Origin of the sequence: Arthrobacter sp. DNA4, assembly GCF_024362385.1 — a bacterium.
Taxonomy (GTDB): domain Bacteria; phylum Actinomycetota; class Actinomycetes; order Actinomycetales; family Micrococcaceae; genus Arthrobacter.
On sequence record NZ_CP101466.1, the window covers coordinates 446975 to 503314 of the forward strand.

Consider the following 56340-nt stretch of genomic DNA (forward strand, 5'->3'; position numbering starts at 1 on the left):
GACCAGGACCGTTCCGTCCCGGCGGCTTCGGGGCCCTCCGTCTCAGGCGGTACCGGGTTCCCGTCCCTGTCCACTTCACGGAATCCGAGCGCTCCGGATGGTTGCTGGTCCATGTTTCCCCCTTCACGGCAGCAGCCCGGTACTGCGGCGTTACCAGCCTAACGGCCCACACAGCCGTCTCTCTGGCTAGGCTTGCAGCATGACGCCTACCAGCACTCGAACCACAGCACTCGTTACTGGCGCCAGCGCCGGCCTGGGCCACGAATTTGCCGAGCAGCTCGCCGCCCAGGGGCATGACCTGGTCCTGGTGGCGCGCAACGCGTCCCGGCTTGCAGAAACAGCGGAAGACTTCCGGCGGCGGCACGGCGTCACGGCTGAGGTGCTTCCTGCTGACCTGACGCAGGACGACGACGTCGCCGCCGTCGTCGAACGCCTCGAGGACGCCACGCGGCCGGTGGGGATCCTGGTGAACAACGCCGGGATCGGCCTGCTGCACAACTTCGAGGACAACCATGCAGCCGAGGAGAGGCGCCACCTGAAGCTGCATGCGGAAACGTCCATGGTGCTTACCCACGCGGCACTCAGGGGAATGCTGGAGCGCGGGGAGGGCAGGATCATCAATGTGGCCAGCGTCGCCGCGTTCCTGCCGCGCGGAACCTACTCGGCGGCGAAGGCGTGGCTGGTGAGCTTCAGCCGGTGGGCAAACCTGGCCTATCGAAAGCGGGGCATTAAGGTCACGGCCGTCTGCCCGGGCTTCACCCACACGGAGTTCCACGACCGTATGGGGATGGACAAGTCGGTGGCTCCGTCCTGGACGTGGCTGCGGGCGGAGCGGGTGGTCAGGGAAGGCCTGGCGGACAACGAACGCGGCAAGGCGGTGTCCGTCCCCTCCAAGAGGTACAAAGTGGTTGCCGCAGTGGCCAGGGTGGCGCCTGCGCGGCTAATGGCCGGGCCGGCGCGGAAGCCGAAGTAGGCCGGAGCGCCTGGCAGGGAGCCCGGGAAGCGCCTTCCGGGGCCGGGCACCGGACCTGCGGACGGCCAGCACCACGAGGATCCCCAGCAGCGCGCCCACCAAGGTCTCTACGGCCCGCTCGAGGATGAGGACCCGCGGTTCGGTGGGGGAGGCCAGCTGGGTTATCAGCAGGATGACCGGGGTGAACCAGACCATGGCCAGGCCATAGTGCCTGGTCATGAACAGCTCCGTGGCGAACTGGAAAAGGATCACCAGCAGCGCCAGCACCACGGCCCGGTGTCCCGGCTCCTGAAGCGCCGGGTAGACCGCCGCCAGGGTCCAGGGTCCCGGAATGATGACGACGGCGGTGACCGCCAGTCCCAGGAACGTCCCGACGATGCGGTGGACGCCCCGCCGGACGCTGCTGGGCAGGTCTGCTCCGGCCAGGGGGACGGCGGCAGCTGCCATGGCCCAGTGCGGGTGGCCGCTGCCGCTGATGACGCCTACGGTCCCGGCGGCACCCACCGCCAGCACGTACCGTGCAGCGTGGACTGACAACTCCCTGCGCCCCGCCGCCGAGCGGCGCGGCACGCTCCGGGTGGCCCCTGGCTCCCAGGACCTCCGGCGCATCCAGCCGCTGAATCCGATCAGGATGGAAAACACTGATGAGGCCACCGCGATGAGCATGGCGGCGTACCAGGGGACTGTGGTGGGAACGGAAGCGCAGGCGCCGAGGGCGAGGATTCCAAAGAAGGGCCCGTTGGGTTTCAGGCGTACCCTGTCCGCATATACCGACCCCACTCCGGCCAGGGTCGCTTCCACTGCCACCAGCCACCAGGAGTGGATGTGGTTGATGGACAGCGTTACTCCCACCACCACGCCGGTGAGCAGCACCAGGGCGCCCTGGCCCTGGTGGCGGAGCCGGAGCTGGTGCGGTTCCGAGCGGCCGTACATGCCGGTGAGCGCGCCGAATACGGCGTAGATGATGAGGTCGGTGCGGCCGGCGGCCAGCAGGAGCAGCGAGGGGACCGCCACGCTGAGGGCCACCCGGAGCGCGGCAAGGTGGTCGCCGTTGGCAGGTTCCAACCGGTGAAGCGCGCGTAGCTGCTCCACAACGCGCTTCATGTCCCGACCTGTCCTGTTTTTGTTGATGTACTGCGGCCCGAAGGCCCTTGCGACCGTATCACCGCGTCCCATGCAGAGCCACATGCCGCAGTCACGGGAGGACATCCGGCCGGCACGCAAAGGCCCGCCCAGCGTGCTTCCCCCAAGGAAGCACGCGGGACGGGCCTGTGAGCGTGGGCTACAAGAGTGCCCGGGAGGCTGGGCCTATGCCCCGGCCGGAACCCCGCGGTGTGCGTGGGGATCGGCGCCGTCCTGGGTGTCGAACGGCAGTTCGTCCAGGTTGATCAGCGGGTTCTCGTCCTGGGTCGCCACCAGTTCCTTCGCCTCTGCCTCGGTGTCGACGCTCGGCATCGATCCCGGGAGCGGCCGGTTGGCGGATTCCTTCAGGAAGTAGATGGCCACGGCGCCCACCAGGGAGGTGGCCATCAGGTAGTACGCGGGCATCATGTCGTTGCCGGTGGCCCCGATCAGCGCGGCCACGATGAACGGGGTGGTCCCGCCGAAGATGGCTACGGCGAAGTTGTAGGCAATGCCCATCGCTCCGTAACGGCTGGAGGTGGGAAACTGGGCCGGCAGTGCCGATGCCAGGTTGGCCACGTAGAAGGTCACGGGGAAAGCGATCAGGGCCAGGCCGGCGAGGGTGGACCAGATCTGCCCAATACCAATCAGCATGAAGGCCGGGATGGCCAGGACGATAGTACTGACGGCGCCGATCCAGAGCACGGGACGGCGGCCAATCCGGTCGGAGAGCTTGCCGGTCAGCGGGATGCAGAGGCTCATGACCACCAGGACGGGAATCGTCAGCAGTGTGCCGTGCACCTCGTCGTAGCCCTTGGAGTCGGTCAGGTACGTGGGCATGTAGGACGTCAGCGCGTAGCCAGCGGTGTTGGCAGCGGCCACAACAACCATGGCCACAATGATGGGGCGCCAGTAGGCCTTGACGATCCCCACGGGTCCCTTGGCCGTTGCGGCGTCCCCGGCGGAGGCGTTCTTGGCGTTTTCTTCCTGGGCGTCAAGGGTGGCCTGGAACTGGGGCGATTCCTCGATCTTGCTCCGGAAGTACACGGCGATCAGGCCCAGCGGGCCGTCAACCAGGAACGGGATGCGCCAGCCCCAGTCCTCCATGGTGCCCTGGCCCAGGGTCAGCTGCAGGACGGACACCAGGGCGGCGCCGATGGCGAAGCCGAGGTAGCTGCCCAGGTCCAGGAAGCTGGCGAAGAAGCCGCGGCGCTTGTCAGCGGCGTACTCGCTGACGAACGTGGTGGCGCCGGCGTACTCGCCGCCGGTGGAGAAGCCCTGGATGACCTTGAGGAGCACCAGGAGCGCTGCAGCCCAGAGGCCGATCTGGGCGTATCCGGGCAGGAGGCCGACGGCGAACGTACTGGCCGCCATGATCATCAGCGTGGTGGCCAGGATCTTCTGGCGGCCCATCTTGTCGCCCAGCCAGCCGAAGATCACCCCGCCCAGGGGACGGGCGATGAAGGTGGCGGCAAAGGTTCCCAGCAGGAACAACGTCTGGGTGGTGGGATCGGATTCAGGGAGGAACACCGGGCCCATGGTGGTGATGAGGTAGCCGAAAACGCCTACGTCGTACCACTCCATGGTGTTGCCAACGATCGTGCCGCCCAGTGCTTTTTTGAGCATGGGCTGGTCCACCACGTTGACATCGGATTCCTTGAGCCGACGGCGTGGCAGCAGCCTGGGCTTCTTGGCAGCCGTGGGGGCTGCAGGGTCGGTTCCGCGGGCGTTCCTGGCGCCTGCTGAAGAGTCGGTCATGCTTCGGTCTGTGGGCATTTGGGCAACTCCTGTGGAGGTCATTTGCTTGCGACTTGTAGCTGCCCCGCTCCGGGCAGGCCTTCAATTTTACGGGATTCCTCTAGCGTCGGAGCAGTTTGATGGCGTAGCATGCTCCCTTTTGTGCCCAATTTGGGGCCGGTTCTGAAAATTTTTCCCCCGGCTTTTCCCGCGTGATCACTGGGAAGCAGGCTGATGAACAGCGGCGTTACCAAAAATTTTCCAAAATGCCCCGTTTCAACCCCGCTCCCGAGGGAAACCGGCCGCAAAAAGTGACCGCTGCCACGGTCCCCGGAGGGGGTTCCCAGCAGCCTCGGACGTGCCTATGGTAGAGCGGTGAACGCACTTCTTTCCGGGCAGTAGTCCGCGCGCCCGGGCGCTTTCGCCGGCATTCGTTTCAAGGAAGAACGAAGAAAAGAAGGGAAGAACCACATGGGTGAAGAATCCAGCCAGTTCCACATCAGGCCTGAGGTGGCGGACCACCTTGCGGCAGCCATGGATGCGCCTGTGGCGCCCGGCCCCGCGGCTACGGGTGCCGTTCCGCTGGCAGGGCAGGGCGGGTGGCCGGACGGCATGGGAAAGCGGCGGCACCCGAAGGACCAGGGCTCCGGCCATGGGCGGATGGGTCACGAGGCCGCAGTGACGGCTGTCCACCGCACCGGCCGGCCCCAGATGCCGCACTCCTCATAGCTGCTGGCCGTCGCCTGGACCCAGCAGGGCGACGCGCGCTGTCCATATCGACACGGAAATTACCTGGCGCCCCCGGAATATGGGGGCCGCCAGGTAATTTGCGCGTCGCGGACCCGCAAGCGCGTCGAAAAGCGTGCGCCCCGCCGGGCTTAGCCTTCGCGGACCACGTCCGACGGGTCCTTGTCCAGGCGCCAGCCCCGCCACCGTGGATGCCTGAGCCTGCCCGGCCCCGTCCACTCGCTGTAGGTCACCTCGCCCACGAGCTCCGGTGACACCCAGTGGGCGTCGGCGGAATCCGGCCGGGGGACGTCGTGGAAAGGTGAGGTTTTCCGGCCCAGGCGTTCCACCGTCTGGCGGAGTTCCGTGAGCTCCCGGCCGCTGAAACCGGAGCCGACGCGCCCCACGTACTGCAGCTTGCCGCCGTCGGGAATGCCCACCAGCAGCGATCCCACGGTGTCCTGCCGCCCGCCCTTTCCCGGCCGCCAACCGCCCACCACCACTTCCTGGGTCTGTTCCGTCTTGAGTTTGATCCAGGTCCTGGTCCGCTGCCCGCTCACGTAGCGGCTGTCCGTCCTCTTGGCCATCACCCCTTCAAGGCCGAGCTCCTGCGCGCTGTCGAGGAGGAGGTCCACGGATTCCTCGAGCACCATGGACAGGTCCACCGGGCAGTCGGAGGGACGGAAGAATTCCTCCAGCCGCTGCCGCCGTTTGCTGAGCGGCAGGCGCCGGAGGTCCTTGCCGTCGTCGAAGAGCAGGTCGAACAGCATCAGCTGGACCGGGATCGAGGTGCGGGCTTTGGCGACGTCGGCCGCCCGGGTAAGTTTCATCCGCCCCTGCAGCAGCCCAAAGTCAGGCCTTCCACCGGGCCCGACGGCGATGATCTCACCATCGGCCACGAACGGCTGCCCCGGCCAGCACGCCCGGTCCGTGAACTCGGGGTAGGTCCTGGTGACGTCGTTGCCGTTGCGGGAGAAGATCCGGACCTTTTCACTGTCCGCCACCAGCAGTGCCCGGACACCGTCCCACTTGAGCTCGTACTGCCACGTGCTGCCGTGCAGGTCCGCAGTGCTGCCGGAGGTCGCCATCATGGGGGCGTACTCCAGCGGGTCGGCAAGGGCGCTCAGCGTTGCTGCGGAAGCCGCGGACGGCTCTTCACCGCCGGCGTCCTGCGAAGGTTCCGGCACTGCGCGGGCCGCCTGCCGTCGTCGTCCGCCTTGCTGCTCCTGGTCCATCAGGTGGATGAGCCATTGGTTTTCGGCGTCCTTCCCCTGCCCGCGTCCGGTGTGGATGAGGGCCACCTTCCTGCTGCCGCCCAGCCCGCCGCCCTCCGATCCCGTCAGGGTGACGATGACTTCCTTGCCGTTGATCCACTTGTGCAGTTCGTAGGTGCCGGTGTCCCAAATGGTCATTTCACCCGCGCCGTACTGTCCCTTGGGGATGGTGCCGTGGAAGGTGAGGTAGTCCATGGGATGGTCCTCGGTCTGCACGGCCAGGTTGTTCTTGCCGCCGGACTCCGGGACGCCCTTGGGCAGGGCCCAGGATGCCAGGACCCCCTCGTGTTCCAGCCGGAGGTCCCAGTGCAGGCGGCTGGCGTGATGTTCCTGGATGACAAAGCTGTTGCCGCCGGCCGGGATCCCCGCGAACGGTTCGGGGGTCGCCTTGGGGTCGCGCATCGAGCGGTACCTGCCCAGCCGGGCGTCGCCGTCGTGGTGTGCGTCCCCCTGTTCCGGGCTGCCGGTTGTCCCACCCGCCGCCGCGCTTGCCGCAGCGTTGACGACGGCGGCGAACGGGTCCTTGCCGTCCCGCACCCGGCGCAGCACCTCCTGGTAGTCCAGGTGCTTCAGCGTGGGAGACTGGATTTCCCGCCAGGTCCGCGGGGCGGCCACCATGGGCGTGGGCCTGCCGCGAAGCGAGTAGGGGACCACCGTGGTTTTTGCGGCGTTGTTCTGGCTCCAGTCCACCAGCACCTTGCCCTTGCGCAGTGACTTCTTCATGTCGCTGACGGCGAGGTCCGGGTGGTCGGCCTCGAGTGCCCGGGCCAGTTCGCGGGCGAAAGCGGAGATCTCTTCCGAGGTCTGGGTCCCGTCCAGTGCTGCATACAGGTGGATGCCCTTGCTGCCACTGGTTACCGGCACCGGGTCCAGGCCCACGTCCTGCAGGATGTCCCGCGCCAGGAGGGCCACTTCGCGGCATTCCGGCAGCCCGGCGCCCTCGCCAGGGTCCAGGTCCAGCACCAGCCGGTCCGGATTGAGCTGGTTGCCGTGCGAATCCACCCGCCACTGCGGCACGTGGATTTCGAGGGAGTTGATCTGGCCGAACCAGGCCAGCGTGGCGGCGTCGTTGACCAGGGGGTAGTGGATGGTCCGGTCCTTGTGCGTGATCGCTGCCCGGGGCAGCCAGCTAGGCGCTGAGTCCTCCAAATCCTTCTGGAAGAACACCTCACCGGGCTTGTCCGCGGTGCCTACTCCGTTGACCCACCGCTTCCGCGTGGCCGGGCGGTTGGCGGCCGCCGGTATCAGGACGTGCGCCACCGCAGCGTAGTAGGCCAGCACGTCCGCCTTGGTGGTGCCGGTCTCCGGGTAAATGATTTTGTCCAGGTTGGTCAGCGTCAGTTCGCGGCCCGCCACCCGGACACGTTCCCGGCTACCTGCCATGGGGCTTCACCTCCGGCCCGCTCTGATGTTGACTGTAGGAATGAGAGCCATCTGGAAAGGTGCCATCGCGTTCGGCCTGGTCAACGTGCCCGTGAAGGTCTACAGCGCCACTGAGGATCATGACATCAGTCTGCACCAGGTTCACAATGCCGACGGCGGCAGGATCCGCTACCAGCGCCGGTGCGAGGTCTGCAGCGAAGTGGTGGACTACTCGGACATCGAGAAGGCGTTCGAGGAGGACGGCCGCACGGTGGTGCTGTCCAAGGATGAGCTCAAGTCCATTCCTGCTGAGAACAGCCACGAGATCGAAGTGGTGCAGTTCGTGCCGTCGGAGCAGCTCGAACCCATGATGTTCGAGAAGAGCTACTACCTGGAGCCGGACTCCAAGTCGCCCAAGGCCTACGTGCTGCTGCGCCGCGCGCTGGAGGACACGGACCGGGTGGCCATCGTCCAGTTCGCGCTGCGGGAAAAGACCCGGCTGGGTGCCCTGCGCATCAAGGACGACGTCCTGGTGCTGCAGTCCCTGCTCTGGCCCGATGAGGTACGCGAGGCCAACTTCCCATCGCTGGACGCCGATATCAGGATCTCCGCCCAAGAACGGGACATGTCCGCGGCGCTGGTGGAATCCATGGCGGCCGACTTCGAGCCCAGCTCCTTTACGGATGAGTACCAGGTGCAGCTCCGGCAGCTGATTGACGCCAAGCTCGAACAGGGCGAATCGCTGGACACGGAGGAAACGTTCGGCGTCGAGGCCGGCGAGGGCGGCAAGGGCGAGGTCATCGACCTCATGGAGGCCCTCAAGCGGAGCCTGGACCGGAAGCGCGGCGGCGGGGAAGCCGCCTCCGCCGGTGGAGAATCCGACGACGAAGCGGACGCAGGGAACGAGGAAACCGAAGCTGCCAAACCTGCGGGCAAGCGGGCCGGCACCAAGGCGGCCGCGTCCAGGACGGCGGCAGCGAAGACCGGCACGGACGATGCCAAACCAGCCGCCAGGTCATCAGCGAAGTCCACATCGGCTTCCGCCAAGACCACGGGAGCAAGATCCACAGCGTCCAAGTCGACGACAGCCAAATCCACGACAGCCACATCCACTGCAGCCAAGTCCACTGCAGCTAAAACAACCGCGTCCAAGTCCTCCGGCACGGGCCCGGCGGACACCAAGACGTCCGGCACAAAGGCTGCGGCAAAACCGGCGGCCAAGACCACCAGGGCGCGCAAGCCGGCCTGACCGGCAATCGGTACGGCATTCCGGAGGGGCCGGTAGCCGGGCCGCGCTTTCGGAAAACGTGCCTTTACAGCGGCCTCCAACGCGCCCACAATGAGTCGCATCGCAGCCTCCGCTGTGCCAACGGCGCGCTGCCACCCATTCCGGACGGACATGTAAAGGGGCGCGGACATGAGCCAGCAGACGGATGCAGTGGAGGATGACCGGGAGCTGAAGAAAAAGCACCGGGCCATGTGGGCATCAGGGGATTACCCCGCCCTCGCGGACGAGATGCTCCTGGAACTGGGCGCCGTCCTGGTGGAGGCCTGCGGCATCAAACCACGCCAACGGGTCCTGGACGTTGCGGCCGGAACCGGCAACGCGGCCATCCCGGCAGCCATGATGGGGGCCAAGGTGGTGGCCAGCGACCTTACTCCTGAACTTTTCGAGGCAGGGCGCAAGGAGGCGGCCAACCGTGGCGTCAGCCTGGAGTGGCAGGAGGGCGACGCCGAAGCCCTGCCCTTTAGTGATGCGGAGTTCGACGCCGTGATGTCCTGCATCGGGGTGATGTTTGCGCCGCACCACCAGGCGGCCGCGGACGAGCTGCTCCGGGTCTGCAAGCCGGGAGGCTCCATCGGGCTGCTCAGCTGGACGCCGGAAGGATTCGTCGGTCAGATGCTGGCCACCCTGAAGCCGTTTGCCCCGCCGCCCCCGCCCGGCGCCCAGCCAGCGCCGCTCTGGGGGAGCGAGGAGCATGTCCGCGAACTGCTGGACGGGAGCGTCACCGACGTTCACACCCGCAAGCAGAACCTGGCCGTCAGGAGCTTTCACCAGCCCGCGGACTTCGTTAGGTATTTCAAGTCCCACTACGGCCCCATCATCTCCGTCTACAAATTCCTGGGCGAGGACCGGGACAAGGTCCAGGCGCTGGATAAGGCCCTCACCGATCTTGCTGATTCCTTTGGTGATGCGCACGGCGACAGCCCGTTCCAGATGGAATGGGAGTACCTGCTCTTCACGGCGAAGAAGGCCTGAGCCATGGCGGGAAACCACGTGGCTACATCCGTTGCCACCATCAACGCCCGGCCGGAGCGCGTGTGGGAAGTGCTGACCGATCCCGCCGCAGTGAAGGAGTTCATGTTCGGGACCACTCTGGAGACGGACTGGACGGTGGGAAGCCCCATCACCTGGCAGGGCGTGTGGGAGGGAAAGACGTACCAGGATAAAGGCCGGATCCTGGCCGTGGAGCCGGGGCGGAAGCTCGTCCACACCCATTTCAGTGCCCTGTCCGGCCAGGAGGACAAACCAGAGAACTACCACACGCTCGAATGGACACTCGAGGACCAGGGCGGCGCCACCCGGCTGACGCTGGCCCAGGACAATAACCCCACGGAGGAAGCCGCCGCGCACTCGAAGGGTATGTGGGACAAGCTCGTGGCGGATGTGAAGGCACTCGCCGAGCGCGGCTGACTGATGCCCGCCCGTGCGGGCGGACGGTTAAAACCAGGCGGCCGCCGTCGGGCGTATCCCTTGGGAGGGAAAGCCCGACGGCGGCCGCCGGCGTTGTGCTGCCTGAGGCAGCGAAGGTGCTACTCGGCGTCGTGGTCCGTTTCGAGGATCTGCACCAGGCGCTCCAGCGCATCGTCTGCGCCGGCACCTTCGGCGCGGAGGACCACCACGTCGCCGTGTGAGGCGCCCAGGCTCATGAGGGACAGGATGCTGGCTGCATCCATGGCCTCGTCTGCCGGCTCGCCTTCACGGGCGATGGTGATGTCCAGGTCGAACTCTCCGGCTGCCTCGGCAAAGATAGCGGCGGGGCGGGCGTGCAGGCCCACGCGGCTGGCAACTGTTGCTGTGCGTTCTGGCATTTTTGCTCCTTTGTCTTTCGGCGTGCTGATCGTTCAGCGCCGGGAAGGTCTGTGGCTGAACCGGCTCAGACGGTTACGGGAACCGGTTCAACCGTATCAACGGTCTTCTTGACTGCCCAGCGCTTCAGGGCGATGACCGAGAGGGCGGTGACCACGACGCCGACGATGATCGAAACAACGAACATCAGGAAGTTGTCGATGGCGAAGAAGACGAACAGGCCGCCGTGGGGTGCCTTGGATCCGACGCCGGCAGCCATCGAGATGGCTCCAGTCACCGCACCGCCCAGCATGCTGGCGGGGATAACGCGCAGCGGGTCGGCCGCGGCGAACGGGATGGCGCCTTCGGAGATGAAGGACGCGCCCAGCAGCCAGGCTGCCTTGCCGTTTTCCTGCTCCGCCAGGCTGAAGAGCTTCTTGTTCAGGACGGTGGACGCCAAGGCCATGGCCAGCGGCGGAACCATGCCGGACGCCATGACGGCTGCCATAATCTGCCACGGGGCCTGGTTGTCGATGGTTGCGGCGCCGAGGCCGGCGACGGCGAAGGAGTAGGCAACCTTGTTGACCGGGCCGCCGAGGTCGAAGCACATCATCAGGCCCAGGATCACGCCCAGGGCGATGGCACCGGCCCCGGTGAGGCCGGACAGCCAGGAGTTCAGGCCGTTGGTGATGGCGACGATGGGGCCGCCCAGGATTACGAACATCAGGCCCGAAGCCACCAGGGAGGCCAGCAGCGGGATGATCACCACGGGCATCAGGCCGCGCAGCCAGCGTGCCACCTGCAGGCGGCCTACCACGTGGGCGATGTAGCCGGCCAGCAGGCCGCCCACGATGCCGCCCAGGAATCCGGCACCCATGAACCCGGCAACTGCACCGGCGACGAAGCCGGGCGCGATGCCCGGACGGTCAGCGATGGCGTAGGCGATGTAGCCTGCCAGCGCCGGAACCAGGAACCCGAGTGACAATGCGCCGATCTTGAACAGGACCGCCCCGAGGTAGGCACCCAGCGGACCCCACGCGTTGTCGGGGAACTCGGTGGGCAGGTTGAACAGGCTGTTCTGGACCACAATCGTGTCCGCGTACTTGGTGATCAGGTAGCCGCCCATGAGGAAGCCAAGGGCGATCAGCAGGCCACCGCCGGCCACGAACGGAATCATGTAGCTGACACCGGTCAGGAGGGCTTTCTTGAGCTTCTGCCCAATGTGCTCGCCCTTTTCCTCGGCCTCGTGCTCGGCCTGTTCCTCGGCACCGAAGTGCGGGACGCGCCGGGCGTGGGGGTTGTCGGCCGCGGCGAGGGCTTCCTGGACCATCTTGTCCGGTTCGTCGATGCCGCGCTTTACCGGGGCGTTGATGACGGGCTTGCCGGCGAAGCGCTCCTTACCGCGCACGTCCACGTCAACAGCGAAGATCACGGCGTCCGCCGCGGCGATGACGGCGGGGTCCAGTGCCTTGGCTCCGGAGGAACCCTGGGTCTCCACCTGCAGGTCAACGCCCACTTCCTTGGCGGCTGCCACGAGGGAGTCGGCTGCCATGTAGGTGTGGGCAATGCCGGTGGGGCACGCGGTGACGGCCACCAGGCGCTTGGGTCCCCGGGCGGCGGAACCTGCGGATGCCCCTGCGGGGGCACCCACAGCGCTGGCACCGGCTGCGCCTACTCCGGCGCCGACCGGAACTGCATCGGCCGGAGCCGCTGCGGCGTGCGCGGCGGGCTTGTCCGCCAGCGCGCCGTCGACGAGTTCCACAATTTCTTCCTGGGAGGACGCGTTGCGGAGGGCCGCGGTGAAGTCCTTTTTGATGAGGGACCGGGCGAGCTTGGAGAGCAGCTTCAGGTGCTCCTGGTCCGCTCCGTCGGGAGCGGCGATGAAGAACACCAGGTCAGCGGGGCCGTCCTTGGCGCCGAAGTCCACCTTCGGGTTCAGGCGGGCCATGGCGAGGGTGGGTACGGTGACGGCGGCAGAGCGGCAGTGCGGAATGGCGATGCCGCCGGGGATGCCCGTGGCGGTCTTCTGCTCGCGGGCGAAGGCGTCCGCGAAGAGTCCTTCAACTTCTGATGCGCGTCCGGTGGCAGCTACCTTGCTTGCCAGATGCCGGATCACCGTCTCGGGGGCGTTGCCCAGGTTCTGGTCGAGCTCGACCAGGTCCGTGGTGATGAGCTGGGTCACTGTCAATCCTTTCGAAGGGCCGTGATGGTTACGGCATCCGGGGTGGTTTGGTTTACTGCCGGAACGGTGGAACCCGGCAGCGAGGCAGCGGCGGCACCATGGGCCACCGCCTGACGAAGGCAGTCGGCAGGGGCGGCGCCCCGGCCATGGGCAAGCAGGTAGCCGGCAAGTGCGGAGTCGCCCGCACCCACCGTGCTGACCGCGGCGACCGGCGGGTGCGTGGCCAGCCACGCGCCGTCGGCCGTGACAAGGACAGCTCCCTTGGAACCGAGAGTTGCCAGCACAGCACCCACACCGGAACGGACGACGGCGGCTGCGGCGGCAGCGGCAGCAGCCGGATCCGCTTCCAGTTCGTCACCGGATGCCGGGGGGAAACCGGCAGCTGCGGCCAGCTCCGCCAGTTCCTCGGCGTTGGGCTTCAGGAGGTCAGGCATGCCCTCCGGGCCGCCGGTAAGGGCGGCCGCGAGTGGCAGGCCGGACGAGTCGACGGCGATGCGCGGGGCGGCGCCGTCGGCGGAAGAACGCAGGCGGCGGGCTGCCGTTGCGTAGAAGTCGGTGGGGAGTCCCGGCGGCAGTGATCCGGCCAGGACCACCCAGGTGGCGCCGCGTGAGCTTTCGACCAACAGCTTGATCAGGGCTTCCTGCTGGTTCTCATCCAGCGCGGGGCCCGGTTCGTTGATCTTGGTGGTCACGCCGCCGGGTTCGGTGAGGGCCACGTTGGTGCGCAGCGGCTCGTCGATGGGAAGCGAAACGAAGGGCACCGCGTGCTCGCGCAGGCCCGCCAGGACGGGATCGCTGTCCGCGCCGGGGAGGACAGCAAGGGACTCCAGCCCCGAGGCCACCAGCGCGCGGGAGACGTTGACGCCCTTGCCGCCGGATTCCTGGCGGACGGAGATGGCGCGCTGTACCTCGCCACGCTCGAGCGGGCCGGGAAGGGCGACGGTCCGGTCAAGGCTGGGGTTGGCGGTGAAGGTGACGATCATGCGACCACCACATCAACGCCGGCCTCTTCCAGGGCGGCTGCGAGTTCAGGTCCGGGTTCACTGTCTGTGATCAAGGTGTCCAGATCTTTCAGGGAGGCGAACTGGACCAGGGTTTCCGTGTCCAGCTTGGAGGAGTCGGCCAGCACCACAATGCGGCGTGCCGACTGGACGAAGGCTGCCTTGACGGCGGCTTCTTCAGGATCGGGAGTGCTGACGCCAAAGGTGGCGTGGATGCCGTTGGTTCCGATGAACGCGATGTCAGGGCGGATCCGGGCGGCGGCGTTCACCGTTGCCTGCCCCACGGCTACCTGGGTGAGGCCGCGAACCCGGCCGCCCAGGATCTGCAGGGCAACGCCGGGGACGTTGGAGAGTTTGCTGGCAATGGGTACTGCGTGCGTGATGACCACCAGTTCGTGCTGGGGGCCCGTTCCGTCGGAAGGTTCGACGGCGGTGCGGCGGGCCAGCATGTCGGCAAGGACTTCGGTGGTGGTGCCCCCGTCCATCAGGACGCTGGCAGGCGAGTTGCGGGGGATCAGGGCAAGGGCGGCTTCGGCGATCCGGATCTTTTGGTCCGGCCGCTGAATGGCCCGTTCAGTGACGCTTTCCTCGGTGGTGCTGAATCGGTCTGCCGCAACAGCGCCGCCGTGGACACGGCGGACCGTGCCGGCGTTTTCGAGGGCGGCGAGGTCCCTGCGCACCGTTTCGGTGGTGATGCGGAAGCGCTCAGCCAGCAGGGTCACGCTGACCCGGCCGCTGCCGGCTACAAGCTCGGCAATCTGTTGCTGGCGCTCTTCGGCGAACACGTACCCTCCGTTGCGTAGGTCCTGCTGTGAGGTTGTCCGCCCTGCCGACTTCCCGGCCTTGCGTGACTGGCATCACATTGATGTTGAGTTACTTGACTTTATCTGTGCTTCTGTTGGTTTGTCAATGGAAACCAACATGAAACAAGATCGAGCTTTCCAGTCCGGGCGCAGGCACGAAAAAGCCGGGCTGGACGCGTGGTGGTCCAACCCGGCTTTTTCGGGTTCCTCGGTCACGCCCCGGGATCCCCGTCCCCGTTCGCGTGTGGCTAGATGCCGCCGTCGCGGCTTTCGTGGCGGGTGATGCGCTCACCGGTGTTGGGATCGATAACGGAACGTGATTCGCTGACGCGGCGGCTGCGGCCCGGGGAAGCGAGGATGAGCGAGGCGACCAGCCCGATCACCCCTACGGCCATGAGGATGTACCCCACCAATTGCTGGTCCACGAACGGGATCAGTCCGGGCGCGACAGCCCAGGCAAGGATGGCGCCGAGGGCGATGAGGAAGATTGACGATCCGATTCTCATGACTTGCTCCTTATGGCCGCGGGCTGCGCGGCGCTGGTAGGGCGATACGGGAGGGTGGTGCGTACACTGCCAAAAGCCAAGCCTGCTGTCTGTCAAGCGTCACGCTACCTCCCGGTGATTCCGGATTCAATGATCCGGGCGGGGCGTCGTGCTTCCGTAGTTAGGCTTGACCAGTGGAAACAGTTGTGTGGTCCAAGCCGGAAGACCAGCGCGCAGGCACCCCCCTCCTGGTGATGATGCACGGGTACGGCACGGACGAGTCCCGGATGGTGCGCCTCTTCGAGTACCTGCCTCCCGAGCTCACGTTTGCCGCCCTGCGGGCACCGATGCCCATCGGCGACCACTGGGGCTGGTTCCTGCTCGACTACTTCCTGGCGAACGACTTCGCGGATGTCATCTCCGCCGCCAACTCGGTACGGGCATGGATCAGCTCCGTCAGGGACCAGCACAGCAGCGTCACCCTGATGGGGTACTCGCAGGGCATGGCCATGGCCAGCACGCTCCTGCGGCTGCACCCCGATGACTACAAGGCCGTTGTGGGACTGTCCGGCTTCGTGCTCAACAACGAACTCCTCTCGGTGACCGACTCCTTTGACGTCAAGCCGCCCTTCTTTTGGGGCCGGGACAAGGCGGACCTGGTGATCAACGAGGACGCCGTTGCCTACACCGCCGAGTGGCTGGAAAAGAACACTCTGTTGACGGCCCGGACATACCCGGGAATGGGGCACGCGATGTCCAAGACCGAGATGGTGGACGTCAGCGCCTTCCTGCGTCACTACGTGCTGCGCTGACTGTGTAGCCGCCCCATCAGTGGGTAAGAAAAAACAGTTGCCAGCGGAATTTGCAAGCGCTTACACTCGTCTACGGCCATGATCGGTCCTGCAGTGGGCGGACAAGGAAGTGATGCTGAGCGCGCGAAGCGCAGCACACCCTCCTTTAGGCTGTCCCGGCAGGGCCGGCTGTCCACCAACCGAAAGGACACCGCACTGCCGATGACACTGGAAACTGCAGCTGAGGCCGCCGCCTGGACCGGCGCCGCAGCAATCCTGTTTGACCTGGACGGCGTCCTGACGCCCACCGCTACCGTGCACGAGCGCGCCTGGCAGGAACTGTTCGACGGTTATCTGGCCTCGCACCCGGAGCTCCCCGGATACCGGGAAAGCGACTACTTCGACCACATCGACGGCAAGCCCCGCTTTGACGGGGTGCGCGACTTCCTGGCCTCGCGGGGACTCGCGCTGCCGGAAGGCCCGCTGGATGACGACCCGGCCCACGAAACCGTCCAGGGCCTGGGCAACCGGAAGAACGCGATCTTCAATGACATCGTGAGCGCCGGCGTCGAACCGTTCCAGGGCTCGGTCCGCTTCCTCGAAGCCGCCCTGGAACGCGGACTCAAGATCGCCGTCGTCTCTTCTTCCCGCAATGCCCCCGCCGTCCTGAAAGCCGCCGGTCTCAGCCACTACTTCGCCGTGGTGGTGGACGGGGTGGTGGCCGCGGAGCAGGGCCTGCCCGGTAAACCAAGCCCGGCTACCTACGAATACGCGGCAAAACTGCTGGACCTCTCCAGTCCGGAGTGCGTGGTGGTGGAAGACGCCGTATCAGGGGTGCAGGCCGGACACGCCGGATCGTTCCACTCCGTGATCGGCGTGGACCGCGGCGCCGGGCGGCAGACGCTCCTGGACGCCGGAGCCACCCTGGTGGTCAACGACCTCCAGGAACTCGTCCCCTAAACCCAGGCCCCAAACGCGTTGCCTGCCCCGGGCAACGCTGCTGCTCCCCGGCAGTACCCATCCGAGTATTGCCCTTCCCCCGAATATTCCGTGCCGGCCAGCCCGGCACCACAGCAAGGTCAAAAGGACCCCGACCATGGCATTGATCTCCGCGGACCGCGAACGGTTCCCCGATACCCCCTGGCAGCTCGTCGAAACGCGCTACGGAACCGATGGCACAGGAACCCTGGAGGCCCTGTTCGCCCTGGGCAACGGCCATCTGGGCATCCGGGGGGCCCATTGGGCGGCCGCCGATGCCGAGTTGCCAGGCAGCTTCATCAACGGCCTGCACGAAATCTGGGACATCAAGCACGCCGAAAACGCCTTTGGCTTCGCCCGGACGGGCCAGCGCATCCTCTACATCCCGGACGCCAACAACTTCACCGTTGTGGTGGACGGCGAAAACCTCAGCCTCGCCGAATCAGAGGTCCTGGACTACCACCGGAGCGTCGACTTCTCCACCGGGATCTACGAGTGCCGCATCACCTGGCAGTGCCGGTCCGGCGCCACCGTGACCACCACGGAACGGCGGGCTGTGGGCTACGAGTCCCGCGGCTGCCTGGGCATTTCCCTGGAGGTGGAAGCGGACCGGCAGATCTCCCTGGACGTCACCTCCGCGGTGATCAACCGCCAGGACCAGCCGGTGGAAGACCACTCCGTGCACGATCCCCGCCGGGCCGGACGGCACGCCGGGCGGGTGCTGCTCCCCGTGCGGCTGGACGGCGGCGACGGCTCGTTGCGGTTGTCCTGGGAGGCGGCCGAATCCAAGCAGCGGGTGGGGATCGCAGTGGACCACTGGACCTCTGCCGGGCACCAGCCGTTCGAAACGGTGGTGGACCAGGACGACAGCACCGTCCGGTACGTCCTTGCGGTCGAAGCCGGCGATCCGTTCCGCTTGGAAAAGAGCGTCAGCTACGCGGCCGGTCGCACCATCCAGGACCCGGACGTCGATGCGGCCGCAGTGGCGGAGGAAGCCCTCCGCCCGGTGGACAGCATCTTTGCCGAAAGCATGGCCCACTACCGCGGTTACTGGGCCACCTCGGACATCGTGGTTGAGGGCGGCCGGGCCGGGCTGCAGCAGGCCATCCGCTGGAACCTTTTCCAGCTGGCCCAGGCTACGGCGCGTGCCGATGTTGCCGGCATCCCCGCCAAGGGCGTGACGGGTTCGGGCTACGAGGGGCACTACTTCTGGGACCAGGAGGTGTACCTGCTGCCGTACCTTACCTACACCAACCCCGACGGCGCCCGGCAGGTCCTCGAGTTCCGCCACGGCATGCTTCCCGAGGCCCGAATCCGGGCGAAGGAACTGAGCGTGGACGGCGCCCTCTTCCCGTGGCGCACCATCAACGGCCTCGAGGCCAGCGCCTATTACGCGGCCGGTACCGCACAGTTCCATATCGCCGCCGCGATTGCCTTCGCCACCAACCGGTACCTCTGGGCAACCGGAGATGCCGGATTCCGGGATGGCATGGGCGCAGAACTGCTGATCGAGACGGCCCGGATGTGGATCTCCCTGGGCTTCTTCGGCAAGGACGGACTCTTCCACATCCACGGCGTCACCGGCCCTGACGAGTACACGGCCGTGGTGAACGACAACCTGTATACGAACGTCATGGCCCGCTTCAACCTGCGTGCCGCCGCCGCGCTTGGGCACGCAGGCATCACCCACGAGGAGCGCCAGCTGTGGGAGGCGGCCGCCAGCCGCATGCAGCTGCCCTTCGATGAACGGATGCAGGTCCACTCCCAGGACAACGACTTCATGACCCTGGAAGCCTGGGACTGGACCACGCCGCGTTCCAAGTATCCGCTGCTGCTGCACTTCCACCCCCTGGTCATCTACCGGCACCAGGTCCTGAAGCAGGCGGATACCGTCCTGGCCATGTTCCTGCAGTGGCAGGACTTCACGGCTGAGGAGAAGCAGCGGGCCTTCGACTTCTACGATCCCATCACCACCGGCGATTCAACGCTGTCCGCCTGTGTCCAGGGGATCATGGCGGCCGAGGTGGGCTATTCGAGGGAGGCCCTGGACCACTTCACCAATGCCGCCTTCATTGACCTTGACAACACGCATGGCAACACGATCGACGGCGTGCACATCGCCTCCACCGGCGGAGTCTGGAGTTCGCTGGTGTGCGGGTTCGCCGGCATGCGCGACCAAGGCCAGGTCCCATACTTTGATCCACGCCTGCCCGCGGAGTGGGAGGGACTGACCTTCCACCTGAAGATCAGGGGCCGCCTGCTGCTGGTCCAGCTCGCAGCCCGCTTTATCACGCTGACGGTCCAGGACGGCGGGCCGCTGGAGGTGGACGTCCGTGGCCAGCGGCTCATGGTGGGCAACGAGCCGGTGCGGGTGCCGCTGGAACCGGTGGGGGAGCCGGAACCCACGGTGTTCCCCAGCGGATTGCCGACGGCGAGCATCCCGGTGGTGCGCGGCAACAGCTGAGCGCGTTGCCGGGCTGGGAGGACGCGTCCGGCGTAGGCCCGGCAGCTTCCCTTGCCGGGCCTCCTCCATCTCCCGCTGCCGTTCCTGCCTGGTGCCCCCCAAAAAGCACCAGGGGCCCGCAGTGGCCTAGCCCGCGAGGAGGGTGGCGGCTTCCTGGCGGGTGGTGCCGGAGTCCTGGATGCCTTCTGCGATGTGGGCGAGTTCGGCGGGGATGTCGCGGCCTTTTTTGCGCATGGCGGTGGCCCAGAGGCGGCCGGCGCGGTAGGAGGAGCGGACCAGGGGTCCGGACATGACGCCGAGGAAGCCGATGTCTTCGGCTTCGTGCTGGAGGTCCACGAATTCCTGGGGTTTGACCCAGCGGTCCACGGGCAGGTGCCGTTCGGACGGGCGCAGGTACTGGGTGATGGTGATCAGGTCGCAGCCGGCCTGGTGCAGGTCGCGGAGGGCTTCGCTGATTTCTTCGCGGGTTTCGCCCATGCCCAGGATGAGGTTGGACTTGGTGACCATGCCGAGGTTCCGGCCCTGGGTGATGACGTCCAGGGAGCGTTCGTAGCGGAAGGCGGGGCGGATCCTTTTGAAGATCCGGGGCACGGTTTCGACGTTGTGCGCGAAGACTTCGGGCGCTGAGTCGCAGATCGCCTTGATGTGGTCGGGGTTGCCGGAGAAGTCGGGGATGAGCAGTTCCACGCCGGTGCCGGGGTTCAGTTCGTGGATTTTGCGGACGGTTTCGGCGTAGAGCCAGACGCCTTCGTCTTCGAGGTCATCGCGGGCCACGCCGGTGACGGTGGCGTAGCGCAGCTGCATGGATTGGACGGAGCGGGCCACCTTGGTGGGTTCGAACATGTCCACGGGGGAGGGTTTGCCGGTGTCGATCTGACAGAAGTCGCAGCGGCGGGTGCATTCGGAGCCGCCGATCAGGAAGGTGGCTTCCTTGTCTTCCCAGCATTCGAAGATGTTGGGGCAGCCGGCCTCTTCGCAGACGGTGTGCAGGCCTTCTTTTTTGACCAGGTTCTTCAGCCCGACGAACTCCGGGCCCATCTGGACCTTGGCCTTGATCCACTCCGGCTTGCGCTCCACCGGGACCGCAGCGTTGCGCTGCTCGATCCGCAGCATCTTCCGGCCTTCAGGTGCCAGGGTCATGATCGTGTTTCCTTTGTCTTCTTGGGGAATCGGAGTGCGCCGGGTGTCAGCGGGGTGTCAGCATTCGACGACGTTGACGGCGAGGCCGCCCATGGCGGTTTCCTTGTATTTGTCGCTCATGTCTTTGCCGGTTTCGCGCATGGTGATGATGACTTCGTCGAGGGAGACGCGGTGGGTGCCGTCGCCCCAGAGCGCCATTTTCGCGGCGTTGATGGCCTTCGCGGCGGCGATCGCGTTCCGTTCGATGCAGGGGACCTGGACCAGCCCGCCGATCGGGTCGCACGTCAAGCCCAGGTTGTGTTCCATCGCGATCTCCGCGGCGTTCTCCACCTGGGCCGGGGTGCCGCCCATGACCTCGGCCAGGCCCGCGGCGGCCATCGAGGACGCGGACCCGACCTCGCCCTGGCAACCCACCTCGGCCCCGGAAATCGAGGCCTGTTCCTTGTAGAGCACCCCCACAGCGCGGCGGCGAGCAGGAACCGCACCACCACACCGTCCCGGTCGGCCTGGGTGGCCTGGTCCATGCCCGGGGCGAAGTGCAGGGCATAGAACAGCACCGCCGGGATGATCCCGGCCGCCCCGTTCGTGGGGGCGGTGACCACCCTCCCGCCGGAGGCGTTCTCCTCGTTCACCGCCAACGCCACCAAGTTAACCCACTCCTGCCAATACCTGGGGTCATAGTGGTCCGGCCCGTCCTGGCCGGTGTCTTCGGGGCGGGCGGTTTCCTTCTTCAACCGCTCATACCAGTCCGGGGCGCGGCGCCGGACCTTCAACCCGCCCGGCAGCACCCCTTCACGCTTGAGCGAGGTCTGCACGCAGTTCTCCATCACCGACCAGATATGCAGCAGCCCGGCCCGGATCTCCTCCTCGGACCGGGAGGCCTTCTCGTTCACGAACATCACGTCCGCGATGCCCAGCCCGGTCACCGCGCAGTGCTCCAGCAGTTCCGCCGCGGTCCGGAACGGCAGCGGCAACTCTTCCTTGGACGCGTCCAGCTCCTGCTGCGCCGCGTCCTCCTCACCCTCCCGGACGATGAACCCGCCACCGACCGAGAAAAACGTCGCCCCATGCACCACATCCCCGGCAGCGTCCGCGACCGTGAACGTCATCCCGTTCGTGTGCCGCGGCAACACCGTCAACGGCCGCAACACCATGTCGCCCACCCCGTACCGCAACGCCACCGCACCGGCCAGGTTCAGGATCCCGGTCTCCGCGATCGAAGCCAGCCGCTCCTCCACCTCTTCGGGCAGGATCAACTCCGGGTGGAACCCCTCCAACCCCAACAGGATTGCGGTCATCGTCCCGTGACCATGCCCCGTCGCCGCCAACGACCCATACAAATCCACCCGCAACGACACCACAGCCCCGAGCTTCCCCGAGGCCTTCAACTCCTCAGCAAACACAGCAGCAGCCCGCATCGGCCCCACAGTATGAGAAGACGAAGGGCCAATACCGATAGAAAAAAGGTCGAATACGCCGACTGCCACGGTGTGTTCCTAACTGGACGGAGAAGAAGAGAAAGCGGGCCCCTGTGGGACCGGTATCCGGAAGCGTGCGTCTACGCGAGCGAGCACGCGGAGGATGCCGGCCCCACCGCGCCCAAGGCGGGCACGGGACTCAGGACAGGGGTGCCACACCCGGGTAGAGCGGGTGGGCTGCGGCGAGTGCCTCAACGCGGTGACGGAGCCCGGAAAGGTCCGCGCCGGCGTCGGCAATCAATGCCTCGGCGATGATGTCCGCAACCTCGCGGAAGGCTTCCTCGCCGAAGCCACGGGTGGCCAGGGCAGGGGTTCCGATGCGCAGGCCCGAGGTGACCATCGGCGGACGCGGGTCGAACGGCACGGCGTTGCGGTTGACGGTGATGTCGATCGCGGCGAGCCGGTCTTCGGCCTGCTGGCCATCGAGTTCGCAGTTGCGCAGGTCCACCAGGACCAGGTGCACGTCGGTGCCGCCGGACACCACGCTGATGCCCTTGGCGGTGACGTCCGGCTGGACCAGGCGCTCGGCCAGGATGCGGGCGCCGGTCAGGACGCGCTCCTGCCGCTCCTTGAATTCCTCGGATGCCGCGATCTTGAACGCCACGGCCTTGCCGGCGATGACGTGCTCCAGCGGCCCGCCCTGCTGGCCCGGGAACACTGCCGAATTGATCTTCTTGGCGATGTCGGGGTCGTTGGAGAGGATGATGCCGCCGCGCGGACCGGCAAGGGTCTTGTGCGTCGTGGAGGTGACCACGTGGGCGTGCGGGACCGGCGAGGGGTGCAGGCCCGCGGCCACCAGCCCGGCGAAGTGCGCCATGTCCACCATGAGGTAGGCGCCCACGGAATCGGCGATGCGGCGGAACTCGGCGAAGTCCAGCTGGCGCGCGTAGGCTGACCAGCTTACCACGATGAGCTGCGGCTTGTGCTCCTGGGCCAGCCGCTCCACCTCTGCCATGTCGATGGTGTGGGTGTCTTCGCGGACCTGGTACGGAACCACGTTGTAGAGCTTGCCGGAGAAGTTGATCCGCATGCCGTGGGTCAGGTGGCCGCCGTGGGCCAGGTTAAGGCCCATGATGGTGTCGCCGGGCTTGATCAGCGCGTGCATGACCGAGGCGTTGGCCTGGGCTCCGGAGTGCGGCTGGACGTTGGCGAACCCGGCACCGAACAGGGCCTTGACCCGGTCGATCGCGAGCTGCTCGATGACGTCCACATGCTCGCAGCCACCGTAGTAGCGCTTGCCCGGGTAGCCTTCGGCGTACTTGTTGGTCAGCACGGAGCCCTGCGCCTGCATGACCGCGGCGGCGGTGTGGTTCTCCGAAGCGATCATTTCCAGGCCGTCGCGCTGGCGGCCCAGTTCGTCGTCGATCTTTGCCGCAATTTCGGGGTCCAGGGCGGAGAGGTCTGCGTTCAGGCTGGGGGAGACCACCTGTTCAAAGGCCACAGTGCCCGCGGCGGATGAAACGCCGCTCACAGTTCGCCGCCGTTTGCTTCGGCGTATTCCTGTGCGGAGAGCAGCGGGCCCTCTTCGGTGACGGTGACTTTGAAGAGCCAGCCGGCGCCGTAGGGGTCGTTGTTGATCACGGCGGGGTCGCTGACCACGTCGTCGTTGACTTCCGTGACCTCGCCCGTGACGGGGGAGTACAGGTCCGACACGGACTTGGTGGACTCGATCTCGCCACAGGTCTCGCCTGCGGTCACCGTGGCGCCAACTTCGGGCAGGTCCACGTAGACGATGTCGCCCAGTGCCTCGGCGGCAACAGCGGACACGCCCACCACGGAGGGGCCGGAGCCGTCAGCGGCGATCCATTCGTGCTCGGCGGAGTACTTCAGTTCAGCGGCAACTTTAGCCATGGTGTTTTTCCTTAAGTTTGGAGTGCAAGAAAGCGGGAGCGCGGGGTTATTTCTGGCGCTTGTAAAAGGGCAGTGCGACGACTTCGAAGGGCTCAGCCTTGCCGCGCAGGTCCACGTCCAGTGCGGTGCCCAGCTCGGCGTGCTCGACGTCGACATAGGCCAGGGCGACAGGGTAGCCCAGGGTGGGGCTCGGCTGGCCGGAGGTCACTTCGCCCACCACGTTGCCGTCCTTGAGGACGGGGTAGCCGCCACGGCCGGCGCGCCTGACCTTTCAGGCCGACGAGCTTGCGCTTGGAGCCGGACTCCTTGGCCGCCTCCAGTGCTGCCCGGCCCACGAAGTCCCCTTCCTTGGACTTAAGCGCCACCACGGGGCCAAGGCCGGCGTCGAACGGTGAACGCTCGAGGGAGAGCTCATTCCCGTACAGCGGCATGCCTGCTTCAAGGCGGAGCGAATCGCGGGATGCGAGGCCGCAGGGGACAATGCCGAACTCTTCCCCGGCCTGGGCCACGGACTCCCAGAGGGAAGCGGCGCCTTCATTCGGGAGGAAGAGTTCAAAGCCGTCTTCACCGGTGTAGCCAGTGCGGGCCAGGATGACATCGTGGCCGTCTACGGTGACTTCGTTGAACGCGTAATACTTCAGGTCGGTGACCAGGGCGTGCCGGGACTCATCCGTGAGTTTGAGCAGGATGGCCTCGGCCTTGGGTCCCTGGACTGCGACGAGCGAGGTTGCCGCCGAAGCGTCCTCCACCGTCACATCGAAGTTGGCTGCGCGCTCGGCGAGGGCGGCGGCCACGGTGGGGGCGTTGCCTGCGTTCGGGACCACCAGGTACTTCTCATCGCCGAACCGGTAGGTGATGAGGTCGTCGATGATGCCGCCGTCCTCATTGCAGATCAGCGAGTACTTGGCTTTGCCGTCCGCGATGGCGGACAACTTGCCTACCAGGGCGTAGTCCAGGAAGGCGCCGGCCTGGGGTCCGGTGACCCAGACTTCGCCCATGTGGGAGAGGTCGAACAGGCCGGCGGCTCTGCGCACGGCGTGGTGTTCTGCCAGTTCGGAGCTGTATTTGAGCGGCATCTGCCAGCCACCGAAGTCGGTGAAGGAGGCGCCAAGCTTTTTGTGCTCTTCGTAGAGAGCCGTGTAGTTCTCAGTCACGGGGGATCCTTAGTTTTCGAACTCGGACAGCGGCGGGCAGGAGCAGATCAAGTTCCGGTCTCCACCGGCGCCGTCGATCCGGCCCACCGGCGGGAAGTACTTGTCCTGCTTCAGGTGGTGGACGGGGAAGACGGCCTGCTCGCGGCTGTACTGGCGGGTCCATTCGGAGTTCACGACGGCGGACGCGGTGTGGGGTGCGTTGCGCAGCGGGGAATCCTGGACAGAGAAGTCGCCGTTGGCCACCTGGTCGATTTCCTTGCGGATGGTGATCATGGCCTCGATGAAGCGGTCGATCTCGGCCAGGTCCTCGGACTCGGTGGGCTCCACCATCAGGGTGCCTGCCACCGGGAACGCCAGGGTGGGGGCGTGGAAGCCGAAGTCGATGAGTCGCTTGGCCACGTCCTCGGCCGTGACACCGGTCTTGGCAGTGAGGTCGCGCAGGTCCAGGATGCATTCGTGCGCCACGAGGCCGCCTTCGCCGGTGTAGAGCACCGGGAAGTACTCGTTCAGGCGCACGGCAACATAGTTCGCTGCGAGCAGGGCTGCCTTGGTGGCCTCGGTCAGTCCCTCCCCGCCCATGAGCTTCACGTAGGCCCAGGAGATCGGCAGGACACCGGCGGAACCGAAGTTCGAGGCGCTGATGGCCACGCCGTGGCCTTCCTCATGCGCTGCCTTGTTGGCGTCGCCGGGCATGAACGGTGCCAGGTGTGCCTTGGCCGCGACCGGTCCGACGCCGGGTCCGCCGCCGCCGTGCGGGATGCAGAAGGTCTTGTGCAGGTTCAGGTGGGACACGTCGCCGCCGAACTTGCCGGGCTGGGCCAGGCCCACCAGGGCGTTCAGGTTGGCGCCGTCGACGTAGACCTGGCCGCCGGCCGCGTGGACAGCCTCGCAGATCTCGGTCACGTCCGCGTCGTAGACACCGTGGGTGGACGGGTAGGTGATCATGATCGCCGAGAGGACGTCCTTGTTCGCCTCGATCTTCGCGTACAGGTCCTCGTGGTCGATCGTTCCGTCCGCCGCCGTGGCAACGACGACGACCTTCATTCCGGCCAGGACCGCAGAGGCGGCGTTGGTGCCGTGGGCGGAGGCGGGGATGAGGCAGACGTTGCGCTGGGTATCGCCGTTGGCGCGGTGGTAGCCGCGGATGGCCAGCAGGCCGGCGAGCTCGCCCTGGGAGCCGGCGTTCGGCTGCAGCGACACCTGGTCGTAGCCGGTGATTTCCGCCAGGTCGGCTTCCAGGCCACTGATCAGTTCACGCCAGCCCTTGGTCTGGGACTCGGGGGCGAAGGGGTGGATGGAGGCGAACTCCGGCCAGGAGATGGCTTCCATCTCGGCGGTGGCGTTCAGCTTCATGGTGCACGAGCCCAGCGGGATCATGGTGCGGTCCAGCGCCAGGTCGCGGTCGGAGAGCCTGCGGATGTAGCGCAGGAGCTGGGTTTCGGAGCGGTGGGTGTTGAACACCGGGTGCTGCATGAACTCAGAGGTGCGGAGCACCTCTGACGGCAGGTCGAAGCCCGCAGCGTCCACTACGGGGCCGGCACCGAAGGCGACGGCGATCGCGGACAGGATTTCCGGCGTCGTGGTTTCATCCACGGACACGCCAATGGTGTCGGCATCAATGTGGCGCAGGTTGATGCCGCGTGCTTCAGCAGCGGTGATGACCTTGGCGGCCTTGCCCGGGACGGAAACCGTGACCGTATCGAAGAACGTCTCGGAGGCCAGTTCGCGGCCTGCGCTCTTGAGCGTGGTGGCGAGGGCGCGTGCGTTGTTGTGGACGCGCTCGGCAATGGCCTTCAGCCCGTCGGGGCCGTGGTAGACGGCGTAGAAGGAGGAAACGATGGCCAGCAGCGCCTGCGCGGTGCAGATGTTGGACGTGGCCTTCTCGCGGCGGATGTGCTGCTCGCGGGTCTGCAGCGCCAGGCGGTAAGCCGGGAGGCCGGCGTCGTCCTTGGATACGCCCACCAGGCGGCCCGGCATGGAACGTTCCAGGCCCTTGGCCACTGCCATGTATGCGGCGTGCGGGCCGCCGAAGAACAGCGGGACACCGAAACGCTGGGTGGAGCCGACGGCGATGTCGGCACCCTGCTCGCCTGGAGGGGTGATCAGGGTCAGTGCCAGCAGGTCAGCGGCCACCGTCACCAGCGCGCCGCGCTCCTTTGCTTCGGCGATGACGCCGGCGTGGCTGAAAACGCGGCCGGAGACGCCCGGCTGCTGGAGCACGATGCCGTTGATTGCGCCGTCGGGCAGGCCCTTGGACAGGTCGGCGACCTCAACCTCGAAGCCGAGCGCCTCGGCGCGGCCCTTGACGATGGCGATGGTCTGCGGCAGGACGTCGGCGTCCAGGACGGTCTTGCCGTCTCGGACGTCCTTGTTCTTGTTGGCGCGGCGCATCATGAGGACGGCTTCGGCCACGGCGGTGGCTTCATCGAGCAGGGAGGCGTTGGCGATGGGCAGGCCCACCAGGTCCTGGACCATGGTCTGGAAGTTCAGGAGTGCCTCGAGCCGTCCCTGGGAAATCTCGGGCTGGTACGGGGTGTAGGCGGTGTACCAGGCCGGGGCCTCGAGGACATTCCGGCGGATGACGGCGGGCGTGATGGTGTCGTAGTAGCCCTGGCCGATCATCTGTACGGCGGTCTTGTTCTTGGCGGCGAGCCTGCGCAGTTCCGCAAGCACCTCAACCTCGCTCAGCGCGTCTTTGAGCGCAAGGGGCTTGGACTGGCGGATTGAGTTGGGAACGGCGATGTCCACCAGTCCATCAACGCTGTCGTAGCCAACGGCCTTGAGCATGGTGTCCACGTCAGCCTGGCGGCGTGCACCGATATGCCGGTCTGCAAAGGCAGACGGAAGGGATTGAATCGTCATGAGGAACTCCAGGTTTGGCCGGTCACGGGTGGCACGGCATGGATCGGGTCCCTCCCCGCTCTGTATTGGACCTGAGAGATTCCGCAAACCCATCAGGGCCTGCTTGCACCGTCGGTGAGTACTGCCGGAGCAGCACTGCTTTCCAGAGTCGCCTCGCCGTGACGGTACATGGGCCTGAGAGATTCCTGGGGAGGATTTGCTCCTACGGCGCCTGCCCGGTGATGGCCGGGAGAACTCTCCCGCCACAGCTCGAAAGGCATATTGAAATGTGGGTGATTCGGCTCACAGGTTACCGGCAAAGCGGGCCGGGGAGCAAATCGGTCCGTCATGAATTGGGGCTCCAGAGCGTTACGTGGATGGCGTAACGCCGGGTTTGACTTTTGTCCGTGACGGACGCCACACTGAACCCCGTGATCCGGCCGGACAGCGGAACTGGCCCAAAGATGCTGGGTGCTCTGTTCGCCGTCCGGGATCACCGGAGGCCCCACAATCCATTCTGCGCATTACCGCGCCTGGGATGGATGCCCTCCGACAACTGAACACTGATTTAGCAAGCAAACGCTTTTGACCTGCGGCGGGAGAGCCCTGCCGGTACGTTCAGCAGGCGCCGTAGGAGCAAACCCTCCCCAGGAAACTCTCAGGCCCACGTACCGCCGCGGTGAGGCAACTCTGGAAAGCAGCCGGGCCCTGTCCTGGCTCACCGACGGTGCAAGCACGCCCATGCCGGCATGTGGAAACTCTCAGGTCCCAGACAGAGCGGGGAGGAAATCCAATCTTTGCGACACCCCGGGTGCCGCTCGAACGATGGAGTTCCTCAATGACGACCCATTCCCCGACGTCCCCCGGCGGCGGAGCCCCGCACCTGGAGCGGCAGCTCAGCAACCGCCACATCCAACTGATCGCCATCGGCGGTGCAATCGGCACTGGCCTGTTCATGGGCTCAGGCAAGACCATCTCGGCGGTAAGCCCCTCGGTGATCTTCGTGTACATGATCATCGGCTTCATGCTGTTCTTCGTCATGCGTGCCATGGGTGAACTGCTGCTCAGCAACCTCAACTACAAGTCCTTCAGCGACTTTGCCGCTGACCTGCTGGGTCCATGGGCCGGCTTCTTCACAGGCTGGACCTACTGGTTCTGCTGGGTCATCACCGGCATTGCCGACGTCATCGCCATCGCGGGCTACTCCAAAGAGCTGTGGCCCGGACTGCCCCTCTGGATTCCCGGCCTGGCCACCGTGGCCATCCTGCTCCTGCTGAACCTCACCACCGTGAAGGCGTTCGGCGAAACGGAGTTCTGGTTCGCACTCATCAAGATCATTGCCATTGCTGCCCTGATCATCGTTGGCCTGTTCATGATCTTCACCGGTTTCCAGTCCGACGCCGACCCTGCCACCTTCACCAACCTGTGGAGCCACGGCGGATTCTTCCCGAATGAGTTCATGGGCTTCGTGGCCGTCTTCCAGATCGCCGTTTTCGCGTTCGTGGGCATCGAACTGGTGGGCACCACCGCCGCCGAGGCCAAGAACCCGGAGCGGAACCTTCCCAAGGCCATCAACTCCATCCCCATCCGCGTGCTCCTCTTCTACGTGGGCGCCCTCATCATCCTGATGGCCGTCACCCCCTGGACCGAGTTCAGGGCCGGTCACAGCCCCTTCATCGCCATGTTCTCCCTGGCAGGCCTGGGCGCCGCGGCCACCGTGGTCAATCTCGTGGTGCTGAGCTCCGCGATGTCCTCCGCGAACTCCGGGATCTACTCGACGTCCCGCATGGTCTTCGGCCTTGCCCAGGAAGGCGACGCACCCGACGTCTTTGGCAAACTGTCCCGGCGGAAGGTGCCCCAGAACGCACTGTTCCTCTCCTGCGTGCTGCTGCTGTCCGGCGTCGTCCTCATGTATGCGGGCCAGGACGTGGGCAAGGCCTTCGACATGGTGACCACGGTCTCCGCCGTCTGCTTCGTCTTTGTCTGGTCCATCATCCTGGCCAGCTACGTCGCCTTCCGCCGCCGCCGGCCGCACCTGCATGAAGCATCCAAGTTCAAGATGCCCGGCGGTGTTGCCATGGTCTGGGTGGTCTTCGCCTTCTTCGCCTTCGTGATCTGGACCCTCACCACCCAGCCGGACACCCTGGTTGCCCTGCTGGTCACCCCGGTGTGGTTCATCCTGCTGGGCGCCGCATGGTTCGTCCTCCGCCGCCGGCCCGCACACCAGGCCCGTTTCGCCACGTTCCAGGCTGAACTGCAGGCAGACCAGGACTTCACCGACGCCGCATCAGGCAAGGCTGTCCGTACGGGTGCCGCCGCAGAAGCGGGGGAAGAGCGGGTCAAACGGTGATCGCCGCGGAGGCCCGCGTGTCCGAGCTGAGCGCATCCGAACCTGGGACTTCTGAAGCCGGCCAGCTGCAGGCTGTGGCAGCCCACGAAACGGGCCGGGAATTCGTGCTGACGTTCCATTGCCCGGATGCCCTTGGCATTGTCCAGGCGGTGGCGGCATACCTGCTGGAACAGGAATGCTACATCGTGGACATCAAGCAGTTCGGCGACAGGGCAAGCGGCCGGTTCTTCATGCGAATCCACGTCACCTCGCGGGTTGAGCTGGACCTTGGCCGCCTCCGGGCCGGTTTCGGTCAAGTGGCCCAGGAGTGGCAGATGGACTGGCGGCTGGAACGCCACGGACGCAAGCAGCCCATCCTGGTGATGGTCTCCAAGTACGAGCACTGCCTCAACGACCTCCTGTTCCGCGCCCGCAGTGGTGAGTTGCCCGTGGAGATCGCCGCCGTGGTGTCCAATCACCCGGACCTGGAACCGCTTGCGGCGTGGCACGGCGTTCCGTTCCACCACATCCCTGTGACGCCGGAAACCAAGGCCGATGCCGAGGAGCGGCTGCTGGGCCTGGTGGACCACTACGCTGTGGAGTTGGTGGTGCTGGCCCGCTACATGCAGGTGCTCAGCGACGAGGCCACCACCCGCCTCAGTGGCAAGGCCATCAACATCCACCACTCATTCCTGCCCAGCTTCAAGGGTGCCAAGCCCTACCACCAGGCCTACGAGCGGGGCGTCAAAACGGTGGGCGCCACAGCCCACTACGTCAACTCGGAGCTGGACGAGGGGCCCATCATCTCCCAGCAGGTCATCGAGGTGGACCACACGTACTCCGCTTCGGACCTGGTCACGGTTGGCCGCGACGCCGAATGCAAGGCGCTCACGAATGCCGTCCGCTGGCACGCTGAAGGGCGGATAGTCCTCTCCGGCAACCGGACGGTCATCCTGCGCTAGTTGCCCATCCACGCGGTAGCGCCCGCACTCCCTCCAGCCGGAGGGGCAGGTGCCGGCCGCCGTGGCACCACATCTGAAAACAGCCTTTCGAGCTGTGGCGGGAGAGTTCTCCCGGCCATCACCGGGCAGGCGCCGTAGGAGCAAATCCTCCCCAGGAATCTCTCAGGCCCATGTACCGTCACGGCGAGGCGACTCTGGAAAGCAGTGCTGCTCCGGCAGTACTCACCGACGGTGCAAGCAGGCCCTGATGGGTTTGCGGAATCTCTCAGGTCCAATACAGAGCGGGGAGGGACCCGATCCATGCCGTGCCACCCGTGGTAAGCCAAACCTGGAGTTCCTCATGACGATTCAATCCCTCATGGCAACAGCCGCAGCATCGATTCCCGCGGAAGGACAGGGCGGCAAGTCCGGTGCGGTACTGCCTGTCCGGATGCAGGTCATTCCCTCGGAGGGTATTGCCGCCCGCATCCAGGCCGCCGTACCCGCGGGGACACAGCTGACGGTGACGTGCCTGCCCGGCCGGGGTGTGGGACCCACCATCCGGACGGCCATCGAGCTTGCCTACCTTGGCTTCGAGGTTGTCCCGCACCTGGCCGCACGAAGCATCGAAAGCCGTGAGCAACTGGCCGGCGTGCTCCGGAACTGCCACGACGCCGGCATCAGCGAAGTGTTCGCCGTCGGCGGTCACGCGGGGGAGCCGGCCGGTCCCTATGACAGCAGCCTTCCATTGCTGGAGGATATCGCGGAGGTTTCCGGCGGACGGATCCGGGCCGGGGTGGCGGGCTACCCTGAGGGACACCCGGACCACAGTGAACTGCACATGCTCGATGCCCTGCTGGAAAAGCAGCATCTGGCGTCGTCAGTGGTGACGCAACTGTGCTTTTCGGCCCCCCGGATCCAGTGGTACGCCCAAACCCTGCGCCGGGAAGGGGTGCGCCTGCCTGTCTGGGCTGGGGTGCCCGGCGCTGTTCCGCGGGCCGAGTTGATTTCCCTTGCGACCAGGATCGGGGTGGGCCCATCCCTCAAACTGCTGAGCCGAAGGGGCCCGCTTGGCCGCCGCCTGCTCCGGGGCGGCCACTACTCGCCCGAGTCCATCGTGGCGGAACTGCAGCGCGGCGGGGCAGTGGAAGGTATCCACCTTTACACGTTCAACAACCTGGCCGGTCCCGCCAGCTAGGAGGCCGGGGCCGGGGTGGCATGTGACGCGGATCGGAAAGTTCAGCATGCTTAGTGTTTGTCCACATAGGATGGATAAGCACGGCAGCCTACCCGCTGCAGGTCGATTTGAATGAAGGTGACCATGGCCAGGCGCAGCAATCCCGCAGTACGAATCGCACAGGAAACCGCCCACAACGCAATGTTCGATGCCGACGGCAAACCCAAGCCCGGTGTCCACAACATGCTGCTGAAGGCAGTGCAGATCCAGCGGCCCCTGGTGGTGGCCTACATCCGCCGGCTCCAGAAGAAGCATCCGCGGGCCACCGCCGCCCAGTTGGCCGCCATCGCAGAGCGTGACTACCTGCGCGCAGTGGCCGGTGGGGGCGCCCTGGTGGGAGCCACCGCCGTCGTCCCTGGTGTTGGAACCGTGGCGTCGCTGGGACTTTCCGCAGCCGCAACCGTCGGCTTCCTGGAGGCGACGGCCCTCTACGCGACCTCGCTGGCAGAGCTCCACGGCATCCGCCTCACCAATCCCGAGAAGGCCGGCACCATGGTCATGGCCATCATGCTTGGTGAGGAAGGCACCGCCCTGCTGGGAACGCTCAGCGGCCAGGCGGCCGGCGGCGCCAAGCCCGCCGACGTCTGGGGAAACATGCTGTCCAAGTCCTCGATGCCTGGATTCGGCAGCGTCCGGAAGAGTATCCAGCACGCCTTCCTGAAGAACCTGCTCAAACGGCAGGGCACTGCGCTGTTCGGCCGGGCCCTCCCCTTCGGCATAGGGGCAGTTGTGGGCGGAGCCGGTAACCTCGTGATGGGCCGTGCCGTGGCGCAGAACGCCAGGGAGGCGTTCGGACCCATGCCGGACACCATTCCCGGGGAGCTGACCGCCGCTGCCGGGCCGGACAACCTGACCCTGGAAGGCAACACACTTGGATCTCAACGCTGATGTAGGCCAATCATTCGGCTCCTGGACCGCGGGAGGCGATCCGGCGATGTTTCAGCTGGCCACCAGCGTCAACGTAGCGTGCGGCCTCCACGCAGGCGATCCCGTCACCATGCTGGACAGCTGCCGGGCGGCTTACGAACTTGACGTCACCGTGGGTGCGCACCTTGGCTACCGCGATATGGCCGGTTTTGGCCGTCGCTCGCTGGACATGAGTTTTGATGAGCTATTCGGCGACGTGCTGTACCAGCTGGGCGCGCTCGACGGCGTCGCACATGCCGTGGGTGCCTCGGTGGACTTCGTGAAGCCACACGGTGCGCTGTATGACACGCTGATCCATGATGCCGAGCAGGCCGCCGCCCTGGTTGCGGCCGTGAACGCCTACGATCCCGGACTTCCCATCCTGGGCTTCCCGGGCTCGGAGCTGCTGAAGCAGGCCAAGGAAGCCGGCCACCCCGTATTCACCGAGGCCTTCGCCGACCGCGCCTACTACGCCGACGGCACCCTTGTGCCGCTTTCCAGGGAAGACGCCACGCTGCACGACGTCGACACTATCGTTGAGCGGGCCGTTCGCCTGGCCACGAAAGGCGAAGTGGTGGCCATCGACGGGTCCATCGTCACCGTCCAGCCGGACTCCCTGCGACTGCAGGGCGGCAGCCCCCGCGCCGTGGAGACGGCGGCAAACATTCGGGCAGGTCTTGAAGCCGCAGGCGTGGAGCTGGAGGCCTTCGCATAGGACCCAGCCGTTTTGAAGCTGGATTGGCATACCCGTTGGCGTACCAACGGCGTGGCAGGCCGGCTTCACGGTGACAGGGCGTATGGCTCGGCGTGCAATTCGGCCCAGAGTGGATCGTTGGTAAGCAGGTCGTTGAGGTCCACGTATCTGGCGTCGTCGGGTTCCCACTGCGGGAGGTCTTCGAGGTGCGCGTCGAGGCACCGGCATTCACGGGGCACGGCCCATTGGAGTCGTGGTGGCCAGCTTCCTGGTGGCCAGTGGGTTGGTTCTGTGTCCTGGTGTTCGGCGTTGTAGTGGCGTCCGGTGGGTGAGGTCCAGCCGGGCGCATTGTTTTCGGTTGCGGGGTGGGGTGTCCATTGGCTGTGGTGCTTGAGCCGGTGGTGTTTGGGGCACTGACATTTGAGCCCGCCCCCTGCCCAATCCGCCAGGCCGTCAACGCCACCCGCGGCCAAAGGTGCTTTGACCCTAAAAAGCGCGTGCCGCCGTCGTACGCATTCCCGCTGCGCAGGTCCCTTCCCGCACCCCTAATACCTGTCGCGAAAAGGAATGTGCGCAGCGAAAAAATCTACCCGCAGCGAAAAGCCCCGAGCGACTTACCCAAAAATCAGCTGCGCTACCGTAAAAATCGCCAGCCCGGCGAGGGACCCCACCACAGTTCCGTTGATGCGGATGAACTGCAGGTCCTTGCCTACCTGGAGCTCAATCTTCTGCGAGGTTTCCTCGGCATCCCAGCGCGCCACGGTGTCCGTGATGACTCCGGCGATGTCCGAACGGTAGGTCCGGACCAGGTACCCCGCGGCGTCGCCGATCCAGGCGTTGACCTTGCTTACCAGTTCCGGATCCTGCACCAGGCGCGAGCCAAAATCGCGCACCGCTGCCTTGAACTTGATGGTGAGCTCACTGTCCGGATCGTCCACGGCACCCAGCAGCGCGTTCTTGACCGTGCCCCAGGTCCGGGACGCGAGCTCGCGGACTTCGGGGTCACCCAGCACCTGCGCCTTGATGTCCTCTGCGCGGGCAATCATCGCCGGATCATGCTGCAGGTCCTGCGCAAGGTCGTTCAGGTACTTGTCGATTGACTGCCGCACCTGATGGCGGGGGTCGGCCTGGACCGCGCGCACGAACTTGAGGATTTCGAGGTAGACCTTGTCGCCCACCAGGCCGTCCACGAACTGCGGAACCCAGGTGGGGGAGCGGTCGGACACCAGGCGGGTCACGGTCTCGTGGTTGTCATCCACCCAGTCCGCGGCACGGTCCACCAACAGGTCCACCAGCGTGTGGTGGTGCCCGTCGTGGAAAACCCGCTCCGCCAGCCTGCCCACCGGAGGCCCCCACGGCGGAGCAAGCAGGTGCTTGCGAACCATGCCCTCGATGACGGCCTGGACGTCGTCGTCATTCAAAACCTTGAAAGCGCCGCGGATCACCGCAGCCCCTTCCCTGGCCACACGGTCGGCGCCACCGGGGGTTGCCAGCCATTCGCCGGCGCGGCGGGCGATATTGACGCTGGCCAGCTTGTCCTGGACCACCTGTTCGGAGAGGAAATTGGTCTCCACGAACTCACCGAGGGAGGCGCCAATCTGGTCCTTGCGGCGCGGAATGATCGCTGTGTGCGGGATCTTGATGCCCATGGGGTACTTGAACAGCGCCGTCACGGCGAACCAGTCGGCCAGCGCGCCCACCATGCCACCCTCGGCGGCCGCACGCACGTACTGCAGCCAGGGATAGTCCTTCTGCAGCGCGAACGCGAAGACAAAGATTACGGCCATGGCGATCAGCAGGCTCAGCGCCAGCAGCTTCATTTTCCGCAGCGCTGCCGCCTTTTCGGCGTCGCCGGCACCAAGCTGGCGGCTTACGACGGCGGCACCCACCTTGCTGCCCGGCGGCACCCCCCGCGCTGCCTCCGCGGGCGCTTCCTGCGTGGTTGGCCCAGTAGTTGCCTCAGAGTTCACCTGCATGTGCCAAGCCTAGCCCCGAAGGCGGGGGCCGGTCGGCTACCGTGTGTCCATGACAATTGACGAGTCAGTGCCGCAGCGGCCGCTGGTCTTTGCCCACCGCGGTTCCAGCGGCACGTATGCCGAACACACCCGCGCCGCTTACCTGCAGGCTCTGGCTGACGGGGCGGATGGGGTGGAGTGCGATGTCCACCTGACCCGGGACCAGCACGTGGTCCTGCTCCACGACGCCAACCTGGACCGCACGTCGGACGGAACGGGCCCGGTGGCTGAGCGGACGCTGGAGGAGTTGCGCCAGCTGGACTTCTCGTCCTGGAAAGGCGTCCGCATTCCCGAAACCTACGGGGCGCGCTCCGAGCAGCTCCTTACCCTTCCGGAATTGCTGGACGTCCTGCGCGGGGCGGGCCGTCCGGTGAAACTCGCCATCGAGCTCAAGCATCCCAGCCCCTACCAGCTGAAGCTGGAGGACCGGGTCCTGGAAGTACTCCGCAGCGAGGGCTGGGACCCGCAAAGCTCCACCGTGGACAACATCGCCGTGACGTTCATGAGTTTCAGTCCCGATTCGGTCCGGCACTTGCTCCTGACCATCCCGCCGCAGTACATCTGCCAGCTCGTGGACGACCTCACCATCCACGAGATCCGTGGCGGGCTGGGGGTAGGGCCAATCACCGGCGGCGCCATTGCCAACCTGATGAAGGCCACCCAGCTGGAGGGCGAACGGATCCTGGATGACCGGGAGGTGGGGATGGCCGGGCCGGGCATCGATTACGTCCGTGAGCGCCCCGGCACCGTCCGGCGCTGGCTGGACTCCGGCCGCCGCTTCAGGGTGTGGACCGTGGACTCGCCGGAGGACGTGGCCTTCTGCCAGGAGCTGGGCATCCAGGAGATCACCACCAACGTGCCGGCCCGCGTCCTTGAACAGCTGCACGTGGCCACGCCGCAGGGCAAGTAGAGCTGGCATGGATGCCGTCGGCAGGTATTCAGTGCCCCGGTGGTGGGCCGGGCCCCTCGACGTCGAAGGCCTGGCGCTGCAGTCCGTGGAAGCAGCCGCGGAAGCCCTGAACCTGTACACGCGGACGCCTGGCCGGTACAGCACAACTCCTGTGCTCACGGCGGCTGCCTTCGATTCCTTCGGGCACCTGCGGATTGCGGGGCGCAAGCCGCAGGGTTTCGCGCCCCTGTCCGGATTCCGGAAGACTGCCGACGGCTGGATCCGGTTGCACGCAAACTACCCGCACCACGAGCAGCGGCTCATGCAGGCGTTGGGTGCCACCTCCACGGAAGGCGTGGAAAGGGAGCTGCAGTCGATGGCCGCGCTCGAGGCTGAGGCTGCCATCCAGCGGCACGGCGGAATTGCCGCGGCTGTCCGGACACGCGGTGAATGGCTTTCGACGGCCATGGGCCATGCGGCCGGTTCAGGGCCTTGGGTCGCTGTGGAGCATGCCGACGGCACAACCAGTGGCTTCGGACTGCGGGATGTCGGGGCGGCCACAGACGCCGGCACCAGCCCTGGCACCGTGTCCGGCACCGGCGTCGGAGACGGTGCCGACGGCCTGCCCCTGGCCGGGGTGCGGGTCCTGGACCTGACGCGGGTCATCGCAGGGCCGGTCGCCACCCGGCTGCTGGCCGCGCTCGGAGCAGACGTCCTGCGGATCGACCCGCCCGCCTTTCCCGAGATCGAAGACCAGTTCGTGGACACGGCCTTTGGCAAGCGCAGCGCAGTACTCGACCTGGGGCACGCGGCAAACCGGCAGAACTTCCAGCAGCTCCTGGCCGTCGCAGATGCCGTGGTGACCGGCTACCGGCACGGCGCCCTGGACCGCTTCGGGCTCAACCCGCGGGAACTGCTGGCAGCACACCCGGGACTGGTGGTGGTCACGTTGGACAGCTGGGGCGGCAGTGGGCCGTGGAACGGGCTGCGCGGCTTCGACAGCATTGTCCAGGCCGCCAGTGGAATTGCGCACCTCTACGGCCAAGAGGACGACGACGACGGGTGGCGCCCGGGTGCCCTTCCGGTGCAGGCGCTGGACCATGCCACCGGCTACGGGGTGGCTGCGGCTGCAGTCCGTCTTCTGGCCGCGCGCCGCCGGACAGGGTTGGGCGGTGCGGCCCACCTGTCGCTGGCCCGCACCGCGGAGGAACTGTTTTCCCTGACCGGTACGGAAGGCAAAGCTGGCATCGAAAACCAGGCCGGCATCGAAAATCAGACCACCACAGCAAGCCCTGCGGAACTCCCATCGCCCGAATACCGGTCTGTGGACAGCAGTTTCGGGGAGTTGCGGTACGTTGGGCCGCCGCTGCTCGACGCAGGGCGGCCGCTGGATTATCAGTCCCCGCCACCAGCGTATGGAAGCTCGCCGCCCGCCTGGCCGTGATGCTTGCTGCACCGGGCTGTGAAGCTACGCAGCCCCCGCCGTCCTGCCGGCTGCCGGGTTTCTGGGCGGTGCTTAGGCTGTGATTGAGTGGTTCCATGTCTTCTCCCAGGTCCGGCCCCGCTGCTAAGGGCCTGTCCGCTCTGTCCCCATCCAATCCCGGTGCGGCCCTGCAGCACCTGTCCGCTGCTGCCATGGGGGCGCTTCTGCTGGCCAGCGCCGGCAAGCATTTCCGGGATCCCGGCTTCTACCGTGACGTCGTTCCGGGATACCTCTGCCGGCAGGATCCGGCGCCTGACCCGAACGCAGGCGATACCAGCCAAGGCAGTCCAACCCCTGGCATGCCAACCGAGGCCAGTCCAATCCAAAGCAGCCCGCCCCTAAGCAGCACGGGCGCAGGCGCCGCAGCCCAGCATCCGTGGGCCCTCCTGTCCCGGGAAGAGTGGATCGCGGTGAGTGGCCTGCTGGAGCTCGCAGCCGCCGTCGGAATTCTCCTGCCGCCCACCCGGAAGCTGACAGCCACTGCCATCACGGCGATGTTCACAGCCTTCCTGGCCGGGCACGTCGATGCCCTCGTGAGGGCGTACGGACCACAGGGCACACCCCGCCGCCGGAAGATCCACGCCGTGCGGCTTCCGCTCCAGGCACCCCTGATCCTGTGGGCCTGGAGCCTCCGGACACGTGCACTGCCTGCCCGTAAGCCCGGAGGCCAGGGGTGAAGCTGCTGGCATCGCCGGCAGTCAGGGTGGGTATCTCCATCAGTATTGCCACCGGGCTGTACGGCGTGTCCTTCGGGGCACTCGCGGTGACGTCCGGGCTCAACTTCTGGCAGACCATGGTGTTGAGCCTGCTCCTCTTCAGCGGCGGTTCACAGTTCGCGTTCATCGGGGTGGTGGCAGGCGGCGGCTCCGGCCTCGCGGCCATGAGCGCAGCCACCCTCCTGGGCATGCGCAATGGCATCTATGGCATGCAGCTGAACGCGCTGCTCCGCCCCACGGGCTGGCGCAAGTACGTCGGGGCGCAGCTCACCATCGACGAATCCACTGCCACCAGCACGGGCCAGACAGACCCGGCCGAACAGCAGCGCGGGTTCTGGACCGCCGGAATTGGCGTCTACGTGCTCTGGAACCTCTTCACCGCTGTGGGTGCTCTGGCCGGAAGCGGGCTGGGCGATCCCAAGCAATGGGGGCTGGACGGGGCTGCCGTCGCCGCCTTCCTGGCGCTGCTCTGGCCCCGGCTCAAGGGCCGGGAGCCAATCGCCATCGCGGTGGTGTGTGCGGTGGCGACCGTAGTTGCTGTTCCCTTCGTGCCTCCCGGCGTTCCCATCCTGGTAGCCGCGGTAGTGGCCGCGCTGGTGGGCTGGTTCAGCCATGGCCGCCGCGACGAAGGCCTCGAACCCGACGTCGAGCCCTACGGCACGCACGGCCACGGCCAGCACCAGGACCGCCACGGCGAGCACCAGGACCGCAGAAGCGGCACGGACCCGGAGGCACGCGCATGACTCTGTGGATCTGGCTGCTTATTGCCTGCGTCCTTGCCTACGCATGGAAGCTGGTGGGCTACTTTGTTCCCGCCAAATTCCTTGAGGACCCCCGCACCTCACGCGTCGCAGGAACCATGACTATCGGCCTGCTGGCCTCGCTGACAGTGGTGAACGCGGTGGTGTCGGGCCAGGCGCTCGCCGCAGACGCCCGGCTGGGAGCGCTGGCCGCCGCCGCGATCGCCCTGGTACTCCGGGCACCGTTCCTTGTGGTGGTGATCGCCGGAGCCGGCACGGCGGCACTGTTGAGGATCCTGGGCTGGAACTGATCCCCTAATTGATGGTCAAAGTGGTGATCCAGGTCACTTTATTGGGCGTGTGCCGGTTGTACTATGGGATCGGCTTATGCAGTTGGCCATGGAATTTCCTATTGAACGGCAACCATGGAAAATCAGCTGCACCCTGCGGGCGGCTTAGCGGGCAGGCTTCGCCATAAAAACGCCCGACGGCGGGCAGGCCTTCCTGCCAAACGCTTCTTCAAGCGCTTTTCCGGACTTTCGGACGTCCCGGAAGAGGACCTGGAACTTCTCTCCCAAAGACTTCGGGAGGCACTCGACCTGGATCCGTCGTCGTCCGTGCCTGCCCTTCAAGCCTTGGTGCGCCGGGAGATCTGCAAGCGGGCGGACACAGGCAGCTCGTAGCGGCTCCCCATTCCGGGTGCCATCTGTGATGGACTGGAAGAGAGGCAGCCCACACCCAGGCGGCCACCAAAGGAGGAATCGAGATGGACGACGAGTCACGGCCTGTTGAGCCGCAGGACGGCCACGGCACCGATGAGACCGGCAAGGACGCCAGGGGAGAACACGGCACCGGGGTGCTTACCGGGGAACAGTCCGCAAAGTCGCGGGCAGCCTATCTTGACCCGCGCGGTTCGGAGTCAACCCGCGAGCTGCGCGATACCGCCAGGAGGCGCCGGGACGCGGAAGAAAAACTCCAACAACACCTGATGGAAGCGAAGGACCACGTTCCCAACGAGTTCCATGAACATCCCGGACACGGCTACGTGGGACACGGACACGAAGGACATGAGCACCCGGCCCATGAGCCGTCCGGTCATGAGACGCCAGACCAGGAACAGCCCGGCCAGGAGCAGGACAGCCGCACCGGCGAAAAGGGCGCGGACAAGCCCTGATCAGCAGTGGAGTCCCTGGCCGGCTGGCCCCCTGCCTGCGGCGGCCGCCACAGACTTTCGGCCGCCGGACCCCTGGCTGCCGGTCGGCGTTGACCGGCAGCCAGGAGCTGGAACAAGGCGGTGGTTTAAGCTACGCCGTGGGCAGCGCCGTCAGGTGACACGGACCTGCGGCACGTTTCCTCCACGCCCATCTCGTACCAGACCTGCGCGCCAAACTCGGGTTCAGGGGTATCCAGGTTCTGGTACAGGGCATCAAGCAGTTCGACCAGCTCGCCGGTCGTCAGTGCAGGCAGGACTTCCTCCGGCCCGCGGGGATCGGTCAGGTAGTGGAGAAGCTTTGAGTGGTTCATTGCAGTGCGGCCGTTGCGTGGGGGACAGGCGCGAAGTGCATGGGGTAGCTCCAACGTGGAAGTGCCGAGGCTGACTGCCTAACCCCAATTCAGAGTGTATTGCACGTACTTACTGGTAACAATGGAGTTGGCCCACAACGCATCTGCCATCAGGAAATTGCCGTCATCGAACAGCCGTCAACGAATTACGGCAGCCGGCGGCGGCACGGCTTACTCCGGCAGCGGTCCGGCCTGGCCGGGCACTGTGGTGATGCCCGGGGCCGGCGGCACGGGCACGAACACGGGGAGCGGGCGCGACGGCCGGACCGTGCGGATGGCGTCCTCCACCAGCGCCAGCGGGCGGCGCCATGCATCAGAACCGGGTTCCATGGTGTCCACCACGCCGATCAGCATGGCCAGCAGCCGGAACATGTCCGTCATGGAAATGTCAGTGCGCAGGCTTCCTGGCCTTGGCCGCGCGCCAGCAGGATGCTCATGGATTCCATCAGGGAACCGGTGATTCCGGTGAGGAGTTCCCGCGGCCACCGCACACAGCAGGTTGGCGTCGTCGCTCGCGGCCCCCATCAGGGCTTCAAGGACGCGCAACAGGCCTGCGGCGGCGTCGATATCGGCAAGGGCGCCGTCCATGACGGGGTCAACCGTGAGCCGGAGCTGCCGGTTGAGCGCGGCAAGCACCAGTTCTTCCTTGTCCGCGAAGTTGCGGAAGAGGGTTGCCGGGCCCACGCCGGCGGTGGTTGCGATGGTCTGGAGCGGTACTTCCGGGCCGAACTCCCGGAAGCATTGGCGTGCAGCCGTGATGATCTTGTCCACGTTCCGCGCTGCGTCGGCACGGAGGGGCTTTCGGGCGACTGCGAGGCTCATGCCCAAAAGGGTAGCAACGGAGCCTCCGGCCAACACGGTTACTGCGGGGTAGGCGCTTATGTGACGGCGGTCCGCTGTTGTCACCCCCGCCGGTGTCCGGAGACGCATGGGAGACTGGGGAGCATGTTGCTTGCATTTTCTGTTGCTCCGTCAGGCGTTCCCAGCGAAGGTTCCAGGCCCAACGATGCGTCGGTGCACGACGCCGTTGCAGCCGCAGTGAAGATCGTCCGGGAGTCCGGGCTGCCCAACCAGACGGATTCCATGTTCACCACCATTGAAGGTGAGTGGGACGAAGTGTTCGACGTCGTAAAACGCGCCACCGAGGCCGTGGGGCGGTACGGCAGCCGTGTTTCGCTGGTGATCAAAGCAGACATCAGGCCCGGCTACAGCGGCGAGCTGACGGCGAAGGTTGACCGCCTGGAGAATGCCCTGGTGCAGGAGCCCTAAGCGTCTTACAAGGGGGCCGCATTGTCTGGACCCCCGGCACGCCGCGTGCCAAACTGTGGCAATGTTCGAGCACAAACCCCGGCCGGAATGGATTGCCACAGAGGAGTTCCTGTCGGAAACCGTGGTGCATCCGGACAGTGCCGTCCAACAGGCCATCCACGCCGCGGCGGAGGCCGGGATGCCCGCCATCGAGGTGGCGCCGAACGCGGGGAAGCTCCTGAAGCTCCTGGTCCAGCTGTCCGGTGCCCGGCGAATCCTGGAGATAGGGACGCTCGCTGGCTACAGCACCATCTGGATGGGCCGCGGCCTGCCCCCTAACGGCACCCTGGTCACCTGCGAGTACCTGCCCCAGCATGCGGAAGTGGCGTGGGCCAATATTGATGCGGCCGGCCTGGGGGAACGGGTGGAGATCCGGCTGGGCCCTGCGCTGGAGACCTTGGCGGCCCTCGAGGAAGAGGAACGGGAGCCGTTCGACTTCATCTTCATCGACGCCGACAAGCAGAACAACAGCCGCTACCTGGACTGGGCCGTCAGGCTTGGCAGGCCCGGTGCCGCGGTGGTCCTGGACAACACCATCTGGGAAGGCGCGGTGCTGGACCCGGATATGGACCCCGTCAACGCGCCGGGGATCATCGATGCACTCAAGCTGCTGGGCGACCACCCCCGGCTGGACGCCACCGTAATCCAGACCGTCGGCTCCAAAGGCTGGGACGGGTTCGCCCTGGCGCGCATCCTCCCGCAAAACAGTAAGTAAGCTGTGGAGATGCGTCCGGTGCCCGCCGGACATCTCTCCTGGAGGACGTATTTGCAAGCGCCACTTACTCCTGTGCTCCTCAGTTCCGCCCCCGCTGAGCTCTCTCCGTGGGGTTCCCTTCTTGGGTCGTTCGCTGGAGCTGCGGGCGATGTGCCGGCCCTGCTGGCCTTCGCGGTCGAGGCCGGACGGACGTGGCCGCGGCCCGGTGAAGGACGCACCGCGGTGTTGTGGGAGCTCCTGGCCTCCGTGGCTGCCACCGACGTTGCCGCCGCCCGGGTGCTTGAGCCCCACCTCGACGCCGTCGCTATCCTCGCCCAGGCCGGCCAGGCGTTTCCGGCCTTTCATCCTGCGCCGGATGGTGCCGCGGAAGCTGCGTGGGGCGTGTTCGCCGCAGAGGCACCCAACGCCAGGCTTGAGGCGCGCTCCGGAAGTACCGGCATTGTGCTCACCGGAACCAAGCCTTGGTGTTCACTTGCCGGCCGGCTGGACTGCGCCGTCATCACCGCGCATACGGACGACGGCGGCAGGGCGGCTTTTGCCGTCAGCCTTCGCCACCCGGGCGTGGCATGTGAGGAACCGGAGTGGATTGCGCGCGGGCTCCGGGAGATCCCCAGCGGAAGCGTGCGCTTCGACCACGTGCCGGCGACGCCGGTGGGCGATACCGGCTGGTACCACAGCCGGCCCGGCTTTGCATGGGGCGGGATGGGCGTCGCCGCCTGCTGGCTGGGTGGAGCAGTGGGGGTGGCACGGGATTTCCGTGCCGGCCTGCTGGCGGGTGCGGATAACGGGCGGGAGCCGGACCAGCTGGCGCTAGCGGCATTGGGCGAGGTGGACCGGACCATCGCCGCCGTCCTGCAGTACCTTGCCCGGACGGCAGCCCGCATCGACGACGGCACCCTCGGTGCCGACGGGAACCAAAGCACCTGGAGCGAGGCCCAGCGCGTGCGCGGAACCGTTGCGGCCGCCGTCGAACGTGTCCTTCACCTGGTGGGTTCCCACCGGGGGCCCGAGCCACTCGCCTTTGATGAACCGTATGCCAAAAGGATGGCGGACCTGGCGCTGTATGTCCGGCAGCATCATGGCGCACGTGATGATGCCCAACTGGGCCGGCTGGCGCTCAAGGGGGACTGCCCGTGGTGACCTTTTCGCATACTGACCAGGGGACCGCCGAGGAAGCCTGGGCCCGGAGCGGACTGGCTGCTGTGCCGGAGCTGCCGCTCGACGCGGCCGAACTGGCGGCCATGCGCTTCGTGGTCCTGGCGGCCCATCCTGACGATGAAACTCTTGGCGCCGGGGGCTCATGGCTTCGCTGGCGGCGCTGGGAGCCGAGGTCGAAGTCCTGCTGTGCACCGCGGGGAGGGGTCGCACCCGGATTCGCCCACCACTACTGCCGGGCAGCTGGCCGCCGTCCGGCTGGCCGAGTTTTCCGCGGCCCTGGCCGCCCTGGGCCTGGCGGACCGGTGGACGTTCCTCGGATTGCCGGACCGTGGACTGGGCGGCCATGCGGAAGCGATCGCCACTGCTGTCCGGGACGCTGCACAGCGGCTGGCCCCCGGACCGGCTGGTCCTGGTGGCGCCGTACCGGGCCGACGGTCACGGTGACCATGATGCCCTTGGTGCGGCAGCGGCAGAAGTGGCCCGGCGCGACGGCCACGCCCTCCTGGAGTACCCCATCTGGTTCTGGCACTGGGCCACCCCCCAGGACCAGGACTGGCAGCAATGGGTCCGCTTCCATCTGGACGACGCCGCGCGCAAGGCCAAGAAGCACGCCATGGAGGAGCACGCAACCCAGGTGCAGCCGCTGTCGCCTCTTCCCGGTGATGAAACGTTGCTCAGCGGGGCATTCCTGGAGCACTTCTCGCGTGGCTACGAGGTTTTCGCCTGGACGCCCGCCCCCACTTCGTCCGGACGGCCGCATTCCAGCAGTGACGCCGAACTGGTCTTCGACGGCGTCCATGGCGGTTCGGAGGATCCCTGGAACTACGGCACAAGCTGGTACGAGCGGCGCAAACGCGCGCTCAGCCTTGCAGCCCTGCCGGCTGAATCGTATGAGCGCGGCCTGGAAGTGGGCTGTTCCATCGGGACGCTGACGGCGGAACTGGCAACGCGTTGCCGCACCCTGCTGGCGGTGGACGCCAGCGGGACCGCAGTGCGCAGGGCTTACCAACGGCTGGAAGGCATACCCGGGGTGCAGGTGGAGCAGCGGGTCCTGCCCGGATCCTGGCCCGTAGGAACATTCGACCTGGTAGTGGTTTCCGAAGTGGGTTACTACCTTGCCCCTGAAGAGCTGGCCCAGCTGTGGGACCGCGTGGAGGCCACCCTGGAACCGGGCGGAACCCTTCTCCTGTGCCACTGGCGGCATCCCATCACCGGCTGGGAGCTCGACGGGGACACCGTCCACACGCTGGCCCGGCAAAGACTGGGATGGCGGACGGCCGGGCTTTACCAGGAACGCGACTTCCTGCTGGAAGTCCTGGTCGTTCCGGGCGGGGCGACGGAATGATGCCGGCCGGTCCGGGGGACGATGCTTCAAGGCCGCCATCCGTCCAAAGCGCCAACAGCATCCAGCACGTTGCGGTCGTCATTCCGGCCCACAACGAGGAGCAGCACCTGGAACGGGCGCTCACTGCGGTCAGTTGCGCGGCAGACCGGGTCGAAGCGGAACTGCCGGAGGTTGCCGTGCAGGTGGTGGTTGTCCTGGACGGCTGCACGGACCGGTCCCCAGCGGTGGCCGCGCGGGCAGCTGCCGGGGATCCGCGGTACCTGCTCCTTCCCGTCAGCTTCGGGAGCGTGGGAAAAAGCCGGCGGGCCGGCGTCAGGGCCGCGCTGGAGAACTCAACCACGCGTACGCAGGCTGGCCGGGCAGCGGCGGCCCATTCCCTGCGGGGAATCTGGCTGGCCAACACAGATGCCGATTCCTGCGTGCCGCCACACTGGCTGGTGCGGCAACTGGAACTGGCTGCACTCGGCTTCGATGTTGTCCTTGGCACCGTGCAGCCGGACCCCCATGGCATGCACCACGAGCTGTTGGCCCGCTGGCATGCGCGGCACGCCGGCACCGAGGACCACTCCCATGTGTACGGTGCCAACCTTGGAGTCCGTGCCTCTTCCTACCTCGCTGCAGGTGGTTTCCCCGGCGTCGATTTCGATGAAGACCAGGCGCTGGTCCACAGGCTTCGAGACAGCGGCGCGGGCATCGTTGCCACCGACACCACGAGGGTCCTCACATCAGGACGGACGGCGGGACGGGCGCCGCACGGGTTCGCCGCGTATCTCCTGGCCCTGGCGCAGCCATAGGGCCGGGCGGAGTCACAGCAGCGGCACCTGACCCAAGAGCTGCCGGGGCATGGAAAAGGGCTGCTGCCGTACGGCAACAGCCCTTCGTTCCGGGACTTAATCTCCTGTGACTGCGTTGCTGACCTTCCCGGCCGCAGGCTTCAGCCGGCGCTTCCGCTTCGTGTCAGACCAGGTCCGGAGCGCTGGCAACGATGTAGTCCGCCGCAGCTGGTCCGGTCATGGAGAGGTTGTTGCTGTCCGGGTTGATTCCGGCATCGTGCAGGGCCTCCCAAAGAGCTTCCGGCTGCTGGAGTTCTGCCTTGTGCAGGAGGCACCAGCTTGTGTAAAGGCCGTATAGCTCGTCGCGCCGGAGGCCCAGCCCGGGCTCCCTGTCCGCGACAACTGCTTCGGCAAGAAACTGTTCAAAATGGGTAGCAGGCATGTCCGCTCATTAAGGGTCGACACTGATTCCGCCGTCTGCTTCAGCGGCCTTGCCCGGTTTCCAGGGGATCCCGGCGAGGTAATCAAGAAATTATTGTAGTTCTCTGTGCTTGTCCAGTTGGACCCGGCCAGGTTGCGCCCCGGCTGGTCACACCCTGTACAGTTCCGCGTCGAACAGCGGTGGAATGGTGCCGGGCGGGTTTGAGGGGGCCGACGGCGACTGGGGGGACTGGCCTCGGTCTCAGAAGAGGCCATCTCACCGCCGACCCCGTGTAACCCCGGGTTTCACTTCATCCCGGGAAAACCAAACAGGACCTTCAAGATGAATTTTCCTCCATCTCAAAGGTCCTGCCTAGTCCCCCTGTGCAGCGGCTGCACCTGCCTGCCTAAGCGCTCCCGCCTGGTAAGCCGCCGTCGTCGGGCTCCCCGTTGCCGGCCCGGTGCTGCACCTTCTCGCGGACCCTGTCGCGGTGCCGCTCGCCTGGCCGGAGTTCGTTCTGTTCATTCCCCGCAGGCTGCCCGTCGGGGTTATCGCCGGAATCGTGCTGCCCGTTCTCCGAGGCATACTGCTCCCGCAGTTCACGGCCGTGCTTGATGTCCTCTTCGATCTGCTTCTGCAGCTTCTCGCTTTTCTTGGTGTCCCTCGGCGGCAGCTGGATGGTTTCCTCTGCCTTGATACCGGCCTGGAGTTCGCGGCCGCGCTCCACCTCAGCGTCGAACTCAGCGCCGAAAAGAAGGGACATGTTCAGGATCCACAGCCACAGCAGCATGATGATCACACTGCCCAGTGCACCGTAGGTCTTGTTGTAGTTGCCGAAGTTGCCGACGTAGAAGCCGAAGCCCAGTGAAGCGATCAGGAAGACAAACAGGGCAATGCCGGACCCCATGCTCATCCACCGGAATTTGGGCTGCTTGACGTTGGGGGTGGCGTAGTACAGCACGGCAATGATGGCGATGATCAGCGCGATCATGACCGGCCACTTGGCAATGTTCCAGACCATGAGGAAGGGCCCGCTGAGGCCGATCAGCCCGCCCACTGCCTCCGAAACCGGGCCGCTGAGGACCAGCATGCCGGCCAGCAGCGCCACGATGACCACGGCCAGGAGCGTGACGCCAAGCATGGTGCCGCGGAGTTTTACGAACGCGCGCCCCTCGTCCACTTCGTAAATGCGGTTCATGGCCCGCCCGAAGGCTCCGACATATCCGGACGCCGACCACAGCGCGGTGACAATGCCGATCACCAGGGTGAACCCGGCCGCCGGGGCGCTGGTCAGTTCCGACACCGGACCGCTGATGGTGTTGACCGTCTCCGCCGGGGCGAAGCCGCGCACGATTTCCAGCAAGGCGTTGGTGGTCTTCTGCGGATCCCCAAAGAGGCCAAGGAGCGAAACCAGTGCCAGCAGTGCCGGGAACAGCGAGAGAACGGCGTAATACGTCAGGGCCGCTGCCAGATCGGGGCACTGGTCCTTGGTGAACTCCCGGAGCGTCTTTTTGGTGATGTATTTCCAGGAAGGTTTATCCAGGTCCCTCGGGCTGGCAGGTTTCCTTGAATCGTTTGGATCCGGAGCCTGCCCCGCCTTGGCGGTGCTGGTCTCGGAATCGTCGTGAGTGGCCATGGGGAAGTCCTCTCAATCAGGGGGCCAAGCGGACAGGCCGGCCCGCGGATGGCGGTGCCGGCCTGCCGATCAAACTGTTGCCTTACGGTGCCGCTGTGGGCTGATCAGGTGTTTTGGATGTTGTCTTTGGCGTCTGTGGCGCGGTCTTTGACGTCGGAGGCTGCGTATTGGCCTTCGGTTTTGACGTTTTGGGCGGCGTCGGTGGCGGTGGCCTTGACGTTTTCCATGGCTTCCTGGGCGGGTTCCTTGAGGTCCTGGGCCATGGTCTTGGCGGCTTCGGTGACCTGGGTTGCCAGGGGCTGGGCTGCGGTTTTGAGTTGGTCCGCGGCTTCGCGTTCTTTGTCGCTGGCCGGGATCAGGGAGGAGATCAGCATGCCGGCGCCGAACGCGATGAGCCCGGCGGCCAGGGGGTTGCCGGCGGTTTTGGCTTTGACCTGGTCCGGGGCGTGGGAGACGGCCTGGCCGGCGTCGGAGAGTTTCGCGGAGACGGTGTCCGAGGCCTGGTGCAGGCTGTCGCCGCGGTGTTCATGGCGTTGGTGGTGTGCCCGGCGCCGGTGGCGGTGGTGTCGTGGACTTTGGTGGTGGCGGTGTCTGCTGCTCCCATGATTTTCTCCTTCACCCCGGTCACGGCGTCGCGGACCTTGTCTGTTTGGCGGTGGACGATGTTGGACGGGGTGACTTTGTCGGCCACGGCGTCCACGTTGGTGCCCAGGCGTGCCCGGGTGGCTTCTATGTCTGCGCGGATGACGTCAGGGTTGTCGCTCATCGGTTTACCTCACGTGGTTTTAGGGTTGGGGGAATTTCTGAGAGGGTTTCCCCGGTTTGGGGCAGGCCCTTGATCTGCTTGAGTTCCTTGCGGCCGATGGAGGCCAGGACGGCGGCGATGATGGCCCAGATCACGGCGACGATCAGCGCGGACCAGCCCAGGGGCATGATGGCGCCCAGGGCCCACATCAGGGCCAGGGAGAGGAAGAGCAGGACGAAGTGTCCGCCGATCCCGGCGCCGCGAGCATCTTGGCGCCTTTGCCTGCGCGGGAGGTGGATTGTTTGAGTTCGGCTTTGGCCAGTTCCACTTCCTGGCGCATCAGGGTGGACAGGTCACGGGTTACGTCCCCGAGCAGGTCACCGAGTGAGGCGTTGTCCGCTTTCACATGCGCCGCGCTGGGCGGCGGCTCCGGAATCTGACTACTCATCACAGCCCACCCGTCTGGCCGCCCCGGGTGCGGTCCTGGGTGAGGGGGTCGTTTGCCGTGGGATCGTCGGCGAGGGCGCGGTCACGGAGCGGGTCGTCCGAGAGTTGGTTTCCTGACCAGGGCTCTTCCACGAGCTGAGGGCTGTCCAGGCCGCTGGCCGGACCTGCCGCCTCCGGATAGCTGCTGCCCGGTGCGCCGCCGTCGTATCCGGCCGTTGTGGTGGCCGGGGCGGGCAGCTGGACCGGCGGGGGCGGAACCGTCCCGCCCGCAACGGGGTATGACTGGTTGTACTGGTCGCCGTAGGCGGCGCCGGAGTACTGGCCGGACAGGCCCGCTGCACCGGTGCCGGCAGTGGATGTTTCGGGAGGACCTGCGGTGAGGCCGCGGGTGAGGCGTCCGGCGAGGACGCCGGCGCCGGCGGCGAGGAGCAGGAAGGTTCCGGGCCGGTTGCGGGCGAACCGCTGGACCTCGTTCAGGAGGTCACCCGGCTCCCGGTTTTCCAGCCAGGTGGCCATCGAGGAAGTGCGCTCTGCCGCCTGGCGGACCAGGTCGCCGGCCATGCCCTGCTGGTCCGGGGCGCTGGCCATGCTGTGCAGCTGGGTGGAGATGTTGCGGATGCCTTCCGCGGCCTTCTGCTGCTGGGTGCCTGCCTGGCTGGTGAGGCCGGACTTTGCCTGGTGCAGCAGGTCCTGCGCATTGGCCTTCGCCTCATGCGCCACGTTCGCGGCTTCTTCCTTCGCCGTCTGGGCCACATTCTGCGCCGACCCCGCTGCGGTACGGGCAACATCGGCTGCTTCTTCCTTGGCTGCATCCTTGCGGGACGTGCCATAGGTGTCACCAGCCTGGCTGGCGCCGCCAAGGGGAGCGGCGGTTGACGGGAAGGTGGCGGGCTCCCGCTCGCCAGGGATTCCTGTATTGGTAAGCGGAGCCGTGTAGGCGGGATCCTCGGGCCATTGGTTCTCTGTCATCTTCGCTCTCTTTCCAAGAAGGCCGGTTGTTGATCAAGAACCAGCAATACTGGCCGTAAAATGATAAGCATGATTACTAATGAAAGGTAAGTACCCTTGCTAAGCGAGTTATAACCGTTCCAAAAATGTCAGCCGGAATGGCGAGGGCCTGCCCGGTCACAACGAAGTGGAAAGTGGTGGGAAACGTGGATACAGCTCCATGGGTATGGGTGGTAGTTGCCGTTGTTGTGGTGGTACTGATCGTGCTGCTGCTCCTGGCCGGAGGAAGGCGCCGGAAAGCCATGCAGGAGAAGCGGGACCAGGAGCACCGGGAGAAGGCCGCCGAGATCCGGCGTGAAGCCGAGAATATGGAAATTGATGCCCGCGAGCGGGAGGCCAAGGCCATCCGGGCGCGAGCCGACGCCGAGCAGGCACAGGTTGACGCTGCGCGGCTGCGCCAGGAAGCAGAAAAGCGCAGCCAGGAAGCCCAGTCCCTGCGGGGCGACGTTGCCAGCCGCGCGCGGAAGGCGGACGAGCTCGATCCCGACGTGGGAACCGATGGCAGGCGGCAGGAACGCCCCGTAGTGCACGATGCCCGGGACGAGCGCCGCGACGGGTACGACGCCCAGCGCATTCAGGACGGCGAGGTCAGCCGTGATGGAAGGGGCCCGGCCCACGCAGGTCCAGCCCGGGATATGGGCGCGGGCATGGGCAGGGATGCAGGGTATGCCGGCGGTGGACACGCGGACACCGGCCACGGCGGCCACTACGACACTCCTGACGCCGGCAGCGGCCTTGCCGGGCCCCATGACGCTCCTGCCGCCAATTCCGAAACCGGAATCCCTGAGGCAGGGCGGAGGCGCCAGGCCGGCGCCAGCGATACTGCCGCCGGGCATGGCGTGCGGGACGGGCGCGGCGATGACGAGCCGCGAACCGGAATCTGAACGCACGGGCATCTGAAAATGCCGGACGCCGCCCCTTCTGGCGGCGGCGTCCAGCGCTTCCCCTAGGGGCGGCGCGGCTTCAGGACGGGGGAAGGACTGGCTCCTTCCCCCGTTCCCATGCCGGCAAGCACTTCCTTGACGGCATCGATCGATGACACTTTGGGTTCCCAAGCCAAAATGCGTTCCGCGCGGCTGGTGTCCATGATGGGGGCGCCGGTTGCCATCTCTACCCATCCCGAATCGGTGGGCTGCACCCGCGCGCGCCATGTCAGGTCCACGACTGCGTGGAGCAGTCGCATGGGGATGGGGAGGATTCTCCTGGCACCGAGGATGCGTCCCAGTTCCTGCGGCGTGAGGACCGGCTCGGCGGCGATGTTGAAGGCTCCACTGGCACGCTGGTCCACCACCCGCCAATAGGCCTCCGCGACATCGTCCGCATGGACTGCCTGGAAGACCAGGTTGTCCGGGGCCGGCAGTATCGGCAGCCATGGTTGGGGCGGTACCAGCCGGGACAGGACGCGGCCCACGAAGTACCTGCCGATTTCAGCCCCTGCTTGTTTTTGGAAGATGAGCGCCGGCCGCAGACGCGCGACGGCGATGCCCGGGTTTTCGGCCATGAAGCCGTCCAGGAGCTTTTCCTGCTCGGCCTTGTGCCGGCTGTAGTGCGAACCGGCCATTCCTTCTGCTTACCATGACTCGTCCCTGCGCTGGTCCTTGCCGGACTTGCTGTAGGCGCCCACTGAAGAGGCGCAAACAACCTGTTTGACTCCCGCTTGGGCGGCGGCCTCCAGGACGTTCCCTGTTCCCGTGACGTTGGTCCGGTGCAGCAGGTCCAGATCGCGGTTCGGCTGGATCTGCCACGCCAGGTGGACCACTGCGTCAACCCCGGCGAGCGCCTCTTTCAGCAGTGGCTTGTCCCGCTCCAGGCCCACATCCAGGGTGTGCCACTGCATGCCGGCGTAGGGTTCCCGGGACGTATCGGGAAGCCTGCGGCTGATTCCCACCAGCTCCAGGCTTCCGGGCTTTCTCTTGAGCTGGCCCTGCAGATTGCGCAGCAGCGCTGTTCCCGCATTTCCGCTGGCTCCGGTGATGGCAATGCGCATGACGAGACTCCTTGGCGGGTTGGTCCGGTTGCCGTTTACATTCCGAGCTTATAGCGGAGAAGGATTGTTTTATAAGCAAGCTTATGATTTCCTACTTCTAAGTCTTGCCGCAGGCTTTCGGAACCAGACCGAGGGAAACCACACTCATGCCCGAATCCTTTGCCGCACTAGCCGTGGACGCTGCGCCCGTCCACCATCCACAGCCGGTATCCGTATCCCCGCAAACCCCTCCCGCCGCCTCAGGGCGGCTTCGGGAGACGTTCGAAAACGACCTGGTCCTAAGGTACCTGGACCTCGCAGAAGCTCTCGCTGCGCGCTTTGAAGCCCGTGGCAGGGAGAGGGCTGACCTGAACCAGGTGGCCTATTTGGGGCTTGTGAAGGCAGCGCGTGGTTTCGACCAGGCCAAAGGGGAGAGTTTCCCCGCCTACGCCGCGCCCACCATCACCGGCGAACTCAAGAGGTACCTTCGGGACCGGACGTGGGTTGTCCGTCCGCCGCGCCATATCCAGGACCTGAGGACCCGCCTGTTCCGGGCGGAACCGGAGTTGACCCAATCGCTGGGCCGCAACCCCAGCGTTGAGGAACTGGCCGTCGAGCTCGGCAGTGACCCGGCAGAGGTTCAGGAAGCCATCTCGGCGTCCAGCAGCATGCACCCGGATTCCCTCGACGCCGTGAACCCAAACTCGGATGCACCTTCCATTGGCGAGGTGCTGGCGTGCCCGGACACTCCCCTGGAACGGCTTGAAGAACTTGCCTGCCTCCGGGAGGCAATGCAGGACCTGGATGATTCCGACCGCGAGCTTCTGTACCGGCGCTACTTCTGCGAGGAAACCCAGGTGCAGTTGGGAAAGCGGTTGGGAATGTCCCAGATGCAGGTCTCCCGCCGCCTGGCCAAAGTGCTGGTGGAGCTGCAGCGCAGGCTGGAGGAAAGCGCGCAGTTCGGGAGCCCGGAGGGAGAAGCCGACAACGGAACGCCAGGACGCGCTGTGCGGCCAGGCCACGCGGCCGGCCCCGTCGCACCGTTCCACCGGACCGGAAGGGCTGGGCATCCCGGCACTGGCGGCGCTCGGATGGACCGGCGCCACGGCGGTACCGGGACCAGGTAGCAGTCCTGCTGCCCGGCACCGCATCGACCCATATCTTGCCTGTTCAACCGGGTCTTTGTGCGCCGCTGCCGCAAACGGAAAGCCCGCGGCCTTGTTTAGGAGCAACAGCAGGAGGGAACAGGTTGGTTATGGGAAGCTCTGAAATGTCCAAGCTCCGGGCTGTCCTGTTCGACCGGGACGGGACCCTGGTGATCGATGTGCCCTACAACGGGGACCCCGGCAAGGTAAGGCCCGTGGCAGGCGCCAAAGCAGTGCTTGACGGCCTGCGGGCGGATGGAATTGCCACCGGCGTGATCAGCAATCAATCGGGGATTGCCCGCGGCCTGATTACGGCCGACGACGTGGAAAAGGTCAATGCCCGGGTGGAAGAACTCCTCGGCCCTTTTGATGTGTGGGAGGTCTGCCCCCACGCGGAGCAGGACGGCTGCTCCTGCCGCAAGCCCGCTCCCGGCATGGTCCACAGCGCCTGCCGCAAGCTGGGAATTCACGAATCGGAGGCCGCCCTCATCGGAGACATCGGTGCCGACGTCGGGGCAGCAGAGGCTGCCGGCGCCACCGGGGTCCTGGTCCCCACGCCCGTGACCCGTGCCGAGGAGGTGGCCGCGGCGCGGCTGGTCGCCTCCGATTTGGCGTCCGCCGTAAGCCTGCTGCAGGAGACACCCTGATGGGGCGCGTCCTGGTGGCCCGGCTGGACAGCATGGGCGATGTCCTTCTGGTAAGCCCCGCGGTCCGCGCGGTGGCGAACGGCCGTGCCCAGCGCGGCGGCAGCACCAACCATGTGGTGATGCTGTGCGGCCGGCAGGGTGAAGCGGCCGCTGCCATGCTTCCCGGCGTCGCCGAGGTCTACAGCTGGGACAGCCCCTGGATCATGAATCCGGCACCGCGGATGACCGGCCCGCACGCGGACCGGCTGATCGAATACGTCCGTAATTCCCGCATCACCGAAGCCGTTATCCTCACCTCCTTCCACCAATCCCCCCTGCCGCTGGCACTGTTGCTGCGCCTGGCCGGCGTGGAGCGCATCACCGGCGCCTCCACCGATTACGCTGGCTCGCTGCTTGACGTGCGCCTGAAACCGGGGGAGGACTTTCCCGAAGACCAGCCCGAAGCGGAACGGGCGCTGGGCATCGCCGAGGCCGCAGGCTTCCGGCTCCCTCCGGGCGATGACGGAAAGCTGCGCGTCAACTCCGTGGCCGAAGTGGCAGCCCTTGTGGGGACCGAGCCCTACGTCGTGGTCCACCCCGGAGCGGCAGTTCCCGCGAGGGCGTGGCCTCCTCTGCACCATGCGGCCGCCGTCGAACTCCTCCAGGGTGCAGGGTACCGGGTGGTGGTGACCGGCGGTCCCGGCGAGACGTCGCTGACAGCCACGGTGGCGGGCCCCTCCGCCCTCGACCTCGGCGGACGAACCGACCTTGCCACCATGGCAGGCGTCATGGCCGTCGCCGATGCCGTCATCAGTGGCAACACCGGCCCGGCCCACCTGGCAGCCGCGGTGGGAACACCCGTGGCATGCCTGTTTTCACCCGTGGTCCCGGCCATCCGCTGGGCGCCCTACGGCGTGCCCCTGGAACTCCTCGGGGACCAGAACGCACCCTGCCGCATGTCCCGCGCCCGCGTATGCCCGGTTCCCGGCCATCCGTGCCTCGACTCGGTCTCACCCGAGGAAGTCGTAGCGGCCGTGGAACGCCTGATCAGCGGAGTGAGCTCCTTCAGCACGCACGTCAGCACCCGTAGAAAGGCCCGCAACAGATGAGAATCCTGCTCTGGCATGTCCACGGTTCCTGGACGGACGCTTTTGTCCGCGGCCGTCACGAATACCTGCTTCCCGTCCTGCCCGAAGGCGGGGCCTGGGGACTGGGCCGCGCCGGCAGGGACTGGCCGGAATCAGTGCGGGAGGTGGACCTGGCGGCCCTCGACGGCGACGCCGTGGACGCCGTCGTCCTCCAACGGCCCGAAGAAATCGACGAAGTGGCGCGGTCCCTGGGCCGGATCCCCGGCGTCGACCTGCTTACCGTGTTCGTGGAACACAACACGCCCAAAGGCAACTTCCCGAACATCAGCCATCCGCTCTCGGACCAGACCGTGATCCCGGTTGTCCACGTGACCCATTTCAACCGGCTGGCCTGGGACAACGGTTCTGCCCCCACCACGGTCATCGAGCATGGAATCCCGGACCCGGGACAGCTGTACACGGGTGAGCTTCCCGAGCTGGGCGTCGTGGTCAATGAGCCCGTGCGGCGTGGCCGGGTCACAGGGACGGACCTCCTGCCCGCCTTCGCCTCCGTGGCGCCCCTGCAGGTGTTCGGCATGAAGACCGACGGGCTCGCGGCAGCCACGGGAATCGGGGACGCGCGGTTGACGTCCCGCGGCGACCTCAAAACGCGGGACCTGCACCGGGAGCTTGCGCGCTGCCGGGTCTACGTCCACCCGATGCGCTGGACCTCGCTGGGGCTGTCCCTGCTGGAAGCCATGCACCTGGGAATGCCCGTGGTGGTGCTTGCCGCCACCGAAGCCCCCAGGGCCGTGCCGCAGGAAGCCGGCGTGGTCTCGGCAGATATGGATGAGCTGCTCCGTTGCGCGGAGCGCTTGGTTGCCAAGCCGGAGGAAGCCCGACGGCGGGGACTCGCCGCCCGGGAGGCGGCGCTGGAGCGTTATGGCCTGGGCAAGTTCCAGGACCGCTGGGATGAGCTCCTGGCGGACCTGCGCAGCCGGCCCCGGCACTCCGTCAACGAGCGGCCGGACGAGC

General features: G+C 66.4%; 47 protein-coding genes, 7 pseudogenes and 3 riboswitches (2 of these 57 only partly in view). Of the genes and pseudogenes, 29 read left to right on the forward strand and 25 right to left on the reverse strand.

Annotated features, from left to right (window positions below):
- Nucleotides 1-113, reverse strand: partial view of a hypothetical protein gene (locus NMQ03_RS02175; RefSeq protein ID WP_255174194.1) — the beginning only. It extends 223 nt beyond the left edge of the window; only the first 113 of its 336 coding nucleotides appear in the window; the start codon lies at nucleotides 111-113; the stop codon falls past the left edge of the window.
- Nucleotides 114-199: 86 nt separating this feature from the next.
- On the opposite strand from NMQ03_RS02175, the gene NMQ03_RS02180 reads away from it, so the two are divergent.
- A complete protein-coding gene (locus tag NMQ03_RS02180) occupies nucleotides 200-973 on the forward strand; it encodes an SDR family oxidoreductase (RefSeq protein WP_255174195.1) in 774 nt (257 codons plus the stop codon).
- On the opposite strand, the gene NMQ03_RS02185 is transcribed toward NMQ03_RS02180, so the two are convergent.
- Together NMQ03_RS02185 and NMQ03_RS02190 are read right to left on the reverse strand one after the other, a co-directional pair.
- A complete protein-coding gene (locus tag NMQ03_RS02185; RefSeq protein ID WP_255174196.1) occupies nucleotides 941-2077 on the reverse strand; it encodes an FUSC family protein in 1137 nt (378 codons plus the stop codon). The two genes, NMQ03_RS02180 and NMQ03_RS02185, sit on opposite strands and share 33 nt — an antisense overlap.
- A gap of 204 nt (nucleotides 2078-2281) precedes the next feature.
- Nucleotides 2282-3871: an MFS transporter gene (locus NMQ03_RS02190; protein ID WP_255174197.1), complete on the reverse strand. Its 1590-nt coding sequence runs from the start codon at nucleotides 3869-3871 to the stop codon at nucleotides 2282-2284.
- A 432-nt stretch (nucleotides 3872-4303) separates the two neighbouring features.
- Here NMQ03_RS02190 and NMQ03_RS02195 point away from each other — a divergent pair, with 432 nt between their 5' ends.
- Nucleotides 4304-4561, forward strand: coding sequence for a hypothetical protein (locus tag NMQ03_RS02195; protein ID WP_255174198.1), 258 nt, complete (start codon nucleotides 4304-4306; stop codon nucleotides 4559-4561).
- A 149-nt stretch (nucleotides 4562-4710) separates the two neighbouring features.
- Here NMQ03_RS02195 and NMQ03_RS02200 read toward each other — a convergent pair whose 3' ends face one another.
- Nucleotides 4711-7215, reverse strand: coding sequence for an ATP-dependent DNA ligase (locus NMQ03_RS02200; RefSeq protein WP_255174199.1), 2505 nt, complete (start codon nucleotides 7213-7215; stop codon nucleotides 4711-4713).
- 40 nt (nucleotides 7216-7255) lie between these two features.
- Between NMQ03_RS02200 and NMQ03_RS02205 the strand changes: the two genes are divergently transcribed.
- From NMQ03_RS02205 to NMQ03_RS02215, 3 genes are all read left to right on the forward strand, one after another.
- Complete coding sequence (locus NMQ03_RS02205) at nucleotides 7256-8443, forward strand: Ku protein (protein ID WP_255174200.1); 1188 nt, start codon at nucleotides 7256-7258, stop codon at nucleotides 8441-8443.
- Nucleotides 8444-8611: 168 nt separating this feature from the next.
- Nucleotides 8612-9454, forward strand: coding sequence for a class I SAM-dependent methyltransferase (locus tag NMQ03_RS02210; RefSeq protein WP_255174201.1), 843 nt, complete (start codon nucleotides 8612-8614; stop codon nucleotides 9452-9454).
- A gap of 18 nt (nucleotides 9455-9472) precedes the next feature.
- On the forward strand, nucleotides 9473-9889 hold the full coding sequence (locus NMQ03_RS02215) for an SRPBCC domain-containing protein (protein ID WP_255174202.1): 417 nt from the start codon (nucleotides 9473-9475) through the stop codon (nucleotides 9887-9889).
- A gap of 119 nt (nucleotides 9890-10008) precedes the next feature.
- Here the strand turns inward: NMQ03_RS02215 and NMQ03_RS02220 are convergent, their stop codons facing one another.
- The 5 genes from NMQ03_RS02220 to NMQ03_RS02240 all read right to left on the reverse strand — a co-directional run bounded on the left by NMQ03_RS02220 (nucleotide 10009) and on the right by NMQ03_RS02240 (nucleotide 14756).
- Complete coding sequence (locus NMQ03_RS02220) at nucleotides 10009-10287, reverse strand: HPr family phosphocarrier protein (RefSeq protein WP_015935750.1); 279 nt, start codon at nucleotides 10285-10287, stop codon at nucleotides 10009-10011.
- A gap of 65 nt (nucleotides 10288-10352) precedes the next feature.
- Nucleotides 10353-12446: a fructose-specific PTS transporter subunit EIIC gene (locus NMQ03_RS02225; RefSeq protein ID WP_255174203.1), complete on the reverse strand. Its 2094-nt coding sequence runs from the start codon at nucleotides 12444-12446 to the stop codon at nucleotides 10353-10355.
- Between the two features lie 2 nt (nucleotides 12447-12448).
- Entirely contained in the window at nucleotides 12449-13429 is a 981-nt protein-coding gene (locus NMQ03_RS02230; protein ID WP_255174204.1) for a 1-phosphofructokinase family hexose kinase, read from the reverse strand.
- Nucleotides 13426-14232, reverse strand: a complete 807-nt coding sequence (locus tag NMQ03_RS02235; protein WP_255174205.1) for a DeoR/GlpR family DNA-binding transcription regulator — start codon at nucleotides 14230-14232, stop codon at nucleotides 13426-13428. The genes NMQ03_RS02230 and NMQ03_RS02235 overlap by 4 nt, the downstream gene beginning before the upstream one ends.
- Nucleotides 14233-14498: 266 nt before the next feature.
- Complete coding sequence (locus NMQ03_RS02240) at nucleotides 14499-14756, reverse strand: DUF6458 family protein (RefSeq protein WP_255174206.1); 258 nt, start codon at nucleotides 14754-14756, stop codon at nucleotides 14499-14501.
- A 173-nt stretch (nucleotides 14757-14929) separates the two neighbouring features.
- Between NMQ03_RS02240 and NMQ03_RS02245 the strand changes: the two genes are divergently transcribed.
- The 3 genes from NMQ03_RS02245 to NMQ03_RS02255 all read left to right on the forward strand — a co-directional run bounded on the left by NMQ03_RS02245 (nucleotide 14930) and on the right by NMQ03_RS02255 (nucleotide 18968).
- Nucleotides 14930-15547, forward strand: coding sequence for an alpha/beta hydrolase (locus NMQ03_RS02245; protein ID WP_255174207.1), 618 nt, complete (start codon nucleotides 14930-14932; stop codon nucleotides 15545-15547).
- Between the two features lie 201 nt (nucleotides 15548-15748).
- Nucleotides 15749-16486, forward strand: a complete 738-nt coding sequence (locus tag NMQ03_RS02250) for an HAD family phosphatase (protein ID WP_255174208.1) — start codon at nucleotides 15749-15751, stop codon at nucleotides 16484-16486.
- A 136-nt stretch (nucleotides 16487-16622) separates the two neighbouring features.
- On the forward strand, nucleotides 16623-18968 hold the full coding sequence (locus NMQ03_RS02255) for a glycoside hydrolase family 65 protein (protein ID WP_255174209.1): 2346 nt from the start codon (nucleotides 16623-16625) through the stop codon (nucleotides 18966-18968).
- Nucleotides 18969-19094: 126 nt separating this feature from the next.
- On the opposite strand, the gene lipA is transcribed toward NMQ03_RS02255, so the two are convergent.
- The 6 genes and pseudogenes from lipA to gcvP all read right to left on the reverse strand — a co-directional run bounded on the left by lipA (nucleotide 19095) and on the right by gcvP (nucleotide 27453).
- Nucleotides 19095-20108 (reverse strand): lipoyl synthase, encoded by a 1014-nt coding sequence (gene lipA / locus NMQ03_RS02260; RefSeq protein WP_255174210.1) that lies wholly within the window; start codon nucleotides 20106-20108, stop codon nucleotides 19095-19097.
- A 57-nt stretch (nucleotides 20109-20165) separates the two neighbouring features.
- A pseudogene (locus tag NMQ03_RS02265) lies at nucleotides 20166-21526 on the reverse strand (L-serine ammonia-lyase).
- A 199-nt stretch (nucleotides 21527-21725) separates the two neighbouring features.
- On the reverse strand, nucleotides 21726-23057 hold the full coding sequence (gene glyA, locus NMQ03_RS02270) for a serine hydroxymethyltransferase (protein ID WP_303694454.1): 1332 nt from the start codon (nucleotides 23055-23057) through the stop codon (nucleotides 21726-21728).
- Nucleotides 23054-23437 carry a glycine cleavage system protein GcvH gene (gene gcvH, locus NMQ03_RS02275; RefSeq protein WP_224024538.1) on the reverse strand — a complete coding sequence of 128 codons (384 nt, stop codon included), beginning with the start codon at nucleotides 23435-23437 and terminating at the stop codon, nucleotides 23054-23056. Before gcvH ends, glyA begins: the two co-directional genes overlap by 4 nt.
- A gap of 46 nt (nucleotides 23438-23483) precedes the next feature.
- Nucleotides 23484-24591, reverse strand: a pseudogene (gene gcvT, locus NMQ03_RS02280) (glycine cleavage system aminomethyltransferase GcvT).
- A 9-nt stretch (nucleotides 24592-24600) separates the two neighbouring features.
- Complete coding sequence (gcvP, locus tag NMQ03_RS02285) at nucleotides 24601-27453, reverse strand: aminomethyl-transferring glycine dehydrogenase (RefSeq protein WP_255174211.1); 2853 nt, start codon at nucleotides 27451-27453, stop codon at nucleotides 24601-24603.
- A gap of 152 nt (nucleotides 27454-27605) precedes the next feature.
- A riboswitch (glycine riboswitch) is annotated at nucleotides 27606-27705 on the reverse strand.
- Nucleotides 27706-28018: 313 nt separating this feature from the next.
- Nucleotides 28019-28116: riboswitch (glycine riboswitch) on the forward strand.
- 154 nt (nucleotides 28117-28270) lie between these two features.
- Here gcvP and NMQ03_RS02290 point away from each other — a divergent pair.
- The 5 genes from NMQ03_RS02290 to NMQ03_RS02310 all read left to right on the forward strand — a co-directional run bounded on the left by NMQ03_RS02290 (nucleotide 28271) and on the right by NMQ03_RS02310 (nucleotide 33560).
- Nucleotides 28271-29782 (forward strand): amino acid permease, encoded by a 1512-nt coding sequence (locus tag NMQ03_RS02290; RefSeq protein ID WP_255174212.1) that lies wholly within the window; start codon nucleotides 28271-28273, stop codon nucleotides 29780-29782.
- 65 nt (nucleotides 29783-29847) lie between these two features.
- Complete coding sequence (gene purU / locus NMQ03_RS02295) at nucleotides 29848-30723, forward strand: formyltetrahydrofolate deformylase (RefSeq protein ID WP_255175515.1); 876 nt, start codon at nucleotides 29848-29850, stop codon at nucleotides 30721-30723.
- Nucleotides 30724-30811: 88 nt separating this feature from the next.
- A riboswitch (glycine riboswitch) is annotated at nucleotides 30812-30911 on the forward strand.
- Nucleotides 30912-31063: 152 nt separating this feature from the next.
- Nucleotides 31064-31900 (forward strand): methylenetetrahydrofolate reductase, encoded by an 837-nt coding sequence (locus NMQ03_RS02300; protein WP_255174213.1) that lies wholly within the window; start codon nucleotides 31064-31066, stop codon nucleotides 31898-31900.
- A gap of 123 nt (nucleotides 31901-32023) precedes the next feature.
- Nucleotides 32024-32827, forward strand: coding sequence for a hypothetical protein (locus tag NMQ03_RS02305; RefSeq protein ID WP_255174214.1), 804 nt, complete (start codon nucleotides 32024-32026; stop codon nucleotides 32825-32827).
- A complete protein-coding gene (locus NMQ03_RS02310; RefSeq protein ID WP_255174215.1) occupies nucleotides 32811-33560 on the forward strand; it encodes a LamB/YcsF family protein in 750 nt (249 codons plus the stop codon). Before NMQ03_RS02305 ends, NMQ03_RS02310 begins: the two co-directional genes overlap by 17 nt.
- A gap of 65 nt (nucleotides 33561-33625) precedes the next feature.
- On the opposite strand, the gene NMQ03_RS02315 is transcribed toward NMQ03_RS02310, so the two are convergent.
- Together NMQ03_RS02315 and NMQ03_RS02320 are read right to left on the reverse strand one after the other, a co-directional pair.
- On the reverse strand, nucleotides 33626-33778 hold the full coding sequence (locus NMQ03_RS02315) for a hypothetical protein (RefSeq protein WP_255174216.1): 153 nt from the start codon (nucleotides 33776-33778) through the stop codon (nucleotides 33626-33628).
- Nucleotides 33779-34153: 375 nt separating this feature from the next.
- On the reverse strand, nucleotides 34154-35515 hold the full coding sequence (locus NMQ03_RS02320) for a DUF445 domain-containing protein (RefSeq protein ID WP_255174217.1): 1362 nt from the start codon (nucleotides 35513-35515) through the stop codon (nucleotides 34154-34156).
- A 49-nt stretch (nucleotides 35516-35564) separates the two neighbouring features.
- Between NMQ03_RS02320 and NMQ03_RS02325 the strand changes: the two genes are divergently transcribed.
- The 6 genes from NMQ03_RS02325 to NMQ03_RS02350 all read left to right on the forward strand — a co-directional run bounded on the left by NMQ03_RS02325 (nucleotide 35565) and on the right by NMQ03_RS02350 (nucleotide 40556).
- Nucleotides 35565-36464 (forward strand): glycerophosphodiester phosphodiesterase family protein, encoded by a 900-nt coding sequence (locus tag NMQ03_RS02325; RefSeq protein ID WP_255174218.1) that lies wholly within the window; start codon nucleotides 35565-35567, stop codon nucleotides 36462-36464.
- A gap of 7 nt (nucleotides 36465-36471) precedes the next feature.
- Nucleotides 36472-37887: a CoA transferase gene (locus NMQ03_RS02330; protein WP_255174219.1), complete on the forward strand. Its 1416-nt coding sequence runs from the start codon at nucleotides 36472-36474 to the stop codon at nucleotides 37885-37887.
- A gap of 191 nt (nucleotides 37888-38078) precedes the next feature.
- Nucleotides 38079-38603 carry a hypothetical protein gene (locus NMQ03_RS02335; RefSeq protein ID WP_255175516.1) on the forward strand — a complete coding sequence of 175 codons (525 nt, stop codon included), beginning with the start codon at nucleotides 38079-38081 and terminating at the stop codon, nucleotides 38601-38603.
- Nucleotides 38600-39385: an AzlC family ABC transporter permease gene (locus NMQ03_RS02340; RefSeq protein ID WP_255174220.1), complete on the forward strand. Its 786-nt coding sequence runs from the start codon at nucleotides 38600-38602 to the stop codon at nucleotides 39383-39385. The genes NMQ03_RS02335 and NMQ03_RS02340 overlap by 4 nt, the downstream gene beginning before the upstream one ends.
- Nucleotides 39382-39693, forward strand: coding sequence for an AzlD domain-containing protein (locus NMQ03_RS02345; RefSeq protein WP_255174221.1), 312 nt, complete (start codon nucleotides 39382-39384; stop codon nucleotides 39691-39693). Before NMQ03_RS02340 ends, NMQ03_RS02345 begins: the two co-directional genes overlap by 4 nt.
- A 455-nt stretch (nucleotides 39694-40148) precedes the next feature.
- Nucleotides 40149-40556: a hypothetical protein gene (locus NMQ03_RS02350; RefSeq protein WP_255174222.1), complete on the forward strand. Its 408-nt coding sequence runs from the start codon at nucleotides 40149-40151 to the stop codon at nucleotides 40554-40556.
- 125 nt (nucleotides 40557-40681) lie between these two features.
- Here NMQ03_RS02350 and NMQ03_RS02355 read toward each other — a convergent pair whose 3' ends face one another.
- Both NMQ03_RS02355 and NMQ03_RS02360 read right to left on the reverse strand, forming a co-directional pair.
- Nucleotides 40682-40906, reverse strand: coding sequence for a hypothetical protein (locus tag NMQ03_RS02355; protein WP_255174223.1), 225 nt, complete (start codon nucleotides 40904-40906; stop codon nucleotides 40682-40684).
- 210 nt (nucleotides 40907-41116) lie between these two features.
- Nucleotides 41117-41767: pseudogene (locus tag NMQ03_RS02360) on the reverse strand (TetR/AcrR family transcriptional regulator).
- 123 nt (nucleotides 41768-41890) lie between these two features.
- Between NMQ03_RS02360 and NMQ03_RS02365 the strand changes: the two are divergent.
- From NMQ03_RS02365 to NMQ03_RS02385, 5 genes and pseudogenes are all read left to right on the forward strand, one after another.
- Nucleotides 41891-42214 carry a thiamine-binding protein gene (locus NMQ03_RS02365; RefSeq protein WP_159630320.1) on the forward strand — a complete coding sequence of 108 codons (324 nt, stop codon included), beginning with the start codon at nucleotides 41891-41893 and terminating at the stop codon, nucleotides 42212-42214.
- Nucleotides 42215-42275: 61 nt separating this feature from the next.
- Nucleotides 42276-42968 carry an O-methyltransferase gene (locus NMQ03_RS02370; RefSeq protein ID WP_159630318.1) on the forward strand — a complete coding sequence of 231 codons (693 nt, stop codon included), beginning with the start codon at nucleotides 42276-42278 and terminating at the stop codon, nucleotides 42966-42968.
- Nucleotides 42969-42977: 9 nt separating this feature from the next.
- On the forward strand, nucleotides 42978-44108 hold the full coding sequence (locus NMQ03_RS02375) for a hypothetical protein (RefSeq protein WP_255174224.1): 1131 nt from the start codon (nucleotides 42978-42980) through the stop codon (nucleotides 44106-44108).
- A pseudogene (locus NMQ03_RS02380) lies at nucleotides 44102-45471 on the forward strand (PIG-L family deacetylase). The gene NMQ03_RS02375 and the pseudogene NMQ03_RS02380 overlap by 7 nt, the downstream one beginning before the upstream one ends.
- Nucleotides 45468-46265 (forward strand): glycosyltransferase family 2 protein, encoded by a 798-nt coding sequence (locus NMQ03_RS02385; protein WP_369693193.1) that lies wholly within the window; start codon nucleotides 45468-45470, stop codon nucleotides 46263-46265. The pseudogene NMQ03_RS02380 and the gene NMQ03_RS02385 overlap by 4 nt, the downstream one beginning before the upstream one ends.
- Nucleotides 46266-46428: 163 nt before the next feature.
- On the opposite strand, the gene NMQ03_RS02390 is transcribed toward NMQ03_RS02385, so the two are convergent.
- From NMQ03_RS02390 to NMQ03_RS02410, 5 genes and pseudogenes are all read right to left on the reverse strand, one after another.
- Complete coding sequence (locus tag NMQ03_RS02390; RefSeq protein ID WP_255174225.1) at nucleotides 46429-46686, reverse strand: hypothetical protein; 258 nt, start codon at nucleotides 46684-46686, stop codon at nucleotides 46429-46431.
- 385 nt (nucleotides 46687-47071) lie between these two features.
- Nucleotides 47072-48301 (reverse strand): YihY/virulence factor BrkB family protein, encoded by a 1230-nt coding sequence (locus NMQ03_RS02395; protein ID WP_255174226.1) that lies wholly within the window; start codon nucleotides 48299-48301, stop codon nucleotides 47072-47074.
- Nucleotides 48302-48405: 104 nt separating this feature from the next.
- A pseudogene (locus NMQ03_RS02400) lies at nucleotides 48406-49067 on the reverse strand (DUF3618 domain-containing protein).
- Nucleotides 49064-49494 (reverse strand): annotated as a pseudogene (locus NMQ03_RS02405) (phage holin family protein). Before NMQ03_RS02405 ends, NMQ03_RS02400 begins: the two co-directional pseudogenes overlap by 4 nt.
- Nucleotides 49494-50462, reverse strand: a complete 969-nt coding sequence (locus NMQ03_RS02410) for a hypothetical protein (protein ID WP_255174227.1) — start codon at nucleotides 50460-50462, stop codon at nucleotides 49494-49496. Before NMQ03_RS02410 ends, NMQ03_RS02405 begins: the two are co-directional and overlap by 1 nt.
- 185 nt (nucleotides 50463-50647) lie before the next feature.
- Between NMQ03_RS02410 and ccmD the strand changes: the two genes are divergently transcribed.
- Nucleotides 50648-51385, forward strand: a complete 738-nt coding sequence (gene ccmD / locus NMQ03_RS02415; protein WP_255174228.1) for a heme exporter protein CcmD — start codon at nucleotides 50648-50650, stop codon at nucleotides 51383-51385.
- Nucleotides 51386-51447: 62 nt separating this feature from the next.
- Here the strand turns inward: ccmD and NMQ03_RS02420 are convergent.
- Nucleotides 51448-52488 (reverse strand): annotated as a pseudogene (locus NMQ03_RS02420) (NAD-dependent epimerase/dehydratase family protein).
- Nucleotides 52489-52634: 146 nt separating this feature from the next.
- Here NMQ03_RS02420 and NMQ03_RS02425 point away from each other — a divergent pair.
- From NMQ03_RS02425 to NMQ03_RS02440, 4 genes are all read left to right on the forward strand, one after another.
- Complete coding sequence (locus tag NMQ03_RS02425) at nucleotides 52635-53594, forward strand: sigma-70 family RNA polymerase sigma factor (RefSeq protein ID WP_255174229.1); 960 nt, start codon at nucleotides 52635-52637, stop codon at nucleotides 53592-53594.
- A 128-nt stretch (nucleotides 53595-53722) separates the two neighbouring features.
- Nucleotides 53723-54259, forward strand: coding sequence for an HAD-IIIA family hydrolase (locus NMQ03_RS02430; protein WP_255174230.1), 537 nt, complete (start codon nucleotides 53723-53725; stop codon nucleotides 54257-54259).
- The gene (locus NMQ03_RS02435; protein ID WP_255174231.1) at nucleotides 54259-55347 is read left to right on the forward strand and encodes a glycosyltransferase family 9 protein; all 1089 of its coding nucleotides are present in this window, start codon (nucleotides 54259-54261) and stop codon (nucleotides 55345-55347) included. The genes NMQ03_RS02430 and NMQ03_RS02435 overlap by 1 nt, the downstream gene beginning before the upstream one ends.
- Nucleotides 55344-56340, forward strand: partial view of a glycosyltransferase gene (locus NMQ03_RS02440; RefSeq protein ID WP_255174232.1) — the 5' portion only. 38 nt of this gene lie beyond the right edge of the window; 997 of the gene's 1035 nt are visible here — the first part of the coding sequence; it begins with the start codon at nucleotides 55344-55346; the stop codon falls past the right edge of the window. The genes NMQ03_RS02435 and NMQ03_RS02440 overlap by 4 nt, the downstream gene beginning before the upstream one ends.

Coding starts and splice junctions, on each gene's coding strand:
- NMQ03_RS02180 (WP_255174195.1), top strand. CDS start 200: ATGACGCCTACCAGCACTCGAACCACAGCACTCGTTACTGGCGCCAGC.
- NMQ03_RS02185 (WP_255174196.1), bottom strand. CDS start 2,077: ATGAAGCGCGTTGTGGAGCAGCTACGCGCGCTTCACCGGTTGGAACCT.
- NMQ03_RS02190 (WP_255174197.1), bottom strand. CDS start 3,871: ATGCCCACAGACCGAAGCATGACCGACTCTTCAGCAGGCGCCAGGAAC.
- NMQ03_RS02195 (WP_255174198.1), top strand. CDS start 4,304: ATGGGTGAAGAATCCAGCCAGTTCCACATCAGGCCTGAGGTGGCGGAC.
- NMQ03_RS02200 (WP_255174199.1), bottom strand. CDS start 7,215: ATGGCAGGTAGCCGGGAACGTGTCCGGGTGGCGGGCCGCGAACTGACG.
- NMQ03_RS02205 (WP_255174200.1), top strand. CDS start 7,256: ATGAGAGCCATCTGGAAAGGTGCCATCGCGTTCGGCCTGGTCAACGTG.
- NMQ03_RS02210 (WP_255174201.1), top strand. CDS start 8,612: ATGAGCCAGCAGACGGATGCAGTGGAGGATGACCGGGAGCTGAAGAAA.
- NMQ03_RS02220 (WP_015935750.1), bottom strand. CDS start 10,287: ATGCCAGAACGCACAGCAACAGTTGCCAGCCGCGTGGGCCTGCACGCC.
- NMQ03_RS02230 (WP_255174204.1), bottom strand. CDS start 13,429: ATGATCGTCACCTTCACCGCCAACCCCAGCCTTGACCGGACCGTCGCC.
- NMQ03_RS02240 (WP_255174206.1), bottom strand. CDS start 14,756: ATGAGAATCGGATCGTCAATCTTCCTCATCGCCCTCGGCGCCATCCTT.
- NMQ03_RS02250 (WP_255174208.1), top strand. CDS start 15,749: ATGACACTGGAAACTGCAGCTGAGGCCGCCGCCTGGACCGGCGCCGCA.
- NMQ03_RS02255 (WP_255174209.1), top strand. CDS start 16,623: ATGGCATTGATCTCCGCGGACCGCGAACGGTTCCCCGATACCCCCTGG.
- lipA (WP_255174210.1), bottom strand. CDS start 20,108: ATGACCCTGGCACCTGAAGGCCGGAAGATGCTGCGGATCGAGCAGCGC.
- gcvH (WP_224024538.1), bottom strand. CDS start 23,437: ATGGCTAAAGTTGCCGCTGAACTGAAGTACTCCGCCGAGCACGAATGG.
- gcvP (WP_255174211.1), bottom strand. CDS start 27,453: ATGACGATTCAATCCCTTCCGTCTGCCTTTGCAGACCGGCATATCGGT.
- NMQ03_RS02290 (WP_255174212.1), top strand. CDS start 28,271: ATGACGACCCATTCCCCGACGTCCCCCGGCGGCGGAGCCCCGCACCTG.
- NMQ03_RS02300 (WP_255174213.1), top strand. CDS start 31,064: ATGACGATTCAATCCCTCATGGCAACAGCCGCAGCATCGATTCCCGCG.
- NMQ03_RS02305 (WP_255174214.1), top strand. CDS start 32,024: ATGGCCAGGCGCAGCAATCCCGCAGTACGAATCGCACAGGAAACCGCC.
- NMQ03_RS02320 (WP_255174217.1), bottom strand. CDS start 35,515: ATGCAGGTGAACTCTGAGGCAACTACTGGGCCAACCACGCAGGAAGCG.
- NMQ03_RS02325 (WP_255174218.1), top strand. CDS start 35,565: ATGACAATTGACGAGTCAGTGCCGCAGCGGCCGCTGGTCTTTGCCCAC.
- NMQ03_RS02330 (WP_255174219.1), top strand. CDS start 36,472: ATGGATGCCGTCGGCAGGTATTCAGTGCCCCGGTGGTGGGCCGGGCCC.
- NMQ03_RS02335 (WP_255175516.1), top strand. CDS start 38,079: ATGGGGGCGCTTCTGCTGGCCAGCGCCGGCAAGCATTTCCGGGATCCC.
- NMQ03_RS02345 (WP_255174221.1), top strand. CDS start 39,382: ATGACTCTGTGGATCTGGCTGCTTATTGCCTGCGTCCTTGCCTACGCA.
- NMQ03_RS02350 (WP_255174222.1), top strand. CDS start 40,149: ATGGACGACGAGTCACGGCCTGTTGAGCCGCAGGACGGCCACGGCACC.
- NMQ03_RS02355 (WP_255174223.1), bottom strand. CDS start 40,906: ATGAACCACTCAAAGCTTCTCCACTACCTGACCGATCCCCGCGGGCCG.
- NMQ03_RS02365 (WP_159630320.1), top strand. CDS start 41,891: ATGTTGCTTGCATTTTCTGTTGCTCCGTCAGGCGTTCCCAGCGAAGGT.
- NMQ03_RS02370 (WP_159630318.1), top strand. CDS start 42,276: ATGTTCGAGCACAAACCCCGGCCGGAATGGATTGCCACAGAGGAGTTC.
- NMQ03_RS02375 (WP_255174224.1), top strand. CDS start 42,978: ATGCGTCCGGTGCCCGCCGGACATCTCTCCTGGAGGACGTATTTGCAA.
- NMQ03_RS02385 (WP_369693193.1), top strand. CDS start 45,468: ATGATGCCGGCCGGTCCGGGGGACGATGCTTCAAGGCCGCCATCCGTC.
- NMQ03_RS02390 (WP_255174225.1), bottom strand. CDS start 46,686: ATGCCTGCTACCCATTTTGAACAGTTTCTTGCCGAAGCAGTTGTCGCG.
- NMQ03_RS02395 (WP_255174226.1), bottom strand. CDS start 48,301: ATGGCCACTCACGACGATTCCGAGACCAGCACCGCCAAGGCGGGGCAG.
- NMQ03_RS02410 (WP_255174227.1), bottom strand. CDS start 50,462: ATGACAGAGAACCAATGGCCCGAGGATCCCGCCTACACGGCTCCGCTT.
- NMQ03_RS02425 (WP_255174229.1), top strand. CDS start 52,635: ATGCCCGAATCCTTTGCCGCACTAGCCGTGGACGCTGCGCCCGTCCAC.
- NMQ03_RS02430 (WP_255174230.1), top strand. CDS start 53,723: ATGGGAAGCTCTGAAATGTCCAAGCTCCGGGCTGTCCTGTTCGACCGG.
- NMQ03_RS02435 (WP_255174231.1), top strand. CDS start 54,259: ATGGGGCGCGTCCTGGTGGCCCGGCTGGACAGCATGGGCGATGTCCTT.